Genomic DNA, 47,175 nt, shown 5'->3' on the forward strand with positions numbered 1-47,175 from the left:
AATCAATAGTGGTAGTTTTATGGTACGTTTTTTGTATCAACATATTTGTTACAAGAATTTTTATTGATAACCAATAATATGGAATATTTAACAATAATCACGATTTATAATGCATTCTATGAATATTAGAATAAATTTGATTAATTATTTATATCTGACTTAATTTCAAAGTGTTAGATATAAATAAATTATTAAATTAGTTATTGCAAAAAGAGAATATTAAATTTTTCCCTTCTATATATTAACTCCATTTCTAGGTTTACGTTTCATCCCACGAAGTATTTGTGCGGATTGTTCCTGATAGGATAGAGGTTGACTTTGTTTTTTGCCAGCCTCTATCCATTTAAGGAGCTCATCCTCATAGAAATATAATTTTTTACCACGTTTATAGGTTGGGATGAGACCTGTACGAGCAAGTCTATAGATTGTCGGTTTTGATTTTTGGATAAGTATGCTAGCCTTATCTATGTCAATTAGTTGATGCTGATTATCCGGTTTCTGTGCTTGTAAGGTTTCAACTAATTGATAAATTTTCTCTACTTGTTCTGTTAAATAGCTTACAGCCTGCGGAAGTTTGTCGAATGTGATAGGTTCTTTTGTCATACTATCTGTTTTTGCTTTTGAGGATTAATATTTGTTGATGCAGTATTTAGAATATAAAGTCTGATTTATTGAATTATATCTGGATTTAATTTAATCAGGCATTCTGTTTCTGAGTGAGACATCTTTTTGATTATCGTGTTGATTTCATTTTCTTTCATGGTATCAGCAAATACTTTTTTAATGAATTCTGCTGTATATGAACGTCGTTTACCTAATGCTTTACCTATGTTCCAACCCAAATGCATAACATCTATAGCTTTCAATTTTGAATCTACTTTTATAGGAATAATTTCGATAGCAGTTTTTTCCTGAAAGAAATCTGAAATATAAGCACAGAGGCGCTGCAGATTTTCTTGGCTTGTATAAGCAGCCATCGTTTGATGGATGTATATATGTACTAACTCTAGCTTTTTATCGTTCGTACGTTTCTGTTCTGTAATAGTATTCGAACGGAGTTTTTCATATTCCATAAATGTTTGTTCTTGCGCAATCACAGAATCATTAAGATGTTCATGGATAGACAAAGATTTGCTATGATGACATAAATATATAATTATCTCATATAATGCAATTTGCATTGATATATATAATCCTGTAGATATTATAAAGACCGATATAAAAATAATATTTGAGCTGAACTGATCAAAGCCTGCATTGATTGCTTCAATGCGTATAGCAAGTGCCATAAGAAGTAATGTTCCAGCTACACTAGAATCTAAAATAAAATATTCAAATTTCTTCAAATACATAAGCCATATGTTTAACTGTTCGTAAGCAAAGGTAATGTTTACTGATTATGTATTATCAGAAAATGACAAGAGTGACATCAGACTTCATCAAACGTCACTAATTGTCATAAATAGTTTGATTATTATTGGAAAGTAAGAAGTGTTCAGATGAGATAGGGGCGGATTAATTTATGGGATTGAATATAAGACATGAATTTATAACTTATCATATAATAAACAAAAGTGGTATTCTTTCTATATTATATGATAAGTTATGCTATAATTCTAATAATCGTTCCGCTAATGGCGCATAATACTTTTGTACTTCTTCAGCTGTTGGGGTATGACCGCCAGGAAAGTGGTATGAATATTTATAATGCATTAAAAATAAAGGCTCAAAGTGTGCCAGATGGTCATTCTCACCAAATATTCCCCATATATTTTCTTGGTTAGCTACCTGACAATTGTCCCATTGATGCTGTTGAAGTTCTGCGAATTCATCAATCAATGTTTGGTTAATGACAAGCTGCTGATTTCCGTTAGCTCGTGGTGATTTGTATTCATGCGAACCAATACGTTCCATCAAGAAGCGTGTCATTTCGAAATGAGGATTTCCGAGTAAAGCAGGGATATTGTTTTTAGATGCTACTATCTGTGCCAAAAACGAGCCATTACTGTTTCCTACCAATATATCAGGTTGTTCTTGGTTGCACAATCTTTGGATAAAGTCGAGAGCTTCCTGTGGATGCAGGGGTAAGTCTGGACTCAAGACTGTTGCCTTACCGCTGAAATATTCTTTCAAGGCAAGCGCTGGGATACATGTACCTGATGCAAAGAAACCGTGAAGGAAAAGAATTTTCTGTACCATAATCAACAACCGCTTCCGTCAATATTACATGTTGCTCCTTCATTAATAGGACGTGAACGTAATCCGGCATCTTCTGGATTCAAAGTAACTGTACCGTCTTCCAATACAAAGCAAGGAATTCCAACGGCTCCAACACTTTTGGCTTCATTAAAGGCTGGATGATGATCCCGTAATCTCAAGAATGCTTTCAAATCTCTTACGTGTTGACCAATATCGATGACCTCATATTGGTTATTACCTTTTACTTGTTCTTCTACATACGTACAATCCGGACAAGTTTCCATTCCATATATTTTTATCATAGCTGTAGTTATTCATTTAAAGACTCAATTTTCTTCAAAGATAGCGATTCTGTCAGATAAAGCAAACATAAAAACAGGTCATATCCGATAGATTTATCAGATATAACCTGTTATAGATAAGATAAGAGTTATATTATTTCAACGAAATCTTATTCGCTGTCTCTCGTTTTTTCGAATTGACCAAATCAGCATAAATCTGTGTGGTCGAAACATTTTTGTGAGTAAGCATTTTTGATACTGTGTAAATGTCTGTGCCTAAAGAGATTTGTATGACGGCGTACGAATGACGGAAGCAGTGGAAGGTTATGTGTTTTTTGATTCCGGCTTCCGAAATCCATTGCTTGAGAGGTTGATTCGTCATAGCTCTGGTCAGTCCTTTAAATACTCGGCCTGAACCAGGAATACCACATAGTTCCAATGCTTCGTTACTGATGGGGAGAGTGGCTTCCGTCTCTGTCTTTTCTGTACAAATTCTGATGTAATAGCCATTGTCAGGACCGACTTCAATATTATCCCATGTAAGCTGTAAAATATCGCTGATACGAAGACCGGTCATACAGGAGAATAATGAAGCTTGTTTCAGTACAGGAATCTTGCATGGTGTAGCGGCCAGTTTCTTAACTTCTGCTAATGTGAGATACTGCTTTTTGACTTCTTTCCATTCAATCTTGTCTATGAAGTCATTTAGATTTTCACGTAGCATCTTCTCTTGATAAGCTATTTTCAGTAATGCACGGAAAGTTGAAAAATAACCAGCTGCCGAATTCCTCGAAACGCTGATATTAGGATGACGGATTTGTTTACAGTTCAGTAAATACTGCCTAAACTTCTGGCAAAGCTCTACCGTTACATCGCCGAAAGTACAATAGCCGTTTACAAACTTTTCAAAATGCTGGTAAACGCAGTCCCATTTGTGATACTTCAGTTTTGCTTTCTCACGAAAATAGGCAAGGAAGTCAGCTTTCATTTTGTGTTTGTCAAGAAATCCAAACTCCTCATTAACGATTGCCTGTACTCTGATACAACGAATGGCTTCAGCCTTACTCAGCATCTCGTTGTTGAAATCACGTTCAATCTCATTTTTAGGACGGGCATAGATATAAATGCCAAGATATTCCCTGCGGCTCATTTTCATTGTGTACGGATTGCGAATAGCCGGATAATAGTCCAGGTAGAGAGAAATTCTGCCGTTACTGATAACTCTTTGTCTCAATGTTACGTTAGTACATGTAAGTGCCATAAGATTAATGTTTTTGGTTGATAAATTATTATTATCGGTACAAATTAAACTGGTGTTTTCTTGGTGAATACTCACACCGGGAAATAACTTATACCGGGATTATTCAATGATAGGATCTTCAAACAAATTATCGAGCTCAGGTTTGGATATAAGAGTATATTTTCCCTTTTTAATCTTGGGAATTTGATGATACTTGGTATAATGGTATAGCTGGTCTCTTGTTATTTTGAATTTTTCCATAGCTTCTCGAACTGTATAGTATTTGGGTTCTTCAGCCTGACGTATTCCCTTTGCTATATCGAAGTGCTTTTTTGAATAGTATACAGTAATACCAACCTTCTTTTTCGGAATGACATTTTTATAAACAAAAGAGTATATAGCATTAAGACTCATTTGAAATTTGTCCTGTACTTCTTGCACACTATACCATTCTGGAATGTCTGCATCTGGAGCCTTCGAGGAAAAATAAGCATCAACATGCTTTTTACTCCAGTAAGTCTTACCCCGATTGAACGTTTTGGGAATTTTATTTTTCTTAGCCATCACAAATATCCATGATTCGCTAACATTGAATTTTTCTATAATTTCAGCTGTAGTATAAAATTCTGTGATTGCTTGTTTTTCCTTAGGTGGCAACTTAAAATCTGCAGGATGATTAAACATATTGTTTATGTCATCTTTGCTTAAAAGAAATTTAGTTCCTATACGTGTTGCTTTTAGATCGCCTCGTTTAAGGTAACCATATATTGTTGGTCTTGTTACTCCAAGATAAATTGCAGTTTCTGTAATAGTCAGAAAAGGTTTGTCTTTAATCTTCTCAATAGGTTTTTCTGTAACAATTTTTTCAGTTAAATTATTATTGGCAATTATTGCTGCATCACGCTTACGTTTCTTATATAATGCGTTTCCACACTTATGGGAACAACAATTTGTCGTCGTTTTGTAGGCAATAAATTCTTTACCGCACCAGGCACAAATTCTTTTAATTTCAATTCTACTTTTCATTTTATTTCGCTTTATTTCACCCAATAATCTGTATAATCCCGTAAAATTCTGTAAAATGGCGTAAACTCACTCCACAATCTGTCCAGCGTAAAATGCCAGAATTTTGCTTCGTGGTACAAAAACGGTACAAAAAGATGATGTGCAAAGCTTATAAATGACTAATATTGACAGTAGAGCAACAAAAAAGGCGCCCCGTAAAGAGCGCCATATCAATCGATTATAATCAATTTAACTCATTGATAATCAGATAGTTACTTGCCGATGCAGAAATTCCTGAATATATTCTCCAATACCTCATCGTTTGTAATTTCTCCACCTACAATTTCTGCCAGGTGGAACAGGCATTCGCGTAAATCCTGACTTACCAGATCACCAGATAGGCCTATTGACATACCTTCCTGTACACGGTGGATGGATTCTAGGGCATGGGATAGGGCTTCGTAATGACGGATATTGCTTACCACTACATCACTTTGTGTCACTTCAGGAAGTGCTGCCATATTTACCAATACATTTTGCAATTCGGATATTCCCTGCTTTTGCTTTGCAGAAATAAATATTGCTTCAGTATTTTCCGGCAATATGCCAGGTAGGGTAGAATGCACGTTTTCTGCCATATCGCATTTATTCATTACGAGTATAAGTTTCTTGTCATTACAGCGTGGCAAGACTTTTTCTTTCAGAGTTTCAATTTGTGCTTCTGCCTCTGTGCTGTCTACCACCCATAGCACAATTGATGCCTGATCCAGTTTCTGAAAACTTCGTTCTATACCTATGCTTTCAATCATGTCTGTTGTTTCCCTTATACCTGCCGTATCGATAAATCTGAACAGTATTCCGTTGATGTTCATGGTGTCTTCTATCACATCTCTGGTAGTGCCATGAATATCGCTCACTATAGCCCTGTCTTCATTTAGCAGTGCATTGAGCAATGTTGATTTACCCGCATTGGTTTCTCCTATTATGGCTACAGGTATTCCATTCTTTATAGCATTACCCACTGTGAATGATTCCACAAGTCTTTTTATCACTGTTTCCACTTGTCCTGCTATTTGTACAAGTTCGCTTCTGTCGGCAAATTCCAGTTCTTCATGATCGCTGAAGTCTAGTTCCAACTCCATCAGCGACGTAAGGTGCAGGAGCTTTTCTCTTAATGCCGAGAGTTCTTTGCTGAAACCTCCACGCATCTGACTCATTGCCATACGGTGTGTGGCTGCCGATGTGGAAGATATAAGGTCTGCCACTGCTTCGGCCTGGCTCAAATCCATCTTACCGTTCAGAAACGCACGTTGCGTAAATTCTCCGGGACCGGCTGCACGACATCCGTTCTTGATTAAAAGTTGCATCACTTGCTGAAGTATATACGATGAACCGTGGCATGATATTTCTGTAGAATCCTCGCCGGTATATGAATGTGGTGCCTTGAACAGGCTTACCAGTACCTCGTCTATTATTTCACCGTTTTCTCCATATATGTTCCCGAAAGTCAGTGTATATGGTTTCCTGTCCGAAAATGCAGCTCCACTGATAGGCTTAAATATTTTGTCGGTGATGCTTATGGCTTCTTTGCCGGACACTCTTATAGTTCCTATGGCTCCTCCTTGTGCAGTTGCTATGGCACATATTGTATCGTCTGTATACAGAATATTCATATGTATTGAATCAGTATAAATTTTTTACTATCAGATTTACTATTTTTTCCAGATATATACGGTCGGTCTCGTCAAATGTGTCTAGTTTATCACTATCTATGTCAAGCACACCTACTACATTTGCATTATGCATCATCGGTACTACTATTTCCGAGCGCGACAATGAACTACACGCTATGTGGCCTGGAAATTTATCCACGTCGGCTACTATTTGGGTTCTTTCTTCGCTCCATGCTGTTCCGCATACGCCTCTTCCTTTTTTTATTCTGTAGCAAGCCACACTTCCCTGAAATGGTCCTAACACCAGTTCTCCATTGTCGATAAGATAAAAGCCAATCCAGAAAAAATCGAATGCCTCTTTTAATGCGGCTGTTGTATTGGCCAGAACACTTATGATATTCTTTTCTCCTTCTATGAGATATGAGAACTGCTCTATGAAATGTATGTATTTCTCCTCCTTGCCAATATTTTTCTCTTGTTTGAAGCTTTTTTCCATTATATTCTTTCTAAAACCAGTTTTATCAAATCATCAATTTTGTTTTTATATCCGGTATTTGCCTCCTTTACTCTTCTGTTGGCTATAACCATGCACACTGTTGTGGCTTTATGTCCCAATAATCTGGCCAATCCTGCTAGTGCAGAACTTTCCATCTCAAAATTGGTTATTTTTCTACCTTCATATTGAAATGATTCTATTTTTTCATTCTGATGTGGGTCTGCCAACGGTATACGGAGTTTCCTTCCTTGTGGTCCGAAAAATCCTCCACAGGCCACTGTGATACCTCTTACAATATCATCACCCGCTATACGTTCCACCATCTCTTCGTTGGCATGTATGGCATACGGTGCAGGTGCACACATATTTCCCGTCCATCCCAGATGATTAAGCAGTGCCCTTTCCATAGGCAGGTCGCAAACGGTATTTCTTCCTTCGTAGAAGTTCAGCAATCCGTCGAACCCTACAGATACTTCCGAGCATATGAAACTGCCTAAAGGAGTATATTCCTGAAGCCCTCCGCAAGTGCCTATTCTTACAATCTCCAACGATTTGAGTTCCTGTTTCTCAGTCCTTGTCATGAAGTCGATGTTTGCCAGGGCATCCAGTTCGTTCATCACTATATCTATATTGTCGCATCCTATTCCGGTAGACACTACAGATATTCGTTTGCCTTTGTAGCTTCCTGTTATGGTTTTAAACTCCCTGCTTTCTATCTCACATTCTTTATTGTCGAAATGCGAAGCCACAAGAGCCACACGTCCCGGGTCGCCCACCAGAATTACTTTATCTGCCAGCTGTCCGGGTTTCACATGTAGATGGAATATAGAACCGTCATCGTTGATAATCAGTTCCGATGGTGCAAAATACTCTTTCATGATATTATTGTTTCAGTTCGGTGTTTCTTATTTTGTTTGCAGTGTTTTCTATTTCCGTTCTCAAGTTTTCCACTCTTCTTTCCTTATCCAGAATTCCGGGTTTTATCGCTTCCTTTGCACTGCTGTTGGCTTTTATATATTTTTTTCTGAGTATTTCCAGCTCTTTTTCCAGAGTTTCCAGGTCATTCTGCATATTGGTCATTTCCTGGAACATTTTTTTCGATTCTGCTTTGCTGAAATGCTTCATCGACGTATATATTCTGTTGTCATTGACTATGAAGATGAAGTCATTCTCTTTCTTCCGTTTTTTTCCGCTGCCATACGAGACTTTTGCAAGTCTTTGTTTGGCGTATATTATTTCATTTTTGTCATTCTGTGTCAATGAAATGTTATCAAGTTTGGCCAGCGAAATCATTTTTGCCTTGTCCATTTCATCATAGTTGTATGTACGTTTTGTTTCATTCGGGATGAACACATACACACATACTTTCCCTTCAGGCTGGAATCTGTCAGAAGCAAACCATCCCAGCTGATTATATTCGTCGATGGCAAGCATATAATCATTGTATACCGAATTGAAAGGATATCCCAGATCATCCGGCTTGAAATAGGAATTTTCGTCAGAGTCGGCTCTGGTTATATATATGTCATACCCACCAAGGTTGTCATCACTTTTTGCGGCAAAGTATAGAGTAGTACCGTCTGATTCCAGGAACGGGAAGTTTAGTTCTGTCACTTCTTCATTTATGCCTCTCAGTTTTTGTGGCTTGCTCCATTTGTCGATGAGTTTTACACTGGCATATAGCTTTTTATTACCGTTTTCGTCTTTTGCCGACACTATTTTTTTGTCTCCCATTTCGTTTACGAATTCAGTAGCTATGTCATCTCCTTCGGCTTCTGTTATTTCTATGCTGCCTGCCTGGCTTCCCAGTTTGTATACGTCAAGTAAGTTTTGTTTGTCTACCACGAAACTGTCTATCACCGTAATATTCTCCACGCTTCTTATCAGTCTTTCGCCTTTACGGTACTTGGTCATCAGCTCTTCTGCCTCTTTTGTGCTTCTGTTCTTTTTCTCAAGCCAGTAGATGTGTTGTTCCAGGTTTTCTATCGCATCTTCATACCTGTACAAGTCATAATAAGCCTTACTTACATACAGATATGCGTTTATCACCTTTCGTGCAGCACTTTTTTCCAGATAAGGCAATCCTTCCATCATTTCGCCTGTCTCATAGCAGCATGCTCCGTACCAGAAGTTATAGCTGGCATTCGATGGCGATTGTTTCACCAGCTTTTTGAATACAGGTTTTGCTTTTTCAAATTCTCCTTGCGTAAACCATCTCTGTGCTTGGCTCAGAGTTTGTGCATTAATGCCTGTTGCTATCATCGACAGCACTATGGCTGCCATCTTTATCTTTAATTTAGTCATAATCTATTGAAGTTTTATATCGTTACATACAGCTTTTAGTTATCAAAAATACAAAAAACTTCAGAATTATCGTTTTTTATATATTCAATTTTTAATTTTCTTCTTTAAATCGCAGTTTTCTTGTACTTTTGCAGCCGCATTTTTATAGTGATATATGGCTAAACAGACAGAAGATGATAAAATATTGTATCGTATCAACAAGCGCTTTCTCAAGGGTATAGTTGATTACGGTCTTATAACGGATGGCGATAAGATTCTTGTAGGACTTTCCGGAGGTAAGGATTCTATGGCATTGCTTGAACTTCTTGCTCTTCGTTCGCGTATTTACAAGCCTCGTTTTTCTGTGGTTGCTGTTCATGTGGAGATGAGCAATATAGAGTATAAGTCGGACATCTCTTACCTTGAGAGCTTTTCGCGCTCATTAGGTGTTCCTTTCATTACATACACTACATCTTTCGATCCTACTACAGACACCCGCAAGTCGCCATGCTTCTTATGTTCGTGGAACCGTCGTAAGGCTTTGTTCATCGTAGCCAAGGAACAAGGCTGCAACAAGATAGCACTGGGCCATCACATGGACGACATTCTGGAGACTTTGCTTATGAACATGACCTTCCAGGGTGCTATCAGTACAATGCCCCCAAGTCTGGTAATGCGTAAGTTTGATATGACTATCATCCGACCGATGTGTCTGCTGCATGAGTCCGATTTGATAGAGATGGCACGTATTCGTAGCTACAGGAAGCAGATAAAGAACTGTCCGTACGAGAAAGACTCACACCGTTCGGACATGAAGGAAGTCCTTAGACGTCTTGAAGAAATGAATCCCGAGGCCAGATACAGCTTATGGAGCAGTATGAATAATATACAGACTGATATGCTACCCATCGTTACTTCTTCACGAATACATAGTGAACCGGAGACAGACGGTGGAACAAATAACTAACAAACAACTAACAACAAATAACTAACAACTAAAAGACATGTTATCACAAGGAATTTTCTCAGTATTATTGCTGATTTTGTCAAACATTTTCATGACATTTGCATGGTATGGTCATCTCAAGATGCGCGAATACAGCTGGTTTGAATCATTACCCCTCATAGGAGTGATAGCATTCAGTTGGGCAATAGCATTTTTCGAGTATTGTCTTCAGGTTCCGGCCAACCGTCTTGGGTTTCGCGAGAGTGGGGGACCATTCGATATCATGCAGCTCAAGGTCATTCAGGAGGTCATCACACTCGTAGTGTTTACCGTTTTTTCTGTCATTGCCTTTAAGATGGAACTCAAATGGAACCACCTAGCAGCATTCTGTTGCCTTATATTGGCAGTGTATTTCATATTCAAGAAATAAGTAGGAAAACGCTTTGTCGTTTCATGTAAAACTCCTTGTAGTTTTTTTGTGTAGAACTACAAGGAGTTTTTTTTGCGTGTGATATGTGTGTCAGCCCACGGCTGTGCTATTCCACTGAGTATCTCATCTTTCTTATTCTTTCCTGTTCCGCTCGTTTTTCTGCTTCTCTTTTCTCTTTCTCCCTCATGTATATATAAATGCTGTCCATGCTTACCGGCAGTTCTTCCAGCATTTTTTTTTCATTGGCTTTCATCTCGTCTTCCTTGTCTTTTCTGGCTTTTGCAGCCTTCGCTTTCCTGACCTCCCATCTGAAGTTTCTTTTCACCTTGTCAGGTTCTCTTTCCTTGTCGGCCTCCTTATTGGCCTTTTCCAGATACACTTTTCTCAGAGTATCTCTTTTTGTGGATATGACCATTTCTATTTCTGCCTTCATGGAATCCGTCATTACCGGAATGTCGTACACTATTGCCGTATCCTTGGCTTTCGAATAATCAAATACCGGTACTGTCATTCCGTCGTAGAAAGTAGGGAATTTCAGGCTGTCGGCCAGTGTAGGCTGATATTTCTGATATATTTTCCATGCATTGGCATGCTTGCTGTTATGTTTCAGCATTCTTCCCCGTGCAGTGAGGTTGTAGTATACGAATCCCATTATGTCCAGTCCGCCTATTACCGCTCCGGCTCCTCTTATACGCATTCCGTCGCTTATTATTCCTGCAGATGGAGCAATGGTCTTGCCATAGTTTTCACCGAATTCTCCAAACGGATTGATGGTCCATGAAATCTTGTATTCCTTCTTTTTGCCGAACACCATTACGTCGTACACCGGGTCCTCTCCAAATTTTGTCCATATAGAGTAGGGTAGCATCCTTATGTATCCCGTCGGTTTCCTCACCTTTGTAGTGTCTGTCAGACTTTTCGGTACAGCCAGGTCGCTTTTAAACTTCATCCACGACTTTTCCAGCGGGGCTTCCATAGGCTTGTTCAGTTCGCTCTCCATTTCCGGCATAAAATCGAATTTAATCAGTTTTATGGCTTCTTCATTAAGTTTCAGTTCGCTTTCTTCTCCTATATTCTTGAAGTCATTCTTGAAATCCGTGTTCAGCTGCTGTGCCACTATTGGCGTTGAAGTCATAATGGTAACCGCCAGATAGGCTGTTTTATATATAGAGTCCTTGTTCATCTCCTTACACATTTCATTTTACCCTTCCGCCTTGCATCCAGTGCTTGTCGTAATATCTTTCTTTCAGGCTGCTCACCACTACGCCTACACTTGTCGAAGCATGAACAAATCTTCCGTCCTTAAGATATATGCCTACGTGCGAAGCTCTCCTTTTTTTCTTTCCATTATGGAAGAACACCAGATCGCCTTCTTTAAGATTTCTTTTTGCCACCTTATAGCAATCTTCATCCCTTTGTTCTTCTGCGCCCCTGCTGAGTCTTTTCCCGTATACCGTTCTGTATATTGCTGATGTAAATCCGGAACAGTCCACTCCCTTTTTCGATGTACCTCCGTATCTGTAAGGAGTGCCAATCCATTCCGATGCTTCCACGTACAGCTTGTGGTTATCTTTCAAGTCGATATCCATATCCAGCCTTATAGCCGCTGCAGCCAGGTCTCTGAAATCATAGCTCATTCTGTGTGTTCCGCAGGATGTCATCGTCATGATTATCCCGCATACCACCATTATTTTAATGTATTTGTATATTTTTCCCGTACTCATTTCTATATTTACAATCGTTATATCACAAAAGTAGCTATAAGTTTCATACCTCGCAGTTCTGTTTGCACAATTTAGTTACTATTTAACAATATTCCGAGAATGTGCTGTTACTTTAAAAACAAACGGGAGACGGTATAACCACATTAATGGCTTTCCGTCTCCCGTTGTTATGCAGATATGATTACTGCTTATTTTTCTACCGGCGAGTTCATGCTCACTTCAATCATGTTCTTCTGTCCAAAGAAATCTTTGGCAAACTTCTTCAGGTCGTTTATTGCAACTCCGTTTACAGTAGCTTCGTAACCGGTATTCATATCCAGACCTTCCCAAAGTTTTTCGCTCAATACACCCATCCAGTAAGAGTTTTCTTTCTGGTTCTGCTGGTATGTCTTAAGCATATATTCCTTCACCTTGTTCAGGTCTTCAGCTTTTGGTCCTTGGGCGATGAAGTCCTGTATACCCTTGTTTATAAGCTCTACCATCTGAGGTCTGCGTTCAGGGTCAGTGTCGAAATAAATCTGGAACACACCTTCTTCTTCAGGATATTTGTTAAGCGAGCCATTGCATGACACACCGTATGTACCACCTGCTTCTTCTCTCACAGTCTGAGTGTAAAGAATGTTCAGCAATTGTCCCAGCATGCTCATCATAACTACATTCTTCTGTGTGTATTTGCATTTTCCGCTTGCCACCATCAGAACAGACGATTTAGCTGTTTCCATCTCTCTTGTGAAGTTGTTTTCGTACAGTCCCTTTCTGATGTCAGGATTTACGTCGCGGAACTGTTCTTTACGTTTCACCGAAGGCAGACTTCCCAGATATTTCTCTATCAGTGGTGTAGCAGTAGCTTCATCTATATTTCCCACCATAACGAATGTAAAGTCGCTGGCATCTGCAAATCTGTCTTTATACAGTTCCATCACTTTGCTGTAGTCTATCTTTTCAAGTGTTTCCGGTTTAACGTTTACCACTCTTGGGTGTCTGTTATACAGTGCCACACTTATAGAGTCGCTGAATGCAGTGTTAGGGTCAGCTTCTGCATTGGCCAGCGCAGCCTTGTTTCTGTTTATGAATGAGTCGAAAGCATCCTGATCCATTCTTGGAGCGGTAAATCTCAGATAAGTAAGCTGCAGCATAGTCTCCATATCCTTAGGCGAGCAAGAACCGCTTATGCCTTCAGTCAGACTGTTTACATATGCCGAAGCCGAAGCCATCTTACCTGCAAGCACCTTGTCCAGGTCAACATTGCTGAAGTTGCCCAATCCGCCAAGACTTGCTATCTGGTTTATCAGTTTGAACTGTACAGCATCCTTATCGTCAAACATCGAAGTACCACCTGTACTGAATGCCTGCACCTTCACTTCGTCAGCCTTGAAATCAGTTTTCTTTATCACCACCTTGACTCCGTTGCTCAGTGTCAGTATCTTGCTTCCGAATGGTCCGTTCTCTGTCTTCACCACTTTTCCTCCTGCAGGGAGTTCCTTCATAAGCGGTTCATCCGATACCTTATCCACATACGCTTTAAGTTTTGCACTCTTCACGTTGTCTATCACAGCTTTCAGTTCAGCCTCAGTAGGATATTTCATACCATCTTTTTCAGGACAGAACACACTTACCACGATGTTCTTTTCGCCTATAATCTCTTTCACCATCTGGTTGATAGCTTCTACAGGGATATTAGGAACAATCTGGTTCATTATTGCATATTCGTTTTCTATACCCGGCATAGGCTCGTTGTCGATGAAGTGTCTCACATATTCGTTCACATACTGTGCGTTTCTCATCTTGTCCTTTTCGTTGTAAGCCGATTCCAATGCTCTCAGGTAGTCAGCCTTTGCTCTGGCATATTCGCTGGCAGTAAAGCCGAACTGTCTTACTCTTTCTATTTCAGTCATCAAAGCCTCTGTAGCACTCAGGATACCGTTTTCCTTTGCAACAGCCAGTCCCAGGAATGCTCCCTTTGTTTTAGCCAGAAGATAATTTCCGTCTTCTGCATAAGCTTCGATAAACGGAGGTTCAGGCTTCTGTGTCAATTCAGCAAGTCTGGCATTCAGCATATTTCCCACCATAGAAGTCATATAGTTCATCGCCAGATAACCCATATTGTTCTTCATTTCGTTAGGCACTGCATCATGCTTGTGGAATACATAAATCACAGGCACCTGCTGTTCTTTATCCTTAGCCACAGCTATCAGCGGTTCGTCATTGTCTGGCACCGGATAATAGATTCTTTCAGCGGCATTTTCCGGCATTTCGATAGGGGAGAACATCTTTTTGATTTTCTCTTCCACCTTGTTCACGTCTATATCACCCACAACGATGATACCCTGCTGGTCCGGTCTGTACCACTTTTCGTAATAGTCTTTCAGAGCCTGATAAGGGAAATTGTCTACCACCTCCATTGTACCGATAGGCAGACGATATGCATACTTACTGTCCTTATACATTACAGGGAACACCTTTTCGTACATACGCATCATAGCTCCCGTTCTGGTTCTCCATTCTTCGTGTATTACCTTACGTTCCTTGTCTATCTCTTCGTGGTCCAGAGTCAGGTCGTTAGCCCAGTCGTGCAGAATAAGCAGACATGAGTCCACAACACCCTCTCTTGCCACCGGAACATTTGATATGTTGTACACTGTCTCGTCTATCGAAGTATACGCATTCAGGTTTACTCCGAATTTCACGCCGATAGTTTCCAGATACTCTCTCAGCAGATTTCCGGGATAGTTTGTTGTACCGTTGAAGCACATATGTTCCAGGAAGTGAGCCAATCCTCTCTGATTGTCCTCTTCCAGAATAGAACCCACCTTCTGTGCTATATAGAAATCAGCCTGATTTTCCGGCATCTCGTTATGCCTGATGTAATAAGTAAGTCCGTTTTCCAGTTTTCCTACACGCACATTTGGGTCTGTAGGAATAGGAGGCATCTGCTGTGCAAAGCCCGATGTCATACCGCCTATGAAAATTATCATAGCGGCCGATTTTTTCAAGAAATTCATGATATGTAATTAATAATTAACAATTAACAATTAACAATTAATAATTAATAATTAATAAATTAGAACCGGAGGTAAATTAAAAATTAAAATTGATGACATGCATTCGTTTTTAATTATTAATTCTTTATTTATTCAAGAATCTCTCCGCTTCAATAGCAGCCTTACATCCACTTCCGGCAGCAGTTATAGCCTGTCTGTAGTGAGGGTCAGCCACATCACCTGCTGCAAAGACTCCCGGAACTCCTGTTCTTGGGGTATTTCCTTCAGTAATGATATATCCCACTTCGTCAGTCTTCACCCAAGGCTTGAAAATGTCAGAGTTAGGTTTGTGTCCTATAGCCAGGAAGAATCCGTCAATAGCCACATCATATCTCACTTCATCAGCTTCGCCCATTCTTTTTACTACGTGCATACCTTCTACACCGTTTTCGCCATACAGTCCCACTGCATTGTGTTCAAACAGCACTTTTATTTTCGGATTGTTCATCACTCTTTCCTGCATTATCTGCGAAGCTCTCAGATATGGTTTTCTCACTATCAGATACACTTCGCTTGCCAGACTTGCCAGATAGATGGCCTCTTCGCATGCAGTATCACCGCCGCCCACTACAGCCACTTTCTTCTTTCTGTAGAAGAAACCGTCGCAAGTGGCACATGCGCTTACACCCATTCCGGCATATTTCTTTTCATCTTCCAGTCCCAGATATTTGGCTGTTGCACCGGTCGAGATAATCACTGCATCTGCTGTAATTTCTTTCTCTCCGTCCACTTCGAATGTATAAGGAGCCTTGCTCAAGTCTGCTTTTGTCACGATACCGTTTCTTATGTCGGCACCAAACTTTTCAGCCTGTTTTCTCAGGTCATCCATCAGCACTGGTCCTGTCACACCCTCCGGATATCCGGGGAAATTTTCCACTTCGGTAGTTGTTGTCAACTGTCCTCCCGGTTGCAATCCTTCGTATAGTACAGGACTGAGGTTTGCTCTTCCTGTATATATAGCGGCAGTATATCCTGCCGGTCCTGATCCTATGATCAGGCATTTCACATGTTCTGTTGCCATATAAAACTGTTTTGTTGTTTATTAATTATAAATCTCTCTTATCTCAAATCTATTATCTCCACATCCGGATACTTCTTGTCATCAAATCTGAACATGCTGTCATCCGTCTGTTTCGATGTAATCTTCTTTATTACTATTTCCTGCGTACCGTTGTTTCCGGTTTCTATAGCTATATACACAGGTTCCATTCTTGCGTTCACGTCAATCACTATTTTTCTCAAGTCCTGTTCTGTCTCAGGCGTCATCACCACTTCCTGACATGACACTCCGTTTCTGCTCTTCTTTCCGGCATATGCATAGTCGAATCCGTTTTTATACATACCCATCATAGCATACGGATTTATAGCCTGCAGCTCCTCCTGAGTAGGTGTAGATACATTCACCTCGGCATTGTCTTTCACATAGCTCCACAGTGTCTTTCCGTCGAACCAGCTCTTGATGCCTCCGCAGTCAAGCACAAATTTCTCGCCTTTCAGTGTAATTACACCTTCCACAGTCCCTCCAAACACAATTTCCGTGCCCTTTGCTTTACTGTAGTTCTCGGCCACAGCATCCAGCACTTCCTTCGCTTTGGCATCCTTCTGTGCAAAACATTGAAGTGTAACTAGTAATAATATTGATGATATAATATGTCTCATTCTTAATTGTTATTTCTTAACTGGCTAAGTCTCATCTGCAGGTCATTCTCGTCTATACATAGAACGTCTCTGGCCTTGCTTCCGTTAGCCGGTCCCACTATACCTGCTCTTTCCAGCTGGTCCATTATACGTCCGGCTCTGTTATATCCAAGCGACATCTTTCTCTGAATGAGCGAAGTCGAACCCTGCTGATGATATATAATCAGTCTTGCCGCTTCCTCAAACATAGGGTCCAGTCTGTTCATGTCCACATCGGCAGCTCCGCTAGGTTCTGCATTCTCGTCCACATATTCAGGCAGTTCGAATGCAGTAGGGTAGCCCTGCTGCTTGCTTATATATTCCGAAATCTTTTCCACTTCCGGTGTATCTACGAATGCACATTGCACACGTACCGGGTCATTACCCTGCAGATAGAGCATATCACCCTTACCTATAAGCTGCTGTGCCCCCGGTCTGTCCAGAATAGTTCTTGAGTCCATCATCGAAGCCACTCTGAAAGCCACACGGGCCGGGAAGTTGGCTTTGATAGTACCCGTAATGATGTTGGTGGTAGGTCTCTGTGTAGCAATGATAGCATGAATACCCACCGCACGTGCCAGCTGCGCTATACGGCAGATAGGGAGTTCCACCTCTTTGCCGGCAGTCATTATCAGGTCGCCGAACTCATCTATTATAATCACTATATATGGCATGAACTTATGTCCGTTGGCCGGATTAAGCTGCCTGTTTATAAACTTAGCGTTATACTCCTTGATATTTCTGCATCCGGCCTTCTTCAGCAAGTCATATCTGGTATCCATTTCCACACACAGCGAATTCAGAGTCTGCACCACCTTTGTCACGTCGGTAATTATGGCATCTTCAGCATCCGGCAGTTTGGCCAGGAAGTGTCTCTCTATCGGAGCATAAATGGCAAATTCCACCTTCTTAGGGTCGATAATCACGAATTTCAGTTCGCTGGGATGTTTCTTATACAGCAGCGAAGTTACTATAGCATTCAGTCCCACAGATTTACCCTGACCAGTAGCACCGGCCACAAGCATATGCGGAGCCTTGGCCAGGTCCACCATAAACACCTCGTTCGTAATAGTCTTACCCAGTGCAATAGGCAGTTCGAACGTACTTTCCTGAAATTTCTTGCTGGCCAGAACAGAGCTCATAGGTACTATTTTAGGACTGGCGTTAGGCACCTCTATACCTATAGTACCTTTTCCCGGTATCGGAGCTATAATACGTATACCCAATGCCGAAAGGCTCAATGCTATATCATCTTCCAGATTTCTTATTTTCGATATTCTCACTCCCTCAGCCGGAGTAATTTCATATAGAGTCACTGTAGGGCCCACATTGGCTTTTATTGAAGAAATCTCTATGCCGAAACTTCTCAGCACCTGAATAATCCTGTTCTTGTTGGCATTCTGTTCCTCCATGTCGATGCTTGGTCCGTCGTCAGGATATGCCTTCAGCAGGTCCAGGGTAGGGAATTTATAGAGTTCCAGATCCAGTCTAGGGTTGTATGGCACATTTAAGTCACCCCTCACAGTCTCTTCCTCCTTCGTTTCCTCTATTTCGAAAGCCGGTTCTTCATCAGCCTTTTCAGATGTTTTTGCCTCCTGCTCTATAATTCTTTTTGCGTTTACAGGAACATCATCCAGATCCAGTTCTATGCTGTTGTCCGTATAATTCACATCGTCGCTATACACCTCTTCGGCATAAGTCTCAGTCTCATCATCCCTCATATGGTCAGCATATTTCTTATCTTCGGTTTCTGCTGTTTCTTCAGCCTTAATGTCTGCATCAGCTTCATAGTTCTCCTCATGCACATCATCGTCTGCCTCAGTCTTTTCCTCATCTTTATCGCTGTCATCTTTTCTGCCGAATATTTTTCCCAGCAGTCCCCCGGGCATCAGTTTCTCGCTCCATTTCTTTTTCTCTTCCTTCACTTCCTCAGCCTGTTCCTCAGCCTTATCCTCTTCATCGGCCTGCACTTCTTCATCAGGTTCAACAGTCACAGTATCCGGTTTTGCTTCTTCTGCAGCCACTTTTTCCGTCTCCTCGTCTTTCTTTCTCAGGTTTGGATGCAATACTGTCCTCACCACCTCCATTGTCTGTCGTCTTATGGCAATACCTATTATAATACCGCAGAATAACAGCAGCAGTATCAGTCCCGGCACTCCGATGTACGATTCTATCCATTGCGATACGTTATACCCGTGCAGACCTCCTGCATAGATAAACGAGTCGGAATTTCCGAAAATAAATCCCAGGGTCACTGACATCCAGTACATAATGCTCATACATCCCAGGAACCATTTCCACACAGTGAAGTTATATGCCCTCATCAATTTTGTGCCGGCTATAAGTAGCACTATTACAATGAAATACGCCGGAATTCCGAAGCAACCGTTTATCATGAATTCAGCCAGTCTTGCTCCGGCCGGTCCGGTATGGTTCTGCACCACTTCAGTCTCTCCGGTAGCACTCACTCCCGTCACACTCTGGTCAGCACCACCTGCCGACAGGAAAGAAGTGAATGCCAGAAACATATACACTCCGAACATAAGGCACATCAGTCCCCCTATAAAGTGACCGGTTTCCCCATTCAGAGCCGATTTTATCTTATGTGCTTTTTCGTCATGTTTCTTTATATCTGATTTTTTGTTTTTACTGTCCTTTTTTGCGCTCATATTGTTTGTAAATTTGTGTTCCACTACAAAAATTCTTCATGCAAAGATAATACAAACATCACTAAATATGTCATTAAAACCCGATAAAACAGAAAAAATTCCTACCTTTGCACATATATAATTAAGAATATCAGACAATTTTTATCAAATGAAATCATCAAACCAACCAATTTTCGATGCAAACACAGTTGAGTTTGTTACAGTAGCCGCCGAGTTCTGCGGTTTTCTGGAACGTACTCCCGAAATGCAGCCCTTCGAGTTTGTCGACCGCAGTCTCAAGCTCCTTCCGCTGCTTTATCTGAAAGCTTCTCTGCTTCCCGATTGCGAACCTCTGGACGACATCGAGCCTGAGACATTTGTCACCGAGACCGATTACGAACATCTTCGCAGCCTGATAGCCGCACAGCTTGGTCCGGACGACGACTATCTTGAGGTATTCCTTGATGAAATGGCATTCAGCGACACCCCAATCAAGCAGAACATATCCGAAGGCCTGGCCGATATTTACCAGCCTCTTAAAGACTTTGTCTGTGTCTACAGCCTTGGGCTGGACCGTACGATGAACGATGCACTTTGGCGTTGCCGCGAACAGTTTGCTTCCTATTGGGGCCGTACACTGGTCAATGTCATGCGTGCCCTTCACAATGTCCGATATCATGGCGAGGAGTCATGAGTTTAAATAAAAGAAACAACACATTCGTATACAGACATGACAGAATATCAACCAAGCATTGATAAGAAACTTATATCAGAGTTGCCCAAGGTCACTTTTCCCGGCCGTATAATAATAATATACACCGTCGAAGATGCCCGCAAGGCAATATCCTATCTCAATACATGCAGTGTTGTGGGAGTAGATACCGAAACACGTCCATCATTCCGCAAGGGTAAGGTCAACGATGTGGCATTGCTTCAGATTTCCACTCTCGACACATGCTTTCTGTTTCGTTTAAACCGTATCGGCATCCCCGATTTCCTGGAGGAGTTTCTTCAGAACGATGTTCTCAAGATAGGTCTTTCCCTGCGCGACGATTTCAATATGCTTCGTCGTGCCAACAATAAGGACCCCAGAGTTGGCAACTGGATTGAACTTCAGGACTACGTATCCCGTTTCGGTATAACCGACAAAAGTCTTCAGAAAGTATATGCCATCCTTTTTGGACAGAAGATATCAAAAAGCCAGCGTCTTTCCAACTGGGAGGCAGACGTACTTACCGAAGCCCAACAACTATACGCGGCCACCGATGCCTGGGCTACACTGCGTATCTATCTTGAACTAAAAGAAAATGAATGAACAATTAATTAACTTCGTTGACTTTAGCTTCGCTGACCGTTGGTTCAGTTCTTAATTCTTAATTTTTAATTGAATAACATGAACAAAATATATCTTAAACCGAAAAAAGAAGAATCACTTCTCCGTTTTCACCCGTGGGTATTTTCTGGAGCCATCGCACGCGTAGAAGGCAATCCCGAAGAAGGTGAAGTAGTCGAAGTCTATACATCCGACAAGCAGTACATTGCAGCAGGCCATTATCAGATAGGCAGTATAGCAGTCCGTGTTCTCACATTCCGTAAAGAAGAGATAAACCACGATTTCTGGGTACGCCGTCTCACCGTAGCCCGCAATCTCCGTCAGGCTCTCCGCCTTATAGGAACCGAAACTAACAATGCCTGCCGTCTGGTTCATGGCGAGGGCGACAATCTCCCCGGACTCATTATCGACCTTTACGACCATACCGCCGTCATGCAGGCACATTCAGCCGGTATGCACGTCTACCGTCACGAAATAGCATCCGCCCTCAAGGAAGTTATGGGCGATACAGTCCGCAATATATACTATAAGAGCGAAACCACCCTTCCGTTCAAGGCCGATCTGGAATCTACCGAAAACGGTTTCCTTCTGGGAGGCAGCACAGAAAATGTAGCAATGGAGAATGGTCTTCTCTTCCATGTGGACTGGCTTAAAGGCCAGAAGACAGGATTCTTTGTCGACCAGCGCGACAATCGTGCCCTTCTTGAACATTACTCCCTCGGACGCAATGTCCTCAATATGTTCTGCTACACAGGAGGATTTTCGTTTTATGCCATGCGTGGAGGAGCTAATCTGGTACACTCGGTCGACAGCTCTGCCAAGGCCATCGATCTCACCCGTGCCAACGTAGAACTCAATTTCCCCGGCGACACACGCCATGAAGCCTTTGCCGAAGATGCATTCAAGTATCTCGACAGGATGGGAGGGGAGTACGACCTTATTATCCTTGACCCTCCTGCCTTTGCCAAACATCGCGGAGCCTTGCGCAATGCACTTCGTGGTTATACCAAACTCAATGCCAAGGCATTCGAAAAGATCCGTCCGGGCGGTATACTCTTCACATTCTCATGCTCTCAGGTAGTCAGCAAGCAGGATTTCCGCAATGCAGTATTCACCGCAGCAGCACAGAGCGGACGCAGCGTGCGCATCATGCATCAGCTCACACAGCCGGCCGATCATCCTGTAAATATCTATCATCCGGAAGGCGAATACCTCAAAGGATTGGTATTATACGTAGAGTAGTCTAGTATAAAAAAGGGGTTATTCTTATAACCCCTCTATATCTTTTTCACTCATACCTGTAGCTTTTACTATCAATTCTATAGGAACACCCATTTCTTTCATATTCTTTGCTACAGAACTTATTCCTTCTGCTAGACCTTCAGCTCTACCTTCAGCAAGACCTTCTGCTTTTCCCTCAGCTCTTCCTTCAGCTCTTCCTTCAGCTCTTTCGGTATTGATATTATCTCTCAGGATTACAATATTATCCAAATGCCTGTAATAAGCATTCTTCTCGTCCTTAGTCATATTGTCTATTTTCAGTTTTTCTCTTGCCACATCCAGTCCCGGAGCCTTTGCGCTTTCAGCTATTTGTCCGGTGTTAAGATATTCAATCCACTCTTCCAGCGGCGTTTTTGCCACACTGTTGAAGTCATTCACTTTCAGAATATAATATTCCGGATAAAGTTGGCTCACAGCATCCACTTTAAATGTCTGTTTCTGGAAAGGTGTCAGTTCCAGTATATCGTTATTGTGTATTCCTCTGAATTCTGTCTTACCGTGATATACTATATCCTTTCCATGTCCAAGTGAGAAATACACTATGTTTATGCTATATACTTTTCGCACTTTGTCGTAGCCCTCACCACGGTTTATATATTCAGTCACCAGTTTCGAAGTACCGAACAGCATTCTCTGGAAGTATGCATATTCATTATTGTTCTGCACCTCAATCAGCACCAGTTCCTTTTTGGAATTCTCTGCCAGCATGTCCACTCGATTGTATTTATCGAATTCCTCCTCCTGGTTGCTTTCGCTTTCCAGCAGGTTAACAATTTTTATTTCCTCGTTCAGCAGAGTCGTAAGCAGTCCTTCCAGTACCTTGAAATTGGCTTTATCCCTCAGCAGTCGCTTCATTGCCCAGTCGAATCTAATATAATTTCCCATATAGCAAAGTTTACAAGTTACCTATTATTTACAAAGATAGACAATAATTTATTTTATCAAAAGTACAGAAACAAAAAAACAAGGCAGTACAAATCTTTATCACAAAGACTTATACTGCCAAGACAATTTTATCTAATAAAAAACAAGATTCGTTTTTAGAATGTAAAGCTCAATCCCATGCTCAGGTTCATGTTCATGTTGTTCAGTGGAATATACTGTTTTCCCACCTTATTAACTATATAATCCATACCTACAAACAAGCTCAACACTTTAGGGTGGAAGTTCACAATCCATCCCATAGTGCTGCCGTAAGTAGAGATACCATAGTTGATGCCTGCTTCAAACCAGCTCAATGGAGATACGTTAGCCGAGAAACGTCCTTCGCTCCAAGAGTAAGCACCGTTTATTCTAGTTGATGAAAGGAAACCGAACGACAACTTGTCATACATTGGCAATGCATATTCCACACCAATGTTCAGAGTAGCTGCAAGTGCTTTGCTTAAAGTTTCGCCTGTACTTCTTCTATGCAGGTTGGCATAATCTTCAAAGTCGTCGGTCAGGCTTTCCAGCTGGTTTTCCAGTGAGTTCTCGCTGTCCTCATCAAACGACAATTCTTTGAATCCTTCAAACACCCACGGTTCGTTATTAGTCGAAGCATATGTGTTATTGCTCCAACTCATGAATCCCAAGTCTTTGATAGCTGCCGATACAGTCAGATGGTCAATTACTTCGTATGTTGCTCCCAAGTCGAAAGCCAGACCGAATCCTCCCAATCCAGGACTATCCATTTCGATATTGTCGAAGTCTACTATTGTACCCTCATTCTCAGCATAATCAGCTCCCGATTCAGCTCTGGTTGGAATGTTAAGTCCTGCCACAGCCACGTTCATTTCACCGTTTGCTATCATTTCCCATTTATCCTCGCTCAGAGTGATTTTTGTATTGCTCAGGTTCAGGTTTGCATACGCACCACCCAGCAGCGCCTTCACTTTAGCACCCACTCTCAGTTTGTCAGTTATCTGTCTTGAGTGTCCCAGAGCCACTTCCACATAGTTTGTAGTAGCCATTCCCATGTCACCCAGGTCATAAACTGAGTTTGGTCCGTTCTGTCCCACCTTCATGAATTCCAGGAAGTCTTTAGGCACATAAATCGAAGAATTCGATCTCAGTCCTATATCCAGTGTATTGAATCCTCCCCATGCTCTGAAACCCATTGACAATATTGACATGTTCAGGTTCATTTCCATTCTGTTAATGTCTTTCAATCCGCCTAGAAAATCATCAGCGCTCACGCTGCTGTTCATGAAAGTTGTCAGTTTGTTGTCTGCAGTAGGATAGAGGAAGTTAGCCAGTCCCACATTACCTTTTGTAGCAATGTTGATATTACCCAATGCCGGTATGCTGAAATACGATTTGTCGCTCTGCAAAGCCGGGTTCAGCTGATGTTTGAACAGATATCCGTCCATGAAATAACCAGAGTTAAGAGCCTGTGCCGAAACTCCTGTCGCTGCCCCCATCATCATGGCAGCTGCCATATATTTAGTCCACTTTTTCATTGTATTCTTGTATCTTTAATGTTTAGTTCAAATCCATAGTAATACCATCTTGAAGTTTCAGTTTAAGTCCAATAATCTGGATAGACTGATTTTCATTCAGAGCAGCTTCGCCGGTTTGTCCTTTGGCATTAGCTTTAATATTAAGTTTTATTCCGTCCAGTCCGTTTATTGTTCCGTCAGTAGTAGTGATATTGAAAGTCACATCCTGTCTTGCAGCATTACCCAGGGCACCTGCTTGTACGTTTACATCCATATCCACTTCCACATTATTCAGTTTGTTGCCGTCTTTGTCTATAGCTTCCGCCTTGAGGTTTATGCCAAGAGGAATTTCGTTTACCACAGTCATCGAAACTTCAATGCCTTCGAATTCCATATCTTCCAAGTCAGCATCCCATCCGTCTATAGTTTCCGAATAGTTGATGTCAGTTCTCGGACCAAACATAAGCGGAGTGTCTATGTTGTAGTCTGTTTCTATAGTAAAGTCCTTGCCTAGTTCTATTTCCACCGGTTCCTGTTCCACAGAAGTCTCGATATTTGTCATTTCAATCTTTTCAGGTATATCCTCTATTATAGTGCTTAGTCCTTCTACTTTCACATAGTTGATACCACCTTCTTCACCATCTTTAATCTGGTTGATGCAGATCTTGTAATTCTCGTTTTCTGCAGGAATTTTGATATTTGATATGTGCACTTTTTTATCTTCCTTATCTGTCTTCATTGCTATCAGGTCAGCACTTAGATTTACAGACAGTGGGCTAGGATTAGACAGAGTGATATATATTCTAGGATCTGTCAGGTCAAGCAGCACCTCATTGTCAGTCAGAACGTCAGGCAGGTCGTTCAGCTCGATAGGCTTAATTGTTATGTCCACTTTAGGGTCTACTTTAGCATAAACAGACTCTATGTTCATTGACTCAGATTCTACATTGGCATTAAGTATTAATGTTCCTCCCTGATTACTTGTTGCTTCACCGGATATGTTTCCGTTTAAGGCAATTTCACCACCAAGACTCAATATACCATCTTCTCCATCGATAGTTTCTCCGGTCAGGGCATTAGTCATAATGTGTCCAGGAGTGAAGTCTGCTCCATCAGCCTCAAAATCAATTTTTGTTATTTGGAATTTAATTCTAGTTGATTCAGTAACTTCTAGCCCGTTTTCATTGATAAGCGTTAATACATTTTCGTTTGCCACCCAATCAGCATCTTCCGATTTCACGGTAATATAGTCAGGAAATTCTATTGTGAAATCTTTGTCAAGTCTTACATCAGCCAGATTTCCTGTTTTAAAGAACACCAGATAAGTCTCTATGCAATTTGTGTTTGCATAATACAATTCCCTGATATATGATGTAATATTATTTTGTGAAACTTCAATACTAATATTTTTGTCAAAAGAAACACTTCCTATTGGCTTGCCATATGAGTATGGTGGCACTGTTATAGATACATCAGCTCCTTTAAATCCGTTTGTCATCTCTACAGTTGTCCCCGGCACATTCACAGCAGTTGTATTCTTTTCTCCATCCTGTATCAGATGATAGTCACCTGTTGTTGCGTTAGCTACTATTACTCCGTCTTCTTCCAGATCCAGCAGATCCTTAAGCAACATTTTTTCTGTATCACTACCAGGAATTGTCAGATTACCACCCACGGTGATAGTCATGTCAATATCCTTTTCAAGGTCGTATGTTTCGTCCATCTTCATGCACGAGTTCAGACCTATCATGCTCAGTGCACATACACCGGCAATTGTCCCATACTTAATTTTTCTTTCCATCATAAATCGAAGTCTAATTATATATAATTGTAAAATTCTTGAGTAAGTCAGTTCGTTTTACGTTTGTCTAAAAAATCAAATTATTTATTTATATTTCTATGCAAAGTTACTAAAAAAACCACTTTTACCTACAAAATAACTAGAAAAAACATTTTAATTGTGAAATTATATTTAACTTAGTGCCCGTTTGGGAACTCTTTGTTTCATTTATAGTAAAATTAGGGAGAACAATCCCTTCCCTAAACACCAAGGGCGAACCCTTCATCCATTGATGACAGTGTTCGCCCTTGTTTGTTTATAGCTCTTTAGTGTACCATTCATACATTCTGTGCACCCCTTCGTCTATATCCACCTTGTGATGCCATCCCAGGTTGTGCAGTTTGGTCACGTCAGTAAGTTTTCTCATTGTGCCGTCAGGTTTCGAAGCGTCCCATCTTATTTCCCCTTCGAATCCCACTTCCTTCTTTATCAGCATAGCCACGTCGTATATGCTTATTTCCTTTCCCGTACCCACATTGATATGACAGTTTCTTATCTCCCTGTCACCCTCCTTGTACGTATCCTTGAAGTCCACATTCAGCAGCACATGCACACTCGCATCCGCCATTTCCTCGCTCCATAGGAACTCCCTCATCGGTTTTCCCGTACCCCAGAGCATCACGTGGTCGTTATGAATACCATATTTTGCCAGTACGTCAGCAATTTCCTTGTCCGTAGCCTTTCCGTCCACACCTTCCACCGGTCTTTTGTCCAGATCCTTTCTCACGGATTCCATATCACCGTTCATCAGACATTTTGCCAGATGAATCTTTCTTATCATAGCCGGCAGCACATGACTCCTTTCCAGATGAAAGTTGTCATTCGGTCCGTACAGGTTAGTCGGCATCACCGCTATATAGTTGGTGCCATACTGCAGGTTGAAGCTTTCACACATCTTCAGTCCCGCAATCTTGGCTATGGCATACGGTTCGTTGGTATATTCCAGAGGCGAAGTCAGCAGCACCTCCTCCTTCATAGGCTGTTCAGCCTCTCTAGGGTAGATACATGTACTACCCAGGAACAGCAGTTTCTTCACCCCGTGACGGAAGCTTTCCCCAATCACGTTCTGCTGAATTTGCAGATTATTATAGATAAAGTCAGCCCTGTAGATAGAGTTGGCCATAATTCCACCCACATGTGCAGCAGCCAGAATCACCGCATCCGGTTTCTCCTGGTCGAAGAAATTCTTCACAGCCACACCATCCAGAAGGTCCAGTTCCTTGTGAGTCCTTCCCACCAGGTTGGTATATCCCCTCTGCATCAGGTTATTCCAGATAGCCGATCCCACCAGCCCTCTGTGACCTGCCACGTATATTTTTGCGTCTTTTTCCAACATTTTTTAGTTACTAGTTTTTTTCTAGTTACTAGTTGACCAGTTGACGAGTTGACTAGGTTACCATCCGGATAGCTCTAACAACTAAAAACTAACAACTAACAACTTATTTAACAATTCCCTTCTCCAGATACTCAGCCAGATTAGTTCTCACTTCCTCGCTATGTCTTTCCACAGCCACTTTGGCCATATCCGCATCCACCATTATGTTCACCAGTTCCTGGAAGCTTGTTTTTGTCGGATTCCATCCCAGTTTAGCCTTAGCCTTGGTAGGGTCACCCCACAGGTTCACCACGTCAGTAGGTCTGTAGAAATCCTCGCTCACTTCCACCAGACACTTGCCTGTAGCCTTGTCATAACCCTTTTCGTCTATGCCTTCACCTTTGAATTCCAGCTCTATACCTGCACGTTTGAATGCATGATAGCAGAATTCCCTCACGCTATGCTGTTCGCCTGTAGCAATCACGAAATCCTCCGGAGTATCGTTCTGCAGTATCAGCCACATACATTCCACATAGTCCTTGGCATATCCCCAGTCTCTCAGCGAGTCCAGATTACCCAGATACAGTTTCTCCTGCTTTCCCTGTGCTATTCTTGCGGCAGCCAGCGTAATCTTTCTTGTCACGAAAGTTTCCCCTCTGCGTTCACTCTCATGGTTGAACAGAATACCCGAGCAGCAGAACATATTGTAAGCCTCGCGATACTCCTTCACAATCCAGAAGCCATACAGTTTGGCCACAGCATATGGCGAGTAGGGGTGGAACGGAGTATTTTCGTTCTGAGGCACCTCTTCCACCTTACCGTAAAGTTCCGAAGTCGAAGCCTGATAGATGCGGCATGAATCAGTCAGTCCGCACAGACGTACAGCCTCCAACACACGCAACACACCTGTTGCATCCACATTTGCAGTAAATTCAGGCGAGTCGAACGACACCTGCACATGACTCTGTGCAGCCAGGTTATACACCTCTGTAGGTCTCACCTTGCTCACCACCTGCATAATGCTCATTGAGTCACCCAGGTCGGCATAGTGCAGATGGAAATTAGGTTTTCCCTCCAGATGCGCTATTCTTTCCCTGTAGTCCACCGACGAACGTCTTATAGTTCCGTGAACATCATATCCTTTCTCCAGCAATAATTCTGCAAGGTATGATCCGTCCTGACCGGTGATACCCGTAATCAATGCTACTTTTCTCATAATCTTTTTTCTGTTACAGATTTGTTATACAATTCACAATAATGTTTTTCCTTCTATACTCTTTTTTATTTCATATCCTTTTTCATCAGAACCCATCCTGCAGTACCCACAAAAGCCAGGAACACAAAACCTATCAGTATCAGCGGTTTATTGGGCTTGGCAGGCATCAGAGGCACCGTTGCAGCTTCCACCACGGTACATACCGGCGTACTTTCCTGTACCTTAGCCATTGCCACCTGAAGTTGCTGAGCCGTCTGGTTATACACGTTATACGCCAGCTGCATTTCATCTTTCAGTCTTTCCTGGTGCATCTGTGCACTTCTCAGCAATATATTCTGGTTCCTGTCCATATACGTTGCATATTCCTGCTGCAGCCTGTGATATTTTTCCTGCGATTCGTCAAACAGTTTCTGCGTATATTTCAGGTCCATTCTGGCCTTGTTCGTTCTGTATTCCGTAATATAGTCCTGCAGTTTTTCCGTCACCTCCTTCGCCACAGTAGCCGATATCAGCGGGTCCTGCATGGTGGAAGATATATTTATCAGCTGTGTTTTCTTGTCCTCTTCCACCTTAACCCTCTTGGCCAGTTCGCCTACCACTCCGCTCTGTTCCGGTGTCAGTCTGAATGCATCTATCTTTCTGTTCTCCTTGTCTGCATCATCCTTCTTTCCACCTCCCGTTATCATACCTATAAGTTTTCCTGGTGCCATCATGACATGCTTCCACCACGGCTTTTTCAGATCATCCTTCAGATAGTCGTACACCGTAGTTTTCATCTCCCCCTTGGCATCAGTCACCTCCACATTCAGCATTTCCACTGAGAAAGGTATTGACTTTACAATGTCCGGATATATAGCAGGCGAGAGGGCGTCCGCACTCTGCAGAGACCCTATATTTATACCGGCCAGTCCTGCCAGTGCAGACAGACCGCCACTTGCCGATTTACCTCCCGATTCCGACTCAGGAGCCAGAGTCACAGTAGTGGTATATTCCTTCGGGATGCTGAATCCCACTATCAGTCCCACCACGGCAGCCACACCGCAAGTCTTCGCAAAGAGTTTTTTTTCTCTCCACAACTTGCGTCCCAGTTCCAGCAAATCTATTTCTTGTTCTACCATTATGTTAGTTAAGAATTAAGAATTAAAAATTAAGAATTAATAGTTGTTAGATACGAGATACTAGATACTAGGAACGAGATACTAGGAACTAGGTACGAGATACTAGTAAACCTAGTCACCTAGTACCTAGTCTACTCGTCAACTAGTATCTAGTCAACTTGTCAACTAGTCAACTCGTCACCTCAAAAAAACTATTTCAACAAATTAGCCAGCGAAGCCACCATAGTAGCCAGCGAAGCAAACGAAGTGGCATAACCAATATAGTCGCCTATTCTGTTCTGTTTCACCTTGTTCGGTACTATAATCTCGCATCCCGGTTCCACCTTTTTGCTTCGGCTCTTCACCTTTTCCACCTCACCGTTCATGTATATAATGAATTTCTTTGTCTTTTTCGCGTTCTGCGAGTATCCGCCCGCCTGGTTCAGATAATACCTCACGTTCTTGCCATCCTTGTAAGTCACAGTGTTCGGCATCATCACCGCTCCGTTTATTTTCACCGTGCTTGTCATCTCCGGCACACTTATCACGTCACCTTCCCTCAACACTATATCCGCGTCACTGCCAGGATTTTTCAGGGCAGCTTCCAGGTCTATACCCACTGTGAATACACTGTCCAGCTCCAGCATCAGCGAGTTTGCAAGGCTTTCACCCAGTTCCTTTCTCATCATATTTATCACACTCTGCATTCGTTCTATCTCATGCTCGTTTGCCACACGTGTAAGTTTCGCACCTCTGGCATACCCGAAGTTGGTCACTCCGCCGGCCCTGCTAATCAGGCTGCTCAGTCTTTCGTTCTTGTACGTCAGGCTGTATTCCCCTTCGTACAGCACCTCACCGTTCACCTTCACATTCTTCTGTTCGCTATATCCCGGACTTCTTCTCACGAACACCTGGTCATACGGCTGCAGTACGAAACCCGGCTGTCCGTCCACCACGAAACCATCTTTCAGTCCGAACGAGAAGTTCTGTCCCACAGTGTCTATGGCGTGTGTACCCTTGTTGTCCGTCATTCTTCTTGCCACGTCCACCCTTATCAGCGAAGCCGCATCCTTCAGTCCTCCGGCAGTTATCACTATGTCCTCCAGAGTCATATTGTCCGCATACGGATAAGTGCCCGGTTTCATCACCTCACCCGAAATGTACACATTACCCATATTCTTTATGTCGTAGATGCTTGGCACATACAGCACATCATTGTTTCTCAGTTCCACGTCCGCTGCCGTACCGTCCATTATACCCTTCACATCCACCGGAGTAACCTCCAGAGTCAGGTTCTCACGCTGTCTGTACAGCACCGCCCTGTTCGTAAAGGCATCACCCAGCAGTCCGTCCGCCTGTTTCAGCAGTTTTCCCACAGTGTTTATCTCTTCGCAGAACTCATATATACCCGGTCTGTACACAGCACCCTTAATCTCCAGCTTATTCTTGAACCTGTTTATTATCGAGTCGGCACTCACCACGTCCCCGTCCATCAGTCCGAAGCTTCCGTAGTCCTTTCTCTCCACCGTAGCCACTTCGAATTCCCTTCCGGTCTGTCTTATCACCCTCACGCTGTTTCTGTAAGCATTATGTGCGAACGAACCCGCATATTTCAGCAGTGTCGACACCGTTTCATTCTCTTTCATCTCATATCTCATCGGTCTCTTCACCTTACCTTCCACCTTCACTATCGCGTCATACGTAGGCACTATCACCACGTCACCCTCCAGCAGGTTGATGTTCACGTCCGTTTTGCCCTCCATAATGAAGTCATACACGTCCACCGTAGCCACCGTCTTGCCGTTTCTTGTCACCATGATGTTTCTCAGGCTACCCAGGTCCGTCACCCCTCCGGCCGAGTACAAGGCATGGAATACCGATGCAAAAGCCGATAGGGTATAGGTGCCCGGTGTCATCACTTCACCCATCACGTTCACCCTGATACTTCTTGTTTTTCCCAGCGAAATCTGAATTATGTTTTCCGCATCCGCATAAATCCTTCCCAGTTGGCTTTTCAGATACATCTTTGCATCTGCAATGTTCATGCCGTTCAGCGAAATCATTCCCAGTCCTTGCACCGATATATATCCGTCCGGAGTAATCTCCTGTCGGATAGTATTCTCGCTTGCTCCGAAAATGTCGATTATGATTTCGTCCCCCGGTCCCAGAATATAGTTCTGCGGTGTAGCCACGTTCTGCTCCGGTTCGAATGTAAGATTCTTGTTTGTGAAAATGTTTCTTCCGAATATTTCGTTCTCCTGGCTTTTCACACCAGGTGCTGCAGGCATATCCTTCACCTCCCTGTTTTTGTCCGCAGTTTCCTTTGCAGGTTCTTCAGCCCTTTTTCTGCTGCTTTCGTCCAGTCCGGAGCTGCTGCCCGTTACCGAACTGTCATCCATGCTTATCTGTCCGGATTCGTACATCTGTTTCAGTCTCAGTCCCTGTTCCTGTGTCACACCCTTGGCCATCAGTTCCGTCATCAGCTGTTGCTGGCTTTTGCCCTGTTTCAGTCCATCCTGAACATACTGAATCACCTGTGCATCGGTCATACCGGTCTGCGCTCCTACCGGTATTGTTCCCATCATCATAAGCGAGAACGCCACATAAACGAAATGTTTTCTCATGAAAATATATCTTATGTTATAAAAAAACTTTGTGTTCAAGTTGCAAAGATAATCATTCTGCCCTTGAACACAAAGTAAATCAGTAGGCATTTTTCTCTCCGCCCACCATATTTGCCACGGTTTTATATATAATATACAGGTCCAGCCACACCGACCAGTTCTCTATATACCATATATCCCCCTTCACTCTGTTCTCCATATCCTTCAGTTCTTTGGTCTCACCTCTGAACCCTGTCACCTGGCTCCATCCCGTTATCCCCGGTTTCACCCAGTGTCTCACCATATATTTGTCTATCAGTTTCGAGTATTCCTCCGTATGCTTCACCATGTGCGGTCTCGGTCCCACCACACTCATGTCCCCCATGAACACATTTATGAACTGCGGCAGTTCGTCTATATTCGTTTTCCTCATGATGTTTCCCCATTTTGTCTTTCTCGGGTCATCCTTTGTAGCCTGCAGCCTGTCCGCATCCGCGTTCACCTTCATGCTTCTGAACTTCAGGCAGTAGAACTCCTTGTCATCCAGTCCGTTTCTTTTCTGTCTGAAGAATACAGGTCCCGGCATTGTTATTTTCGTTATTATGGTCACTATTATCAGTATAATAGGGAAGAGCGTACACAGGAACAGAGTCGAAATCACCAGGTCCATAGTCCTTTTTATTATTTTGTTGGACAGTACCGAGAGCGGTTCCGGCCTGATTCCCAGCACCGGCACGCTGCCCACGTTCTCCATCACCATTCTGCTCTGCGTGTAGTCATACAGGTCCGGAATAGAGTAGAACCTTATAATATGGTTTTCGCAGTATTTCATAATCCTCTTTATACCATCCTTATGCCTGCTGTCCAGTCCGCAGAACAGGAAGTGCGTATCCCCCTTTTCTTCCAGATACTTTCTCAGCTCATCCGGTTTTCCCAGATACTCACATTCCTCCGGCATCAGTGCAGACGGTTCGAAGTCGAAATACCCCTTCACCCTGTATCCTGCCCATACCTGCGTTGTCAGTTCCCCGTACAGCTCCGCCATGCTTCTGTTACCTCCCAGCAGCACGGCAAACCTCAGGTTTCCACCCTTCGTCCTGTACCTTTTTATGAAAATCCTCACCAGAAATCTGAACATCATCGACACGGCACACATGCTTACCAGGAACATGGCAAACATATACGACCACGAGTCCATGAACTGTCCGAATTTCAGCACCAGATACCCCATAACACCAAAACAGACATTCGTCCTCACAACCCTTTTCGCCACCTCATACAGATATGCCTGCCTGTCGTATACCACAATATCGTTTATTGCCACCGACGCTGCATAGATCATCATTATCACTACGGTAACCTGTATTTTCGGAGCTTCCATAACCTTCTCCCATGCCGTATTGTCAGTGTAGTGCGAAAAAGCATAGAACAATAATCCGCACATAATCGTTTCACACACCATTATGAATGTGAAAGCCATGTTCTTGTATGTTTTGTTGTACCCCCTCATGTGTTAAGAAATTCGGTTAGTCTCTTTTGAATATATCCCTTGTATAAACTTTCTCTTTCACGTCGTCCAGCACATTGTCATACCTGTTTGCTATGATTGCTGCAGAAAGTCTTTTGAAGTCATCCATAGAATTCACCACCTTCGATCCGAAGAAAGTCGAGCCGTCTTCCAGCGTAGGTTCATAAATAATCACCGTAGCCCCCTTCGCCTTTATGCGTTTCATCACACCCTGGATAGAGCTCTGTCTGAAGTTGTCACTGTTCGATTTCATTGTCAGTCTGTACACGCCTATCACGCAATCCTTCTCCTCCTCAGGCTTGAAGTCACCCTTATTGTAATAGTCATAATATCCCGCCATTTTCAGCACCTGGTCCGCTATGAAATCCTTTCTTGTCCTGTTCGATTCCACTATCGCATGAATCAGGTTTTCCGGCACATCCGCATAGTTGGCCAGCAGCTGTTTCGTATCCTTCGGCAGACAGTACCCTCCGTATCCGAACGACGGATTGTTATAATGGTTGCCTATTCTCGGATCCAGACTGATACCGTTTATTATATCCACCGTGTTCAGTCCCTTCATCTCCGCATACGTGTCCAGCTCGTTGAAGTAGCTCACCCTCAGAGCCAGATAAGTGTTTGCAAACAGCTTCACCGCTTCCGCCTCCGTCAGTCCCATAAACAGAGTGTCAATATTCTCCTTCAGAGCCCCTTCCTTCAGCAGTTCCGCAAAATCCCTTGCAGCCTGTTCCAGTTCCACGGCATGATCCGTCACATCCTCCTTCGGGCATCCCACAATTATTCGGCTAGGGTAGAGGTTGTCATACAGCGCCTTGCTCTCCCTCAGAAATTCAGGCGAGAACAGCAGTTTCAGGTCCCTTCCATACTTGCGGTACAGTCCCTCGCAGTATCCCACCGGGATTGTACTCTTTATCACCATCACCGCCTTCATGTTCACGCTGCGCACCAGGTCTATTACCTCCTCCACATGACTCGTGTCGAAATAGTTCTTCACCGGATCATAGTTCGTAGGAGCCGCTATCACCACAAAGTCCGCATCCCTGTATGCCGCTTCCCCGTCCAGCGTAGCCGTCAGGTCAAGTTCCTTTTCCGCCAGATACATCTCTATATAGTCATCCTGTATCGGCGATACACGGTTATTTATTTTCTCTACTTTTTCTGCTATCACATCCACAGCCATCACCTTGTTGTGCTGTGCCAATAAAGTAGCTATCGACAGTCCTACATATCCTGTACCTGCTACAGCAATGTTCTTTTTCATATGGTTTTTAGTTTTTAGTTTTTTAGTTACTAGGTGACTAGGTACTAGATACTAGTTGACTAGATACTAGTTGACGAGTAGACTAGGTACTAGGTGACTAGGTTTACTAGTATCTCGTACTCCTTCTCGACGATACGAACACCCTGTGGTTCTTCATCAGTTGCGGGTCCTCCCACAATCCGTAGCACACCACATCCGCTTCAGGAATCTCCTACAGCTGCTCCTTCGCCCTGATGTACACGTCCCCGCTAGCTATCAGCGTGTTCATACCTTCCGGTGCCTTATCCATTATCTCCTCATACAGTGGCAGTTGCAAGTCCAGCAGCCATGCCGTACCGCCTCCCGAGCCCAGTTTCTTTCCCACCGGGTCCGACGTACAGAACCATTCCTTTCTGTCCGCTCCGGTTATATCGTGAAAACATTCCACCAGATTTGGTGGCAGTGAGAGTAATTTTTTCATCGTTTTTATGATTTATCCTGCAATATTAGCTATTTCTGTGCTTATAAGCAAGAAAAAGTGTGAACTTTTCTTATCTTCCCTGCCGATAAATCTGTATTGTTACAATAAAAAAAGCGCATCCTGTCTGGGAACTTCCCCATCAGGATGCGCTTTATATTTATTTCTTAAAATGTTATTGAACAGTTGTCTCTTGTTTTTTCATTGTTATGGTAGGAGTTGTATAAATTTTTCCGGCTTCAAAAGCAGATAATCCATATAATGTAGCTGTATACATCTCACTCATGTTATCTTTTGCTGTAATGGTAATATTTTTACCTTCTGTCAACTTCGTTGGAGGAATTACAAGGTATACATACCATAACCCATCACTTTCTTTAATAGATGTATATGATTCATTTGTATTAAATGTAGATGATTCGGCAGAAGCTGTTTTATAACCATTATCATTGTTCAAATAAGCCCTAGTTGCAAAAATGTTAGTATTATCTGTAGATTTTATTTCAAAATATTTTATTTCATCACCTTTATCTAGATCTTTGAGTGTAAATTTAATTACGGAAGTTTCATGTTTTAAAGTAAAATCCCCTAATGTTCCATTTGAATATATAGTGGAAGCACTCATGAAATCGTATTTACCCAAATGATAATTTAAAAAATTATCACCTACAGTCCTATTTTCTGAACCATTAATAGTTATTGTTGCAAAATTGTTTTTCTTAAAAATACTTAATTTATTTTTTTCTCCATACAACACATTTAGTTGTTGACCTTCTTGCCAATTATCATTAATAGTAATACTGAAAGTCGCAGTTTTACCTTCATTGGTAATATCTGTTATTGTAGCAGTAGAAAATCCACTTTCAGGATTCTCTATATCATATTTACCTTCACCTCCCGAAATAGTATTTACCAAACCAATATATAGTTTATCTTCATTATTCCACTTAGTTTTTAACTTTATTCCATTTCCTTCAGCCACTTCTTCATACGAAGTTCTTGACAAAGAATTATCTTCACCCAAAGTGGCAGTAAAAGTAATTGTTTTTGTTTCCTTCTGTGGTTCGTCGATATTTTCTATTTCGTTAGAGCAAGCAGTAAATGCTCCCATAGCAAGTATTGCTGTTGCAAAAAATGCAATATTTTTGAAATTGTACTTCATTGTTTCAAATAGATTAAAGATTAATACTAAGGATTATTATTCAGCCCAATTTAGACCACTAGCTTCAGGAGGTGTAGTTGAACCCATATTTCCACCATATTCAATATCACTAATACTCGCACTCAATATAGCACCTTCATTCTGCAATTCCATAACGTCGCACTTTGGAGCCTGATACTCCTGAATTTTTTCCATGATTGAATTAGATTTGTTCATAATTTGATGTGTTTTTAGGTTTGTTCCTTGCAAATATAGAATAATAAACAATATAATACACCTATTGTTAATACTTTTTAATAATAAAATTTACGAATGGGGGGGGGTATTTAAATTTTTTAAATAACCATCCTGTGCTAATACAAAAAATACAGTTTATATGCAATTATACAATTAATGCGTCCCGTTTCCGAAACGCATTAAAAATTATTTTGCATTAAACTCTGTATTCATAGCTTTTCCACTTCTTCTTCAGTCAATCCCGTACTTTGTGCAATCTGTACCGTGGTTAGTCCCAACGATTTCAGATTCCTGGCTATATCTTTTTTTTCTTCCGCACGCCCTTCCGCACGTCCTTCTGCACGTCCTTCCGCACGCCCTTCTGCACGCCCTTCCGCACGTCCTTCTGCACGTTCCGTCATTATATTGTCACGAAGAATCACTATATTATCCAAGTGTTTATAGTATGCTTTCAGTTCATCCCGGCTCATTCTGTCCAGTTTCAGTTGTTCCTTCACGGTGTCCAGTCCCGGTGCCGTTGCGTCCTCAGGCACAATTCCGGTGTTCAGGTAATAAATCCATTCCTCCAGTGGAGTTTTTGCTATTCTGTTGAAGTCATTCACTTTCAGAATATAGTATTCAGGATACAGCTGGCTCACCTTATCCACTTTAAACGTCTGTTTCTGAAACGGGCTAAGCTCCAGTACATCCCCATCATGCATACCTATAAATTCCGTTTTTCCGTGATATACGAAATCCTTTCCGTGTCCCAGCGAGAAATACACTATATTCACGCTATACACTTTTCGCACCTTCTCATATCCCTCTCCACGGTTTATATATTCCGTCACAAGTTTAGATACGCCGAACAGCATACGTTGGAAATACGCAAACTCATTATTATTCTGCACCTCTATCAGCACCAGTTCCCCTTTAGAGTTCTCAGCCAGCATATCCACTCGGTTATACTTGTCGAATTCATCCTCCTGATTACTCTCGCTTTCCAGCAGTTTGTGGATAGTCACCTTTTCCTCCAGCAGTGTAGTGAGCAGTCCTTCCAATACTGCATAATTAGCCTTGTTGCGCAGTAATCGCTTCATGGCCCAGTCAAAACGAATATAATTTTCCATAATGCAGTCTATTTCCCGTTAATATCAATCCTTTAAATATTGATTAATCAAGTCTGTCGTTACGTTCAGCTTTCCTGCTATAACGTCTGCCGACACACCCTGCTCATACAGCATTTTAGCCATATCTTTTATCATCTGATTCTTCTCATCAATCTCCAGATTCTTATGCTCAATCATCTGATTCTTATTCTCAAGTTCCTGATTTTTCTCATCAATCATCTGATTCTTATTCTCAAGTTCCTGATTCTTATTCTCAAGTTCCTGATTCTTATTCTCGAGTTCCTGGTTCTTATTCTCGAGTTCCTGGTTCTTATTCTCGAGTTCCTGGTTCTTTTTTTCGATTTCCTTATCCCTCATCATGATGGCAGTATCCCTTTCCTCTATTTCCGATAGAATTTCGTCCTCCACCTCCATAGCCCGTTTCACTTCCGGAGTACCTCCCGCCATGACCAGTCTGTTCAGAACGAAGAACTCATCCCCTTCGAAGAGCGATTCATCCATTTCCATAAAATGTTCGTTACCTTCCACGCAATACTCCTGGTCGAACACCTGCAGCACCCTTTCCAGTTTATTTCTCAGTCTTCCCTTCAGATACGGAATCTGCACTATGATGCTGTCATGCGTCAGGCTCTCCACAAACGGATCCGGCACCCCGTTCACTATCGGGTTCGAGTCATAGTCCAGATAATTCCTTTTCACATACACCACCGGTTCCTCCAGGTCCCCCAGTTTATGTCCCAGAATATAGATAGCCACCATCGGATACGCAAACCCCTTCGGGTTCACCTCCCTTTCCGGCACATTTCTTTTGTCGTTATATTGCGAAGCCAGATACTGTCTGAATCTCAGAGTTTCCGTCACCAGCCACGTTTTCTGCAGTTCTATCAGTACGATACTCTCACTACCGTCCTCATTTCTCACCTTCGCGTTAAAGTCCAGTCTGAACATCGAGATATTCCTTTTGGTCAGTCCCGCATACTCCTGCTGTTTCATTTCCACAGCCACCACATCCTTTTTCAGCAAAGCCGAAAGGATAATCCGTGCCACCCGTTCATCATCCATCATGAACTTGAACACAGAGTCATAAATAGGGTTAGCAATATAAGTCATAGTCGATACCTTTATCCGCAAAAATACATTAAAATAATCATTCTGTCAACACCTAGCGGTTGATATATCTGTACCTCACCGTCATAGTGGCCCCGGTAGAGTTCCCAGGGTACTGTCCGCGGTCCATTGCAAAGGCCAGTTTGAAATCCCAGTATTTCAGTCGGGTAGGAGAGTAGTTCACCTCCGCCATACCGCTGAACTGCTTCTTAACACTGTCGAAAGGAGCACTGTACGAGCCCCAGTGCCTTGCATAAGTAGCCAGCAGCCTCCAGCTCCATTCATTTGTAGGACAACCTTTCAGTCCCACGTGCTGCGCCTTCAGCCTCGAACCCTTTATTCTGTTCGTTCCGTCCGTATTATATTCCGGTCCCAGTAGGAGAGGATGTCCCAAAGAAGCCCCGAAGCTCTGCCATCCCAGATACTCCCCGTTCGTATAGTAATTATCGCAACCACTCATCTGCAGGTCCTTGAACGAGAACACATCGTCATACAGAATCGGTCCCGTCTGATCCGTAGTGTTCAGCCCCTCCCATACCACAGACTCAATCCATCTGTTCTTCGGGAAGTTCAGTTCCACACCTATATGCCCATCCTTCCATCTGCCATACTGCCAGAACATCTGCGAATGATCCTCAAAATAATGCTCCAGATACCCCCTCAGTCTCCATTCCCCGAAGTAAAGGTTCAGTCCGAAGTTCCAGCTTCCACAGTGATTCCCCTGCACGTTCGCCAGTCGGCTGTCCCTACCCGGAATAAAGATATTCCAGTAGTCCCTCAGTCCGTCCGGCATATCCTTCACCAGTGTCACCGTGCCGTCACTGTTCTTCTTCATCCTGTCCCCCCCGAACTGAGCAGCCGTAATAAGCCCGAACTCAAATTCAGCAGGCAGTTTCTCCTTGTTACCCAGTCTCAGCATCAGCGCCTTGCTGTGATACAGCACATCAGTAGTATACACCTGTCCCGGCGCCACAAACTCCCTTTGCCATGCCCCGTCACAGAAATACCCATATGCCACATGCCCTTTCAGAGCCAGCCATTTCCTCGTGCCCGGCACACTCCAATATTCCTTAATCTCGCCCCTCACTTGCGGCAGCGGTCTGTTGTTCGCACCCTCCGTCATCCATCCGCTAGTCAGTTCCACGTTCTTTTCCATCGGCACGTTCGCCCTTTCGCGGCTACCAATGCTCAGCGTCAGGCATTGCCACGACACATCCCAGTACAGTTGCTGCATCCACACATCCTCCAGAGTGTTCAGTCCCCCCACAAGTTCCGCTCCCGCATCAATCCTCCAGTTACGTTTCATCTTCAGCGAGTAACCTATCTCCGCACTCAGGTAGCCGTTCTTGCCCTTGTTCCCCGTCATGCCGAATCTATTGGCAGAAGTCCACATCGGAGCAAACTTCCCGTTTGCAGCCGTTCCGCTCATTTCCACCTCCACAGCCAGCGAGTCCCTGTCCGCCCCTGCAGCACCTGCCACGCCTGCCATCCACGTCACGGCAGCCACTATAAAATATCTCATAATCATGAATTCTTTAAAAATTATGCAGCAAAAATAGTAATTATTAATATTATCCCCACAATAAAATCATATATTCTTCACCATATCAAAACACAAATGCCCATAATGAGTCATGTCATTACGGGCATATATTCATGTTCTGATAATCAGCATACACTATTAATCTTTTGATATGGATTTTATGATCAAAAATTCAGAATACCCTCTATCCATTTATTAAAGTGAGGGCATTTCTCCCTTAATACCTCAATACCAACTTTTGCAGTTATGAATTTGCCTGTTTTGGGCTTGTTATAATGAAAAAAAGGTTTCGCTTTTTCTCCTTCTATAGCTTTTATTATACGCTTGCTTGGAGCTGTGTTAGGGTTATCGTTAATCAGTTCCGGATTTCCTGTAGCTTTCAAGGCATCGTTCAGCATCTTTATTCTTTTCTCACATCCTGCATATAGCAAAGGCAGATAATCCAAGCCACAAAAAACCAGAGCCTCAAACTCGTGAAGCTGTATATATGGAATAAACCTAGCCTCCTCCTCATAACGCGCAAAAGCCTCCTCCAGGGATTCAACCTTTTTATATTTATCAGTTATATTCCTACTCTTGTCATATTCCGGGAAACTGGCAGGTAACTGATAATAATCGAACATAGTAGTGAATATGTGCCTTTCATACTCATTGTCAATATACGATTTCTTTATTATATCCAGATGGTTATGTACCTGGCTGAAAGAATACATACCTCCGGCAGTTCCTTTTTTTGTGTTTGTGCCTATAAGGATACTTTTCACAGAAGCTATTCCCTTATCCAGCAGATACGGCTTTAAAACCTCTTCCACGAAGCCCTGCTCAGTCTGTCCCTCACATAATACGTGAACTATTTTATTTTTCATACCGGTCTGCCTCCTATAACATTTTTATCCCACAGTTCACTTACAGTAAAATGTTCAAGCCACAAAGCGTAATCCTTTTTATTGAGTTTCCTTACAGTAGTATATTCGTTTTCCCCATCCATTTCCACCACCGACACACTTTCAATATCAAAATTATCCACCAGGTCTTTACATTGCGAAGCCACAATAATCTGTGCATGTATGGCCGCGTCCTTTATCATTTCAGCAAGTTGCGAAACGGCATAAGGGTGCAGTCCCAGTTCCGGTTCATCAATTATAATCACCCTTGGCATTGTTTTTTCCGGCTGTAGCAGTAGTGTGGCAAGAGCGATAAACCTTATCGAGCCGTCGGAAAGCTGATGAGCATTGAATATATAGTCCGAGCCCGATTTGTCCATCCATCTCAATGAAATATTGCCGCCTACAGGTTCCAGATAGAAATCCCTGAACTGAGGAACAACATCACTCACATAGTCCACTATTCTTTGATAAGAGTCATTGAAAAAGTTCTTCAGGAAAAAAAGAAAAGAGGGTAGGTTATTTCCCTGCGATTGCAGATAATTTGCTGTTTCCACCGGACAGGCCATTCTTAAAGGTCCATTGTCCGAAGAATCGTGAAATTGGTACACCTTGCAGAAAGACAACATTTTGTAAATGGACTGTGCCACCCTGTCCTTATTTCCTACCAAAGCCGATTCCTTGAAGTCAGGTTGTAAAACCACCTGATACGGTTTTTCTTCACCCACTCTGTGCCAGAACACATTCTCTTCCGTAATGATAAGCCTGTCAGGAGCCGCCTTGCTAAGAGTAAACTGGTAAGTATCTATAGATTTGCTGTCAGCGAAAACCAGTTCTGCCGATATAGCCGGTGTCCTTTTAGCTCCATAATGCAATAAAGAATTGGCTGTACCAGCCATTTCCACATACATTTCGAACGAACGGCTCATCATATAACTAATCATCTTGAAGAAACCTATGATATTGCTTTTCCCAGCTCCGTTAGCCCCAAGCAAAATATTCACATCCCCCAATTTCAAGGATACAGGATTGTTATAGGATATTGATTTATATCCCTTTATCATAACCTCCTGAAGCTTTATAGAGTAATTATGTCTTCTTATCATGTTAAAATCCGAATATAAAAAATTGTTATAATCATTCAAGTGAAACAAAAATAACACAAAAACTGTTATTCGGCAAAAGTTCCGGGTATTTTCATTCCTATTTCGTCATTCCTTCTGATTATCTCCTTTATCTTCCTTTGTTCAAGATTCTCCAGAAGAAATGCCATGTCCGGAACACAGGTTCACACATCATTTCCCCATTACATTGTTTCAAAGTCATAAACAATATTTTCCTTTTTTCTGTCCATCAGTTCCTTGATACCGAGGTAATAGTTAGACGATTCCACAACATTGTCATCACATATAATCCTGCACCCGTATTCTTTCTCCTTATCTTCCTTATAAGGAGCCGAAATAAATATGCATTTATATATAGAGTAGAACCATCCTTCCAGAAAGTCATAATCCAATAAATCATACTTCACCATCAGTCCTATCTGGTCAAGGCACGTAAGAGTGTAATGCACAGCCTCCCGTTCCTGTTCGCTCCATTTGCCATAATCCTTTAAAGTCTTCGTCTTGTCATCAAAAAGTCCGAACACCAGTCTTCTCATCTCCCTTGCCTTTTCATCCTGCAGCAAGTCAATCATCATTTTAAACGAAGACAATTTGTTAGTCTGTGCAGCTATTTTATTTGTATACACCGACTCCTTTATCTGTTTCAGTGCCAGGTATCCACCCCATATCACCAGCACCGACGATACAAGTGCTATAATCACCTCCATGAACGAAAGCCTGTTCACTATATTCCATTCACTCTCTTTCTGGCCTATATAGAAATAATACAGAAATACCGTCAAAGCCGATCCGGCGAACAAAGAAAACGACAATACCGGAAACCTCTTCCTTTTTCCGAACCAGTAAACTATCACAGAGTTTATACTAAGTATAATGGCATAGAAAAGAAACAAGTCCGGAAAGAAACTGTAAAACGAATATTCGGAAAAAGGTATAATATTCTCTGCTATATATAGCCCGACAGCTATTACTGCCCATATTGCTATATAAAAAATTGAGAAAGAATAGCTGTCCGAAGCAGTAACCCTCAGCCTGCTGATATAATATTTTATCTGTTTCATAAGTTTCTGTTTGATATTCTCCAGAAGAAATGCCACACCTTGAATGCCGGTCCCCATATCACCTCTTCCGGATACTCCTTTATCAGTTTGAAGTTCCTTGCATTCCTCGTCAGGAAGCTCATGGCAGAATCCTTCTTTATAGAGCGGTCTATGGACAAATCATACTTCCCAAAGTTACCACCGTCCAGAATAGACTGCAGCAAAATCCTTCCCCGCCTCTCGTCCGGAGCTGTCAGCAGACAAGAGCCCTCCAGTCCGAACACCACTTTCATCACATACATCACAGCCCCTGCAAACCTCGTCATGTTCAGTACCTTCAGATGCCCCATAGCTACAGCTTTATCCTCTGCGGTAGAACCCTTCGACAGAAACACCGCATAGTCCGCCATCTGCCTCAGTCCTATGCCCTCACTGAACACATGCCTGTACAGATGCACCATCAGATACACCCTGTTCATCTCGTCCGACGGCACCTTCACCCGTCCCGCACCTTCAGGCAGCTCTATACATTTCGCATCCTTAATCCATTTCCTGAACATCCTCTGCAACGCCCTGTTCCTGTTGTACGCATACATCCACGATGGAGTAGTGTGCACCTCCAGCTCAATCCCGTCCGATAGTTTCACGTCAATATGATGATAAGTAAACTCTTCACCCTTCAGCTCCTTATTGCATATAGCCATCAGAGCCTTTCTCTCCCCATCTACCCAAAGATCTATATCCCCCGGATTCCTGTGCAGCGGGTTAGGGTAGAGCGCCGCCAGTCCCTGACCTTTCAGCAGAACCGCCTCCATACCCTTGTTGTTGAAGAACGAAGACATCTCAACCGCCTTAATGTTTATCAAACGGTTGTATCGCTCCATGTTCACAGCTATTTTCACCAGGTTCATAGCGACAGCTTTAGGCGGTCTGGACACACCTTCCGGCAATCTGTCTATGGCATCCATCACCACCCCCAGCATCGTCTGTTTGTGTGCTATATTCAGTATTGCGCTCCATTCTTTGTCCGTTATCTCTTTAAACGGGAAAGACTGGGATATGCCCAGTCCTAGTCTTATTAATGAGAAAAAGATATCAATAGTTTTATTTATCATTTTTCAAAAGGATTCTTATAAATACCAAGTATTTGTTTTCCTAAGTACCAGAAAAACTTTATATCATCTACAAAATAACGTTTAAACATTCTCTTAGGCTCTTTCAGAAATCTGTAGAACCATTCCATAGCTATTTTCTGTACCCACACAGGCGCACGCTTTATATTACCTGCCTCAAAATCAATCGTAGCACCAAGAGCCATCCATATATCAACATTTGGCATTTTATCTTTATGTGCATCTATCCATTTCTCTTGTTTAGGACATCCCACACCTACAAGAACTACATTTGCACCACTATCATTTATCATCCTGTAGATATTCTCGTTCTCATCCTGCTTTTTCTCGAATCCGTACGAAGGAGAGTATGCACCAACCACTATTTCACGGCCAACTTTACTGTTTATGTTTTCCATTGCCTTTATTGCTACTCCATCCATAGCTCCTAACAAAAATATCTTGCAATTCTCATCATCTTTATGGTGCATATAGAAATGAGGGAAAAAACCACTACCGGGAATTGCTTCTTTTATCGGATTGCCTAATAGTTTGGAACAAATGACTAAAATTCTGCTATCGCAAATCACCCATTCAGCTTTATTTACTATATTATAGAAATCTCTATCCTTTTGAAGTTTAACAAGCTGATCAACATTAGGAGTAATAAGCACTCCATTTTTCATCCTTTCAAGCAATTCTTGTTCAGTGATATAATCGATATCTATATTTAATATTTTAATTTTATTCATTAAGTAACTATTCAAAATTAATTTTATACATATGAGTAATTCACAAATAAGTTCGTACCTACAGATGCCAGTGCCCTGTTTGTACAATAGAAAAGCGAGTCCTTAGTATTGTAATCAGCAGTTCTTATCCATTTGCCTTTCAATATGCGCCACAGGATTTCAGCAGGATTAAGTTCTGGAGAGTATGGTGGAAGATAAAAAAGAAATAATCCTCTATCCTCCCATATTTTTCTGAGTTCTTTTATCTTTCTGTTCCTGTGTACAGAAGCATTGTCAAGGACAACCACCGTTTTCTTCTTTACCTCAAAAGAGAAAATGTCAAGAAAATCCACAAGTTTGTCTGCATTGATGGATTCTTGTGTTGTAAAACCTTTATATTGATTTCTTCGGGTAATCATGCCAAAGATATTAAGTCTTGCTGTTTTCTCTGATGGAATATAGACATTCTCATCTTTGAACTGCCATCCGTAAGGTACATAACCATCTGTACATACATGACTTTCATCAGCATAATAAAGTTCTATTTTACCTTTGGAGTCAAGGCTTTCAAGTTCTTGCAACTTCTCTTTCTTGTATGTGTAGAGTTGCGGTGAGGGGATACCCCTTGGGCGTTTTCTTATTCGCTTATATCTTGCACCAATGCTCCTAAAAAACGTTTGAAGGTAATGTCGCTGGCTTTTTTGCCGGAAGCTTTTTCCCAGGCTTCGCGTGCTTTTGATACACTCTGACGGTCCTCCTCTATAGCCTTACGGACTGATTCCTCATCGGAACAATCCATTATAGATTTACGACCTTGACCGGGACGTGTTTCCAAGCCTTTGATTCCATTTTCTTTATAACGTTTTATCCATGCGTATACTGTTGGTATTGTCACATCAAATATTTCAGCTATTTCTGAGGCCGATTTGCCTGATGACTTCAACAATATGGATTTGCATCTGATACGATAGTTATGAGTAGGGCCATTATGATACCCTTTCTCAAGTTTGAGGCGATCAGCCTCACTCAATTCAAGCACTTTTATATGTTTCATGATTCAATTTCTAAAATATCATGAGACAATATTAATAATTTATGCTGAATATAAAAATATTTTAGATCACTTACTTAT

Annotated in this window: 42 protein-coding genes and 1 pseudogene; 5 read left to right on the forward strand and 38 right to left on the reverse strand. The window is 42.2% G+C overall.

Features of this window, described 5'->3' with window-relative positions:
- Positions 1-234: 234 nt before the first annotated feature.
- The 10 genes from I6E11_RS07720 to I6E11_RS07765 all read right to left on the reverse strand — a co-directional run bounded on the left by I6E11_RS07720 (position 235) and on the right by I6E11_RS07765 (position 9,198).
- Positions 235-603, reverse strand: a complete 369-nt coding sequence (locus I6E11_RS07720; protein ID WP_204463053.1) for a helix-turn-helix domain-containing protein — start codon at positions 601-603, stop codon at positions 235-237.
- A gap of 65 nt (positions 604-668) precedes the next feature.
- Positions 669-1,352, reverse strand: a complete 684-nt coding sequence (locus tag I6E11_RS07725; protein ID WP_204463055.1) for a hypothetical protein — start codon at positions 1,350-1,352, stop codon at positions 669-671.
- 256 nt (positions 1,353-1,608) lie between these two features.
- The gene (locus tag I6E11_RS07730; RefSeq protein WP_204463057.1) at positions 1,609-2,199 is read right to left on the reverse strand and encodes a YqiA/YcfP family alpha/beta fold hydrolase; all 591 of its coding nucleotides are present in this window, start codon (positions 2,197-2,199) and stop codon (positions 1,609-1,611) included.
- 2 nt (positions 2,200-2,201) lie between these two features.
- On the reverse strand, positions 2,202-2,501 hold the full coding sequence (locus I6E11_RS07735; RefSeq protein WP_117887529.1) for a glutaredoxin-related protein: 300 nt from the start codon (positions 2,499-2,501) through the stop codon (positions 2,202-2,204).
- Between the two features lie 133 nt (positions 2,502-2,634).
- A complete protein-coding gene (locus tag I6E11_RS07740; protein WP_071149436.1) occupies positions 2,635-3,741 on the reverse strand; it encodes a site-specific integrase in 1,107 nt (368 codons plus the stop codon).
- 99 nt (positions 3,742-3,840) lie between these two features.
- Entirely contained in the window at positions 3,841-4,746 is a 906-nt protein-coding gene (locus I6E11_RS07745) for a helix-turn-helix domain-containing protein (RefSeq protein WP_204483025.1), read from the reverse strand.
- Between the two features lie 251 nt (positions 4,747-4,997).
- A complete protein-coding gene (mnmE, locus tag I6E11_RS07750; protein ID WP_235337469.1) occupies positions 4,998-6,398 on the reverse strand; it encodes a tRNA uridine-5-carboxymethylaminomethyl(34) synthesis GTPase MnmE in 1,401 nt (466 codons plus the stop codon).
- A 10-nt stretch (positions 6,399-6,408) separates the two neighbouring features.
- Positions 6,409-6,894 (reverse strand): GAF domain-containing protein, encoded by a 486-nt coding sequence (locus tag I6E11_RS07755; protein WP_235337471.1) that lies wholly within the window; start codon positions 6,892-6,894, stop codon positions 6,409-6,411.
- Positions 6,894-7,772: a nucleoside phosphorylase gene (locus tag I6E11_RS07760; RefSeq protein ID WP_235337473.1), complete on the reverse strand. Its 879-nt coding sequence runs from the start codon at positions 7,770-7,772 to the stop codon at positions 6,894-6,896. The genes I6E11_RS07755 and I6E11_RS07760 overlap by 1 nt, the downstream gene beginning before the upstream one ends.
- A 4-nt stretch (positions 7,773-7,776) precedes the next feature.
- A complete protein-coding gene (locus I6E11_RS07765) occupies positions 7,777-9,198 on the reverse strand; it encodes a tetratricopeptide repeat protein (RefSeq protein WP_235337475.1) in 1,422 nt (473 codons plus the stop codon).
- Positions 9,199-9,352: 154 nt separating this feature from the next.
- On the opposite strand from I6E11_RS07765, the gene I6E11_RS07770 reads away from it, so the two are divergent.
- On the forward strand, positions 9,353-10,144 hold the full coding sequence (locus tag I6E11_RS07770; RefSeq protein WP_235337477.1) for a PP-loop family protein: 792 nt from the start codon (positions 9,353-9,355) through the stop codon (positions 10,142-10,144).
- Between the two features lie 37 nt (positions 10,145-10,181).
- Positions 10,182-10,553 carry a DMT family protein gene (locus I6E11_RS07775; protein WP_235327909.1) on the forward strand — a complete coding sequence of 124 codons (372 nt, stop codon included), beginning with the start codon at positions 10,182-10,184 and terminating at the stop codon, positions 10,551-10,553.
- A 106-nt stretch (positions 10,554-10,659) separates the two neighbouring features.
- On the opposite strand, the gene I6E11_RS07780 is transcribed toward I6E11_RS07775, so the two are convergent.
- The 6 genes from I6E11_RS07780 to I6E11_RS07805 all read right to left on the reverse strand — a co-directional run bounded on the left by I6E11_RS07780 (position 10,660) and on the right by I6E11_RS07805 (position 19,664).
- Positions 10,660-11,736 carry a DUF4858 domain-containing protein gene (locus I6E11_RS07780; RefSeq protein WP_235337479.1) on the reverse strand — a complete coding sequence of 359 codons (1,077 nt, stop codon included), beginning with the start codon at positions 11,734-11,736 and terminating at the stop codon, positions 10,660-10,662.
- Positions 11,737-11,749: 13 nt separating this feature from the next.
- Entirely contained in the window at positions 11,750-12,262 is a 513-nt protein-coding gene (locus tag I6E11_RS07785) for a C40 family peptidase (protein WP_394800113.1), read from the reverse strand.
- Positions 12,263-12,465: 203 nt separating this feature from the next.
- Positions 12,466-15,279, reverse strand: coding sequence for a M16 family metallopeptidase (locus I6E11_RS07790; RefSeq protein ID WP_262911687.1), 2,814 nt, complete (start codon positions 15,277-15,279; stop codon positions 12,466-12,468).
- 124 nt (positions 15,280-15,403) lie between these two features.
- Entirely contained in the window at positions 15,404-16,339 is a 936-nt protein-coding gene (gene trxB, locus I6E11_RS07795; RefSeq protein WP_235337481.1) for a thioredoxin-disulfide reductase, read from the reverse strand.
- Between the two features lie 38 nt (positions 16,340-16,377).
- On the reverse strand, positions 16,378-16,977 hold the full coding sequence (locus I6E11_RS07800) for an outer membrane lipoprotein periplasmic chaperone LolA1 (protein ID WP_235337482.1): 600 nt from the start codon (positions 16,975-16,977) through the stop codon (positions 16,378-16,380).
- 2 nt (positions 16,978-16,979) lie between these two features.
- Positions 16,980-19,664 (reverse strand): FtsK/SpoIIIE family DNA translocase, encoded by a 2,685-nt coding sequence (locus I6E11_RS07805; RefSeq protein ID WP_317221511.1) that lies wholly within the window; start codon positions 19,662-19,664, stop codon positions 16,980-16,982.
- Positions 19,665-19,812: 148 nt separating this feature from the next.
- Here I6E11_RS07805 and I6E11_RS07810 point away from each other — a divergent pair, with 148 nt between their 5' ends.
- The 3 genes from I6E11_RS07810 to I6E11_RS07820 all read left to right on the forward strand — a co-directional run bounded on the left by I6E11_RS07810 (position 19,813) and on the right by I6E11_RS07820 (position 22,218).
- The gene (locus I6E11_RS07810) at positions 19,813-20,337 is read left to right on the forward strand and encodes a DUF5063 domain-containing protein (protein ID WP_235337483.1); all 525 of its coding nucleotides are present in this window, start codon (positions 19,813-19,815) and stop codon (positions 20,335-20,337) included.
- 36 nt (positions 20,338-20,373) lie between these two features.
- The gene (locus tag I6E11_RS07815; protein WP_235337484.1) at positions 20,374-20,958 is read left to right on the forward strand and encodes a 3'-5' exonuclease; all 585 of its coding nucleotides are present in this window, start codon (positions 20,374-20,376) and stop codon (positions 20,956-20,958) included.
- Between the two features lie 78 nt (positions 20,959-21,036).
- Positions 21,037-22,218: a class I SAM-dependent rRNA methyltransferase gene (locus I6E11_RS07820; protein WP_235337485.1), complete on the forward strand. Its 1,182-nt coding sequence runs from the start codon at positions 21,037-21,039 to the stop codon at positions 22,216-22,218.
- A 24-nt stretch (positions 22,219-22,242) separates the two neighbouring features.
- Here the strand turns inward: I6E11_RS07820 and I6E11_RS07825 are convergent, their stop codons facing one another.
- The 22 genes and pseudogenes from I6E11_RS07825 to I6E11_RS07930 form a co-directional block, all read right to left on the reverse strand.
- On the reverse strand, positions 22,243-23,142 hold the full coding sequence (locus I6E11_RS07825; protein WP_235337486.1) for an Rpn family recombination-promoting nuclease/putative transposase: 900 nt from the start codon (positions 23,140-23,142) through the stop codon (positions 22,243-22,245).
- Between the two features lie 155 nt (positions 23,143-23,297).
- Complete coding sequence (locus I6E11_RS07830; protein WP_235337487.1) at positions 23,298-24,698, reverse strand: DUF5723 family protein; 1,401 nt, start codon at positions 24,696-24,698, stop codon at positions 23,298-23,300.
- Between the two features lie 22 nt (positions 24,699-24,720).
- Positions 24,721-26,481, reverse strand: a complete 1,761-nt coding sequence (locus I6E11_RS07835) for a hypothetical protein (protein ID WP_235337488.1) — start codon at positions 26,479-26,481, stop codon at positions 24,721-24,723.
- Positions 26,482-26,773: 292 nt separating this feature from the next.
- The gene (locus I6E11_RS07840; RefSeq protein ID WP_235337489.1) at positions 26,774-27,853 is read right to left on the reverse strand and encodes a GDP-L-fucose synthase family protein; all 1,080 of its coding nucleotides are present in this window, start codon (positions 27,851-27,853) and stop codon (positions 26,774-26,776) included.
- A 103-nt stretch (positions 27,854-27,956) separates the two neighbouring features.
- Complete coding sequence (gmd, locus tag I6E11_RS07845; protein ID WP_235337492.1) at positions 27,957-29,048, reverse strand: GDP-mannose 4,6-dehydratase; 1,092 nt, start codon at positions 29,046-29,048, stop codon at positions 27,957-27,959.
- A gap of 65 nt (positions 29,049-29,113) precedes the next feature.
- Positions 29,114-30,166, reverse strand: a complete 1,053-nt coding sequence (locus I6E11_RS07850) for a Wzz/FepE/Etk N-terminal domain-containing protein (RefSeq protein ID WP_235337494.1) — start codon at positions 30,164-30,166, stop codon at positions 29,114-29,116.
- Positions 30,167-30,357: 191 nt separating this feature from the next.
- The gene (locus tag I6E11_RS07855; protein WP_235337495.1) at positions 30,358-32,769 is read right to left on the reverse strand and encodes a polysaccharide biosynthesis/export family protein; all 2,412 of its coding nucleotides are present in this window, start codon (positions 32,767-32,769) and stop codon (positions 30,358-30,360) included.
- Positions 32,770-32,848: 79 nt separating this feature from the next.
- A complete protein-coding gene (locus tag I6E11_RS07860; protein WP_235337496.1) occupies positions 32,849-34,228 on the reverse strand; it encodes an undecaprenyl-phosphate glucose phosphotransferase in 1,380 nt (459 codons plus the stop codon).
- 46 nt (positions 34,229-34,274) lie between these two features.
- The gene (locus tag I6E11_RS07865) at positions 34,275-35,537 is read right to left on the reverse strand and encodes a nucleotide sugar dehydrogenase (RefSeq protein ID WP_235337497.1); all 1,263 of its coding nucleotides are present in this window, start codon (positions 35,535-35,537) and stop codon (positions 34,275-34,277) included.
- A gap of 121 nt (positions 35,538-35,658) precedes the next feature.
- Positions 35,659-35,997 (reverse strand): annotated as a pseudogene (gene fkp, locus I6E11_RS07870) (bifunctional fucokinase/fucose-1-phosphate guanylyltransferase); the annotation flags it as partial.
- A 172-nt stretch (positions 35,998-36,169) separates the two neighbouring features.
- Complete coding sequence (locus tag I6E11_RS07875) at positions 36,170-37,156, reverse strand: hypothetical protein (protein ID WP_235337498.1); 987 nt, start codon at positions 37,154-37,156, stop codon at positions 36,170-36,172.
- Positions 37,157-37,192: 36 nt separating this feature from the next.
- A complete protein-coding gene (locus I6E11_RS07880; protein WP_235337499.1) occupies positions 37,193-37,372 on the reverse strand; it encodes a hypothetical protein in 180 nt (59 codons plus the stop codon).
- A gap of 230 nt (positions 37,373-37,602) precedes the next feature.
- Positions 37,603-38,502: a PD-(D/E)XK nuclease family transposase gene (locus tag I6E11_RS07885; protein WP_235337500.1), complete on the reverse strand. Its 900-nt coding sequence runs from the start codon at positions 38,500-38,502 to the stop codon at positions 37,603-37,605.
- A gap of 24 nt (positions 38,503-38,526) precedes the next feature.
- A complete protein-coding gene (locus I6E11_RS07890; RefSeq protein WP_235337502.1) occupies positions 38,527-39,612 on the reverse strand; it encodes a hypothetical protein in 1,086 nt (361 codons plus the stop codon).
- Positions 39,613-39,664: 52 nt separating this feature from the next.
- Positions 39,665-41,131 carry a capsule assembly Wzi family protein gene (locus tag I6E11_RS07895; RefSeq protein WP_235337504.1) on the reverse strand — a complete coding sequence of 489 codons (1,467 nt, stop codon included), beginning with the start codon at positions 41,129-41,131 and terminating at the stop codon, positions 39,665-39,667.
- A 185-nt stretch (positions 41,132-41,316) separates the two neighbouring features.
- Positions 41,317-42,018: a DUF4276 family protein gene (locus I6E11_RS07900; protein WP_235337506.1), complete on the reverse strand. Its 702-nt coding sequence runs from the start codon at positions 42,016-42,018 to the stop codon at positions 41,317-41,319.
- On the reverse strand, positions 42,015-43,142 hold the full coding sequence (locus I6E11_RS07905) for an AAA family ATPase (RefSeq protein ID WP_235337508.1): 1,128 nt from the start codon (positions 43,140-43,142) through the stop codon (positions 42,015-42,017). The genes I6E11_RS07900 and I6E11_RS07905 overlap by 4 nt, the downstream gene beginning before the upstream one ends.
- Positions 43,143-43,342: 200 nt before the next feature.
- The gene (locus I6E11_RS07910) at positions 43,343-44,278 is read right to left on the reverse strand and encodes a hypothetical protein (protein WP_235337510.1); all 936 of its coding nucleotides are present in this window, start codon (positions 44,276-44,278) and stop codon (positions 43,343-43,345) included.
- Positions 44,218-45,315 (reverse strand): nucleotidyltransferase domain-containing protein, encoded by a 1,098-nt coding sequence (locus I6E11_RS07915; RefSeq protein WP_235337511.1) that lies wholly within the window; start codon positions 45,313-45,315, stop codon positions 44,218-44,220. The genes I6E11_RS07910 and I6E11_RS07915 overlap by 61 nt, the downstream gene beginning before the upstream one ends.
- Positions 45,312-46,064 carry a WecB/TagA/CpsF family glycosyltransferase gene (locus I6E11_RS07920; protein WP_235337512.1) on the reverse strand — a complete coding sequence of 251 codons (753 nt, stop codon included), beginning with the start codon at positions 46,062-46,064 and terminating at the stop codon, positions 45,312-45,314. The genes I6E11_RS07915 and I6E11_RS07920 overlap by 4 nt, the downstream gene beginning before the upstream one ends.
- Positions 46,065-46,087: 23 nt before the next feature.
- Positions 46,088-46,783, reverse strand: a complete 696-nt coding sequence (locus I6E11_RS07925) for an IS630 family transposase (RefSeq protein WP_317221512.1) — start codon at positions 46,781-46,783, stop codon at positions 46,088-46,090.
- Positions 46,681-47,097, reverse strand: a complete 417-nt coding sequence (locus I6E11_RS07930) for a helix-turn-helix domain-containing protein (protein WP_235337513.1) — start codon at positions 47,095-47,097, stop codon at positions 46,681-46,683. The genes I6E11_RS07925 and I6E11_RS07930 overlap by 103 nt, the downstream gene beginning before the upstream one ends.
- Positions 47,098-47,175: the final 78 nt, after the last annotated feature.

Source organism: Bacteroides caecigallinarum, from assembly GCF_021531075.1.
GTDB lineage: Bacteria > Bacteroidota > Bacteroidia > Bacteroidales > Bacteroidaceae > Phocaeicola > Phocaeicola caecigallinarum_B.

Coding starts and splice junctions, on each gene's coding strand:
- I6E11_RS07725 (WP_204463055.1), bottom strand. CDS start 1,352: ATGTATTTGAAGAAATTTGAATATTTTATTTTAGATTCTAGTGTAGCT.
- I6E11_RS07820 (WP_235337485.1), top strand. CDS start 21,037: ATGAACAAAATATATCTTAAACCGAAAAAAGAAGAATCACTTCTCCGT.
- trxB (WP_235337481.1), bottom strand. CDS start 16,339: ATGGCAACAGAACATGTGAAATGCCTGATCATAGGATCAGGACCGGCA.
- I6E11_RS07840 (WP_235337489.1), bottom strand. CDS start 27,853: ATGTTGGAAAAAGACGCAAAAATATACGTGGCAGGTCACAGAGGGCTG.
- I6E11_RS07770 (WP_235337477.1), top strand. CDS start 9,353: ATGGCTAAACAGACAGAAGATGATAAAATATTGTATCGTATCAACAAG.
- I6E11_RS07835 (WP_235337488.1), bottom strand. CDS start 26,481: ATGATGGAAAGAAAAATTAAGTATGGGACAATTGCCGGTGTATGTGCA.
- I6E11_RS07825 (WP_235337486.1), bottom strand. CDS start 23,142: ATGGGAAATTATATTAGATTCGACTGGGCAATGAAGCGACTGCTGAGG.
- mnmE (WP_235337469.1), bottom strand. CDS start 6,398: ATGAATATTCTGTATACAGACGATACAATATGTGCCATAGCAACTGCA.
- I6E11_RS07805 (WP_317221511.1), bottom strand. CDS start 19,664: ATGAGCGCAAAAAAGGACAGTAAAAACAAAAAATCAGATATAAAGAAA.
- I6E11_RS07930 (WP_235337513.1), bottom strand. CDS start 47,097: ATGAAACATATAAAAGTGCTTGAATTGAGTGAGGCTGATCGCCTCAAA.
- I6E11_RS07760 (WP_235337473.1), bottom strand. CDS start 7,772: ATGAAAGAGTATTTTGCACCATCGGAACTGATTATCAACGATGACGGT.
- I6E11_RS07855 (WP_235337495.1), bottom strand. CDS start 32,769: ATGAGAAAACATTTCGTTTATGTGGCGTTCTCGCTTATGATGATGGGA.
- I6E11_RS07730 (WP_204463057.1), bottom strand. CDS start 2,199: ATGGTACAGAAAATTCTTTTCCTTCACGGTTTCTTTGCATCAGGTACA.
- I6E11_RS07775 (WP_235327909.1), top strand. CDS start 10,182: ATGTTATCACAAGGAATTTTCTCAGTATTATTGCTGATTTTGTCAAAC.
- I6E11_RS07875 (WP_235337498.1), bottom strand. CDS start 37,156: ATGAAGTACAATTTCAAAAATATTGCATTTTTTGCAACAGCAATACTT.
- I6E11_RS07780 (WP_235337479.1), bottom strand. CDS start 11,736: ATGAACAAGGACTCTATATATAAAACAGCCTATCTGGCGGTTACCATT.
- I6E11_RS07895 (WP_235337504.1), bottom strand. CDS start 41,131: ATGAGATATTTTATAGTGGCTGCCGTGACGTGGATGGCAGGCGTGGCA.
- I6E11_RS07920 (WP_235337512.1), bottom strand. CDS start 46,064: ATGAATAAAATTAAAATATTAAATATAGATATCGATTATATCACTGAA.
- I6E11_RS07745 (WP_204483025.1), bottom strand. CDS start 4,746: ATGAAAAGTAGAATTGAAATTAAAAGAATTTGTGCCTGGTGCGGTAAA.
- I6E11_RS07910 (WP_235337510.1), bottom strand. CDS start 44,278: ATGGGGACCGGCATTCAAGGTGTGGCATTTCTTCTGGAGAATATCAAA.
- I6E11_RS07905 (WP_235337508.1), bottom strand. CDS start 43,142: ATGATAAGAAGACATAATTACTCTATAAAGCTTCAGGAGGTTATGATA.
- I6E11_RS07890 (WP_235337502.1), bottom strand. CDS start 39,612: ATGACTTATATTGCTAACCCTATTTATGACTCTGTGTTCAAGTTCATG.
- I6E11_RS07810 (WP_235337483.1), top strand. CDS start 19,813: ATGAAATCATCAAACCAACCAATTTTCGATGCAAACACAGTTGAGTTT.
- I6E11_RS07755 (WP_235337471.1), bottom strand. CDS start 6,894: ATGGAAAAAAGCTTCAAACAAGAGAAAAATATTGGCAAGGAGGAGAAA.
- I6E11_RS07880 (WP_235337499.1), bottom strand. CDS start 37,372: ATGAACAAATCTAATTCAATCATGGAAAAAATTCAGGAGTATCAGGCT.
- I6E11_RS07720 (WP_204463053.1), bottom strand. CDS start 603: ATGACAAAAGAACCTATCACATTCGACAAACTTCCGCAGGCTGTAAGC.
- I6E11_RS07740 (WP_071149436.1), bottom strand. CDS start 3,741: ATGGCACTTACATGTACTAACGTAACATTGAGACAAAGAGTTATCAGT.
- I6E11_RS07790 (WP_262911687.1), bottom strand. CDS start 15,279: ATGAATTTCTTGAAAAAATCGGCCGCTATGATAATTTTCATAGGCGGT.
- I6E11_RS07735 (WP_117887529.1), bottom strand. CDS start 2,501: ATGATAAAAATATATGGAATGGAAACTTGTCCGGATTGTACGTATGTA.
- I6E11_RS07900 (WP_235337506.1), bottom strand. CDS start 42,018: ATGAAAAATAAAATAGTTCACGTATTATGTGAGGGACAGACTGAGCAG.
- I6E11_RS07850 (WP_235337494.1), bottom strand. CDS start 30,166: ATGGTAGAACAAGAAATAGATTTGCTGGAACTGGGACGCAAGTTGTGG.
- I6E11_RS07815 (WP_235337484.1), top strand. CDS start 20,374: ATGACAGAATATCAACCAAGCATTGATAAGAAACTTATATCAGAGTTG.
- I6E11_RS07860 (WP_235337496.1), bottom strand. CDS start 34,228: ATGGCTTTCACATTCATAATGGTGTGTGAAACGATTATGTGCGGATTA.
- I6E11_RS07765 (WP_235337475.1), bottom strand. CDS start 9,198: ATGACTAAATTAAAGATAAAGATGGCAGCCATAGTGCTGTCGATGATA.
- I6E11_RS07865 (WP_235337497.1), bottom strand. CDS start 35,537: ATGAAAAAGAACATTGCTGTAGCAGGTACAGGATATGTAGGACTGTCG.
- I6E11_RS07800 (WP_235337482.1), bottom strand. CDS start 16,977: ATGAGACATATTATATCATCAATATTATTACTAGTTACACTTCAATGT.
- I6E11_RS07830 (WP_235337487.1), bottom strand. CDS start 24,698: ATGAAAAAGTGGACTAAATATATGGCAGCTGCCATGATGATGGGGGCA.
- gmd (WP_235337492.1), bottom strand. CDS start 29,048: ATGAGAAAAGTAGCATTGATTACGGGTATCACCGGTCAGGACGGATCA.
- I6E11_RS07885 (WP_235337500.1), bottom strand. CDS start 38,502: ATGGAAAATTATATTCGTTTTGACTGGGCCATGAAGCGATTACTGCGC.
- I6E11_RS07915 (WP_235337511.1), bottom strand. CDS start 45,315: ATGATAAATAAAACTATTGATATCTTTTTCTCATTAATAAGACTAGGA.